General features: G+C 54.8%; 57 protein-coding genes and 1 pseudogene (1 of these 58 running past the window's edge). 37 read left to right on the forward strand and 21 right to left on the reverse strand.

Annotated elements, in window-relative coordinates; translation table 11 throughout:
• Positions 1-120: 120 nt before the first annotated feature.
• Complete coding sequence (locus tag H7995_RS24210) at positions 121-1,449, reverse strand: anti-phage deoxyguanosine triphosphatase (RefSeq protein WP_185819039.1); 1,329 nt, start codon at positions 1,447-1,449, stop codon at positions 121-123.
• A 705-nt stretch (positions 1,450-2,154) separates the two neighbouring features.
• Here H7995_RS24210 and H7995_RS24215 point away from each other — a divergent pair.
• Entirely contained in the window at positions 2,155-2,730 is a 576-nt protein-coding gene (locus H7995_RS24215; protein WP_244647815.1) for a DNA adenine methylase, read from the forward strand.
• Complete coding sequence (locus H7995_RS24220; RefSeq protein ID WP_185819041.1) at positions 2,730-3,563, forward strand: 8-oxoguanine DNA glycosylase; 834 nt, start codon at positions 2,730-2,732, stop codon at positions 3,561-3,563. The genes H7995_RS24215 and H7995_RS24220 overlap by 1 nt, the downstream gene beginning before the upstream one ends.
• Here H7995_RS24220 and H7995_RS28920 read toward each other — a convergent pair.
• The 8 genes from H7995_RS28920 to dnaA all read right to left on the reverse strand — a co-directional run bounded on the left by H7995_RS28920 (position 3,498) and on the right by dnaA (position 12,905).
• Positions 3,498-4,241 (reverse strand): nitroreductase family protein, encoded by a 744-nt coding sequence (locus H7995_RS28920; protein ID WP_425312253.1) that lies wholly within the window; start codon positions 4,239-4,241, stop codon positions 3,498-3,500. The genes H7995_RS24220 and H7995_RS28920 overlap by 66 nt on opposite strands.
• On the reverse strand, positions 4,156-4,761 hold the full coding sequence (locus H7995_RS24230; protein WP_185819043.1) for a 7-cyano-7-deazaguanine synthase: 606 nt from the start codon (positions 4,759-4,761) through the stop codon (positions 4,156-4,158). Before H7995_RS24230 ends, H7995_RS28920 begins: the two co-directional genes overlap by 86 nt.
• Positions 4,758-5,969 (reverse strand): PfkB family carbohydrate kinase, encoded by a 1,212-nt coding sequence (locus H7995_RS24235; RefSeq protein WP_185819044.1) that lies wholly within the window; start codon positions 5,967-5,969, stop codon positions 4,758-4,760. The genes H7995_RS24230 and H7995_RS24235 overlap by 4 nt, the downstream gene beginning before the upstream one ends.
• Positions 5,970-5,989: 20 nt before the next feature.
• Positions 5,990-6,310: a hypothetical protein gene (locus tag H7995_RS24240; protein ID WP_185819045.1), complete on the reverse strand. Its 321-nt coding sequence runs from the start codon at positions 6,308-6,310 to the stop codon at positions 5,990-5,992.
• A gap of 388 nt (positions 6,311-6,698) precedes the next feature.
• Positions 6,699-9,116, reverse strand: coding sequence for a DNA topoisomerase (ATP-hydrolyzing) subunit B (gene gyrB, locus H7995_RS24245; RefSeq protein WP_095165077.1), 2,418 nt, complete (start codon positions 9,114-9,116; stop codon positions 6,699-6,701).
• A gap of 4 nt (positions 9,117-9,120) precedes the next feature.
• Positions 9,121-10,224 (reverse strand): DNA replication/repair protein RecF, encoded by a 1,104-nt coding sequence (recF, locus tag H7995_RS24250; RefSeq protein ID WP_019694407.1) that lies wholly within the window; start codon positions 10,222-10,224, stop codon positions 9,121-9,123.
• A gap of 20 nt (positions 10,225-10,244) precedes the next feature.
• Complete coding sequence (gene dnaN, locus H7995_RS24255; RefSeq protein WP_095165074.1) at positions 10,245-11,348, reverse strand: DNA polymerase III subunit beta; 1,104 nt, start codon at positions 11,346-11,348, stop codon at positions 10,245-10,247.
• A gap of 39 nt (positions 11,349-11,387) precedes the next feature.
• The gene (gene dnaA / locus H7995_RS24260) at positions 11,388-12,905 is read right to left on the reverse strand and encodes a chromosomal replication initiator protein DnaA (protein WP_166588892.1); all 1,518 of its coding nucleotides are present in this window, start codon (positions 12,903-12,905) and stop codon (positions 11,388-11,390) included.
• A gap of 565 nt (positions 12,906-13,470) precedes the next feature.
• Between dnaA and rpmH the strand changes: the two genes are divergently transcribed.
• From rpmH to H7995_RS24400, 28 genes are all read left to right on the forward strand, one after another.
• Positions 13,471-13,605 carry a 50S ribosomal protein L34 gene (gene rpmH, locus H7995_RS24265; RefSeq protein ID WP_003213577.1) on the forward strand — a complete coding sequence of 45 codons (135 nt, stop codon included), beginning with the start codon at positions 13,471-13,473 and terminating at the stop codon, positions 13,603-13,605.
• 16 nt (positions 13,606-13,621) lie between these two features.
• Positions 13,622-14,023: a ribonuclease P protein component gene (gene rnpA, locus H7995_RS24270; protein WP_198422819.1), complete on the forward strand. Its 402-nt coding sequence runs from the start codon at positions 13,622-13,624 to the stop codon at positions 14,021-14,023.
• On the forward strand, positions 14,016-14,261 hold the full coding sequence (gene yidD / locus H7995_RS24275; protein ID WP_010465488.1) for a membrane protein insertion efficiency factor YidD: 246 nt from the start codon (positions 14,016-14,018) through the stop codon (positions 14,259-14,261). The genes rnpA and yidD overlap by 8 nt, the downstream gene beginning before the upstream one ends.
• 2 nt (positions 14,262-14,263) lie before the next feature.
• Entirely contained in the window at positions 14,264-15,937 is a 1,674-nt protein-coding gene (gene yidC, locus H7995_RS24280) for a membrane protein insertase YidC (RefSeq protein ID WP_166588891.1), read from the forward strand.
• Positions 15,938-16,016: 79 nt separating this feature from the next.
• Complete coding sequence (mnmE, locus tag H7995_RS24285; protein WP_166588890.1) at positions 16,017-17,387, forward strand: tRNA uridine-5-carboxymethylaminomethyl(34) synthesis GTPase MnmE; 1,371 nt, start codon at positions 16,017-16,019, stop codon at positions 17,385-17,387.
• Positions 17,388-18,026: 639 nt separating this feature from the next.
• Positions 18,027-19,925, forward strand: coding sequence for a tRNA uridine-5-carboxymethylaminomethyl(34) synthesis enzyme MnmG (gene mnmG / locus H7995_RS24290; protein ID WP_166588889.1), 1,899 nt, complete (start codon positions 18,027-18,029; stop codon positions 19,923-19,925).
• Positions 19,922-20,566 carry a 16S rRNA (guanine(527)-N(7))-methyltransferase RsmG gene (gene rsmG / locus H7995_RS24295; protein ID WP_166588888.1) on the forward strand — a complete coding sequence of 215 codons (645 nt, stop codon included), beginning with the start codon at positions 19,922-19,924 and terminating at the stop codon, positions 20,564-20,566. The genes mnmG and rsmG overlap by 4 nt, the downstream gene beginning before the upstream one ends.
• Before the next feature lie 18 nt (positions 20,567-20,584).
• Positions 20,585-21,382 (forward strand): ParA family protein, encoded by a 798-nt coding sequence (locus H7995_RS24300; RefSeq protein WP_095165068.1) that lies wholly within the window; start codon positions 20,585-20,587, stop codon positions 21,380-21,382.
• 9 nt (positions 21,383-21,391) lie between these two features.
• Positions 21,392-22,264, forward strand: a complete 873-nt coding sequence (locus H7995_RS24305) for a ParB/RepB/Spo0J family partition protein (protein WP_166588887.1) — start codon at positions 21,392-21,394, stop codon at positions 22,262-22,264.
• A 148-nt stretch (positions 22,265-22,412) separates the two neighbouring features.
• Positions 22,413-22,820 carry a F0F1 ATP synthase subunit I gene (locus tag H7995_RS24310; RefSeq protein WP_095165066.1) on the forward strand — a complete coding sequence of 136 codons (408 nt, stop codon included), beginning with the start codon at positions 22,413-22,415 and terminating at the stop codon, positions 22,818-22,820.
• A 16-nt stretch (positions 22,821-22,836) separates the two neighbouring features.
• On the forward strand, positions 22,837-23,706 hold the full coding sequence (gene atpB / locus H7995_RS24315) for a F0F1 ATP synthase subunit A (protein ID WP_095165065.1): 870 nt from the start codon (positions 22,837-22,839) through the stop codon (positions 23,704-23,706).
• Between the two features lie 133 nt (positions 23,707-23,839).
• Positions 23,840-24,097, forward strand: coding sequence for a F0F1 ATP synthase subunit C (gene atpE, locus H7995_RS24320; protein ID WP_002555987.1), 258 nt, complete (start codon positions 23,840-23,842; stop codon positions 24,095-24,097).
• Between the two features lie 56 nt (positions 24,098-24,153).
• The gene (locus H7995_RS24325; protein ID WP_095146191.1) at positions 24,154-24,624 is read left to right on the forward strand and encodes a F0F1 ATP synthase subunit B; all 471 of its coding nucleotides are present in this window, start codon (positions 24,154-24,156) and stop codon (positions 24,622-24,624) included.
• A gap of 12 nt (positions 24,625-24,636) precedes the next feature.
• Positions 24,637-25,173 carry a F0F1 ATP synthase subunit delta gene (locus H7995_RS24330; RefSeq protein ID WP_095165064.1) on the forward strand — a complete coding sequence of 179 codons (537 nt, stop codon included), beginning with the start codon at positions 24,637-24,639 and terminating at the stop codon, positions 25,171-25,173.
• 21 nt (positions 25,174-25,194) lie between these two features.
• The gene (gene atpA / locus H7995_RS24335; protein ID WP_095165063.1) at positions 25,195-26,739 is read left to right on the forward strand and encodes a F0F1 ATP synthase subunit alpha; all 1,545 of its coding nucleotides are present in this window, start codon (positions 25,195-25,197) and stop codon (positions 26,737-26,739) included.
• A gap of 50 nt (positions 26,740-26,789) precedes the next feature.
• The gene (gene atpG, locus H7995_RS24340) at positions 26,790-27,650 is read left to right on the forward strand and encodes a F0F1 ATP synthase subunit gamma (RefSeq protein ID WP_042556891.1); all 861 of its coding nucleotides are present in this window, start codon (positions 26,790-26,792) and stop codon (positions 27,648-27,650) included.
• A 27-nt stretch (positions 27,651-27,677) separates the two neighbouring features.
• Positions 27,678-29,057 carry a F0F1 ATP synthase subunit beta gene (atpD, locus tag H7995_RS24345; protein ID WP_166588886.1) on the forward strand — a complete coding sequence of 460 codons (1,380 nt, stop codon included), beginning with the start codon at positions 27,678-27,680 and terminating at the stop codon, positions 29,055-29,057.
• A 45-nt stretch (positions 29,058-29,102) separates the two neighbouring features.
• A complete protein-coding gene (locus H7995_RS24350; RefSeq protein ID WP_166588885.1) occupies positions 29,103-29,528 on the forward strand; it encodes a F0F1 ATP synthase subunit epsilon in 426 nt (141 codons plus the stop codon).
• A gap of 116 nt (positions 29,529-29,644) precedes the next feature.
• A complete protein-coding gene (glmU, locus tag H7995_RS24355) occupies positions 29,645-31,012 on the forward strand; it encodes a bifunctional UDP-N-acetylglucosamine diphosphorylase/glucosamine-1-phosphate N-acetyltransferase GlmU (RefSeq protein WP_185819046.1) in 1,368 nt (455 codons plus the stop codon).
• Positions 31,013-31,171: 159 nt separating this feature from the next.
• Positions 31,172-31,948, forward strand: coding sequence for a DeoR/GlpR family DNA-binding transcription regulator (locus H7995_RS24360; protein ID WP_185819047.1), 777 nt, complete (start codon positions 31,172-31,174; stop codon positions 31,946-31,948).
• Between the two features lies 1 nt (position 31,949).
• On the forward strand, positions 31,950-33,782 hold the full coding sequence (glmS, locus tag H7995_RS24365) for a glutamine--fructose-6-phosphate transaminase (isomerizing) (RefSeq protein ID WP_185819048.1): 1,833 nt from the start codon (positions 31,950-31,952) through the stop codon (positions 33,780-33,782).
• Between the two features lie 282 nt (positions 33,783-34,064).
• Positions 34,065-34,919, forward strand: a complete 855-nt coding sequence (locus H7995_RS24370; RefSeq protein WP_042556885.1) for a TnsA endonuclease N-terminal domain-containing protein — start codon at positions 34,065-34,067, stop codon at positions 34,917-34,919.
• On the forward strand, positions 34,916-37,084 hold the full coding sequence (locus H7995_RS24375) for a Mu transposase C-terminal domain-containing protein (RefSeq protein ID WP_042556884.1): 2,169 nt from the start codon (positions 34,916-34,918) through the stop codon (positions 37,082-37,084). Before H7995_RS24370 ends, H7995_RS24375 begins: the two co-directional genes overlap by 4 nt.
• Complete coding sequence (locus H7995_RS24380; RefSeq protein ID WP_042556883.1) at positions 37,081-38,541, forward strand: ATP-binding protein; 1,461 nt, start codon at positions 37,081-37,083, stop codon at positions 38,539-38,541. Before H7995_RS24375 ends, H7995_RS24380 begins: the two co-directional genes overlap by 4 nt.
• Positions 38,542-38,557: 16 nt before the next feature.
• Positions 38,558-40,225, forward strand: coding sequence for a TnsD family Tn7-like transposition protein (locus tag H7995_RS24385; protein WP_042556882.1), 1,668 nt, complete (start codon positions 38,558-38,560; stop codon positions 40,223-40,225).
• Positions 40,226-40,607: 382 nt separating this feature from the next.
• Positions 40,608-42,239, forward strand: coding sequence for a TnsD family Tn7-like transposition protein (locus H7995_RS24390; RefSeq protein ID WP_232966725.1), 1,632 nt, complete (start codon positions 40,608-40,610; stop codon positions 42,237-42,239).
• 186 nt (positions 42,240-42,425) lie between these two features.
• The gene (locus H7995_RS24395) at positions 42,426-42,758 is read left to right on the forward strand and encodes a DUF2790 domain-containing protein (RefSeq protein ID WP_042561925.1); all 333 of its coding nucleotides are present in this window, start codon (positions 42,426-42,428) and stop codon (positions 42,756-42,758) included.
• Between the two features lie 220 nt (positions 42,759-42,978).
• A complete protein-coding gene (locus H7995_RS24400) occupies positions 42,979-44,304 on the forward strand; it encodes an OprD family porin (protein WP_042556881.1) in 1,326 nt (441 codons plus the stop codon).
• Between the two features lie 440 nt (positions 44,305-44,744).
• Here H7995_RS24400 and H7995_RS24405 read toward each other — a convergent pair whose 3' ends face one another.
• From H7995_RS24405 to H7995_RS24430, 6 genes are all read right to left on the reverse strand, one after another.
• On the reverse strand, positions 44,745-45,212 hold the full coding sequence (locus H7995_RS24405; RefSeq protein ID WP_042561924.1) for a DUF411 domain-containing protein: 468 nt from the start codon (positions 45,210-45,212) through the stop codon (positions 44,745-44,747).
• Positions 45,202-46,017, reverse strand: a complete 816-nt coding sequence (locus H7995_RS24410) for a c-type cytochrome (RefSeq protein WP_080963326.1) — start codon at positions 46,015-46,017, stop codon at positions 45,202-45,204. The genes H7995_RS24405 and H7995_RS24410 overlap by 11 nt, the downstream gene beginning before the upstream one ends.
• A gap of 9 nt (positions 46,018-46,026) precedes the next feature.
• Positions 46,027-47,001 carry a copper resistance protein B gene (locus H7995_RS24415; RefSeq protein WP_042556880.1) on the reverse strand — a complete coding sequence of 325 codons (975 nt, stop codon included), beginning with the start codon at positions 46,999-47,001 and terminating at the stop codon, positions 46,027-46,029.
• Positions 46,973-47,221 carry a hypothetical protein gene (locus H7995_RS24420; protein ID WP_176393382.1) on the reverse strand — a complete coding sequence of 83 codons (249 nt, stop codon included), beginning with the start codon at positions 47,219-47,221 and terminating at the stop codon, positions 46,973-46,975. The genes H7995_RS24415 and H7995_RS24420 overlap by 29 nt, the downstream gene beginning before the upstream one ends.
• A 12-nt stretch (positions 47,222-47,233) precedes the next feature.
• A complete protein-coding gene (locus tag H7995_RS24425) occupies positions 47,234-49,195 on the reverse strand; it encodes a copper resistance system multicopper oxidase (protein WP_042556879.1) in 1,962 nt (653 codons plus the stop codon).
• A 176-nt stretch (positions 49,196-49,371) separates the two neighbouring features.
• Positions 49,372-49,578, reverse strand: coding sequence for a co-regulatory protein PtrA N-terminal domain-containing protein (locus H7995_RS24430; protein WP_042556878.1), 207 nt, complete (start codon positions 49,576-49,578; stop codon positions 49,372-49,374).
• A 350-nt stretch (positions 49,579-49,928) separates the two neighbouring features.
• Here H7995_RS24430 and flgB point away from each other — a divergent pair, with 350 nt between their 5' ends.
• Entirely contained in the window at positions 49,929-50,342 is a 414-nt protein-coding gene (flgB, locus tag H7995_RS24435; RefSeq protein ID WP_042556877.1) for a flagellar basal body rod protein FlgB, read from the forward strand.
• 115 nt (positions 50,343-50,457) lie between these two features.
• Here flgB and H7995_RS24440 read toward each other — a convergent pair whose 3' ends face one another.
• Positions 50,458-50,658, reverse strand: coding sequence for a heavy-metal-associated domain-containing protein (locus H7995_RS24440; protein WP_080895979.1), 201 nt, complete (start codon positions 50,656-50,658; stop codon positions 50,458-50,460).
• A 6-nt stretch (positions 50,659-50,664) separates the two neighbouring features.
• Entirely contained in the window at positions 50,665-50,877 is a 213-nt protein-coding gene (locus H7995_RS24445) for a hypothetical protein (protein ID WP_140396035.1), read from the reverse strand.
• A gap of 139 nt (positions 50,878-51,016) precedes the next feature.
• Between H7995_RS24445 and H7995_RS24450 the strand changes: the two genes are divergently transcribed.
• The 4 genes and pseudogenes from H7995_RS24450 (at position 51,017) to H7995_RS24465 (ending at position 52,842) form a co-directional block, all read left to right on the forward strand.
• Positions 51,017-51,292: a metal/formaldehyde-sensitive transcriptional repressor gene (locus H7995_RS24450; protein ID WP_042556876.1), complete on the forward strand. Its 276-nt coding sequence runs from the start codon at positions 51,017-51,019 to the stop codon at positions 51,290-51,292.
• A gap of 20 nt (positions 51,293-51,312) precedes the next feature.
• The gene (gene dmeF, locus H7995_RS24455) at positions 51,313-52,248 is read left to right on the forward strand and encodes a CDF family Co(II)/Ni(II) efflux transporter DmeF (RefSeq protein ID WP_086794050.1); all 936 of its coding nucleotides are present in this window, start codon (positions 51,313-51,315) and stop codon (positions 52,246-52,248) included.
• A 39-nt stretch (positions 52,249-52,287) separates the two neighbouring features.
• Positions 52,288-52,668, forward strand: a complete 381-nt coding sequence (locus H7995_RS24460) for a hypothetical protein (RefSeq protein ID WP_042556874.1) — start codon at positions 52,288-52,290, stop codon at positions 52,666-52,668.
• A pseudogene (locus H7995_RS24465) lies at positions 52,661-52,842 on the forward strand (DUF1289 domain-containing protein). Before H7995_RS24460 ends, H7995_RS24465 begins: the two are co-directional and overlap by 8 nt.
• A gap of 149 nt (positions 52,843-52,991) precedes the next feature.
• Here the strand turns inward: H7995_RS24465 and H7995_RS24470 are convergent.
• The 4 genes from H7995_RS24470 to H7995_RS24485 all read right to left on the reverse strand — a co-directional run bounded on the left by H7995_RS24470 (position 52,992) and on the right by H7995_RS24485 (position 56,740).
• On the reverse strand, positions 52,992-55,349 hold the full coding sequence (locus H7995_RS24470; RefSeq protein ID WP_080895977.1) for a heavy metal translocating P-type ATPase: 2,358 nt from the start codon (positions 55,347-55,349) through the stop codon (positions 52,992-52,994).
• 2 nt (positions 55,350-55,351) lie between these two features.
• The gene (locus H7995_RS24475; protein WP_080895976.1) at positions 55,352-55,603 is read right to left on the reverse strand and encodes a DUF2933 domain-containing protein; all 252 of its coding nucleotides are present in this window, start codon (positions 55,601-55,603) and stop codon (positions 55,352-55,354) included.
• A 79-nt stretch (positions 55,604-55,682) separates the two neighbouring features.
• Positions 55,683-56,219 carry a cupredoxin domain-containing protein gene (locus H7995_RS24480; RefSeq protein WP_042556872.1) on the reverse strand — a complete coding sequence of 179 codons (537 nt, stop codon included), beginning with the start codon at positions 56,217-56,219 and terminating at the stop codon, positions 55,683-55,685.
• Positions 56,220-56,386: 167 nt separating this feature from the next.
• Entirely contained in the window at positions 56,387-56,740 is a 354-nt protein-coding gene (locus tag H7995_RS24485) for a co-regulatory protein PtrA N-terminal domain-containing protein (RefSeq protein WP_042556871.1), read from the reverse strand.
• 204 nt (positions 56,741-56,944) lie between these two features.
• On the opposite strand from H7995_RS24485, the gene H7995_RS24490 reads away from it, so the two are divergent.
• Positions 56,945-57,634 (forward strand): heavy metal response regulator transcription factor, encoded by a 690-nt coding sequence (locus tag H7995_RS24490; RefSeq protein ID WP_042556870.1) that lies wholly within the window; start codon positions 56,945-56,947, stop codon positions 57,632-57,634.
• On the forward strand, positions 57,631-57,671 hold the 5' portion of the coding sequence (locus tag H7995_RS24495; RefSeq protein WP_086794046.1) for a heavy metal sensor histidine kinase. It continues 1,348 nt past the right edge of the window; only the first 41 of its 1,389 coding nucleotides appear in the window; its start codon is at positions 57,631-57,633; its stop codon lies off the right edge, out of view. The genes H7995_RS24490 and H7995_RS24495 overlap by 4 nt, the downstream gene beginning before the upstream one ends.

Consider the following 57,671-nt stretch of genomic DNA (forward strand, 5'->3'; position numbering starts at 1 on the left):
ATCCAAAGACCTAACTGACATTTCAATGTCGATGCTCAACACACTTTAAAAAAAACCCCGAAAGATCCAAAAATCTAGCGGGGGTTTTGTTATAAGACAAAATTTAGCTGCGCACCGAATTTACAACCTGTCAAAAATCGACCCTTTATGAGGGCAATAGATCTTTTCGTACAAACGGGTTGCATATTCATCTGTCATACCAGAGATATAGTCACAAATAACTCGATTTTTTTGGCTGGCACCTTCTCCGCTGACATATCGCTTCCGAGTAGATGATGGCAAAAGCCGCTCGGGATCAGAGCTAAGAGCATCGAAAAGCTCAATCACCAGCTTCTGACCTTTAAATTCCAACTGCTGAACATTTGGGGTCTTAATTACCTTTGTTTTTACAAGATCAAAGATATGATCCAACAACGCTCTATGATTGTGATCCATATAGGCATTCCACTTGATAAGCGCCGTGGTCGCTGATGACATGCTGGATCGCTTTACCTCTGTTTTGAGAATAAATTGGTGGACTAGACCACCGATAGCTTTCTTTCGCTCGTAACTTTCTTCTGAGAACAGCTGTTTCGCCAATGTATTGCTATTCAGCTCACAATTACTGAAAACACTCTCTTTATCTTGATTCTGATCATCCCATGATTTTCTGGTGATCATTCCTAAAGAGATAGCATCCTCAAAGTCATGTAGGCTGTATGAAATATCATCAGCCAACTCCATGATCGAGGTATCCAGCCCCTTGTATATTGGCTTTTTATGCCCAGACTTGTGTTCTTTAAATGTTGTGAATTCAGCTTTTTCCGCTTCAGTTAGAGGCGCTAAAACCCAGTCCACCACATCACGCTCATCATCTAGGTAACACTTTGGAGGGTGCTGCTCTTGAGCCTTACACAGCCAGCGCTGAGGTGGGACTTGGCCATACGCAGTCGCTCCCACCAGTTCACTATACGGTGCGGGATATTTCAGGATGCCTAAAAGAAGGCGGCGAGTCGGATTTAAACCATGATCGGCAGTGTATTTATCCAATTTCGATAGGATGCGCAATGTCTGACCATTCCCCTCAAAACCACCGAAGTCTCTCATACACAAATTCAAGGCAACTTCGCCACCATGCCCAAAAGGAGGGTGCCCAATATCATGGGCCAAACAAATAGAACTCATGAGCGCTGAACGCGGCAGAGCCTCGATGATTTCCTCGTCATCCCGATGGTGGTCTTGAAGCCATCGCACAATCCCGACACCAATCTGCGCTACCTCCATCGAATGGGTAAGACGCGTGCGATAAAAATCGCTCTCTCCCAAGCCCAACACCTGTGTTTTTGATTGCAAACGACGGAATGCCGATGAGTGAATCAGGCGGGCGTAATCACGCTCCCACTCCGAACGAACCTCACCACTACGGCGAGGATCTTCAGACAGGCGCATTTCCCAAATATTTCCAGCCATAAAACCTTCCCTGTCAGTTAATTTGAACGCTTATATTATCGGCTGTCATTATTGCTAATTTTAGGATTTTTCCGGCCTCGACTTTACCAATAGCACCCAGCTTAATTAAATCGCCGTGGGTTAGCAGCCTTCTCTGTTCTCGTTGATTGGAAATTGCCCCACTCCACTCTGCCGATTAATATTCGACCCAAGGAAAGTTACTGACTCCGTATCAGATACGGCCTACGCTCTCCTACTCAAAAGCAGAGCATGATCCGTTGAAATACCAGAGTCACACCCCCTCAGCAAGACAGCTGTTATTAAGGCAGATTTTCGTCAGCGCCAACACTCCACGTCATCCTTGCCCGGTCATAGAGTTCCACCATCTGACTCCTCCTCAAGTCCGAACTCGTTGAGTGGAGCGATCAAACCGTCCGCCCCGCGCCCGGCGGCACATCGACTGTAGTAGTCAGGCAACCTACCAACGGCGCGTTGCCTTTAATTGCCTCAGCCTCTTGCGGGGTTCATCCACATTTCACTACTAATCCTCAACCGAACTCCACGCATGGTGGCCGTTCGGCGCTCCGCCTTGACATCATCGTCATTTCTGACGATGCTTGGCGCATGAGATATCCAGGCGGAAAAGGCAAGTGCTACCAGCGCTTGATCAACCTGATGCCACCGCATCAGACATACATCGAATCCCACCTTGGTGGCGGGGCCGTCATGCGCAACAAAAAGCCTGCGCAGAGGAACGTTGGCTTGGACCTTGACACCGAAGTCATTGAGCTTTGGCAAAAGGAGCATCCAGACATCTGCGAACTCCACCAAGTCGACGCAGTTGCGTTCCTCGAAGGGTACTCGTTCGAAGGCCAGGAGCTGGTCTATGTCGATCCACCCTACGTTCCGGAAACCCGCCGTAGAGCGAAGGTTTATCGCTGCGATTACTCGGAAGAAGACCACACCCGATTGCTGCGGTGCTTGGTCGCATTACCTTGCAAAGTAATGCTTTCGGGCTATGACTGTGATCTCTACAACCGCGAGCTCATCGGGTGGCGCAAGGTGAGTTTTCCGGCTAAGACCCATGTAGAGCTGCGCGAGGAGACGGTGTGGATGAACTTCGAACCTCCCAGCCGTTTGCACGACAGTCGATACATGGGCGAAACATTCCGAGACCGCCAAACCATTCAGCGTCGCCAAACCAGGCTCCGCACTCGTATCGAGAGCCTAGACCCAATTGAGCGACACGAGTTACTGCAATGGATGCAGGAACACTACGGCATTGCCGAGGAGGTAGCCTGATGCAATTAGGCGCTATTTTCATGGACCAAGCGGTCTTCAATGTCGAGCTGCCCACAGCAGACGCAGAAGTTATTCCGGGCGTCCCGTGGGGAGCCATGGAGGCGTTCCCAACTCCTGCCTACTGGGCCTACCAAGTGTACGCACGCCGTCTCACTGGCGATCGGATCAACTACAAGCTCGGGGCAACGCTAAAAGAAGAAGTTGGCGCGTGCTTGTTGGGGGGGCATGGCATCCCCGCTAGCGTCGGGCTCGCAGCCTTTCACCACGTCAAAGAACGCGGTGCCTTTGGTGACCAACCACCTTCAGAAGAAAGCCTTCTCGAGTGGCTGAAAGAGCCTCTAACTATCGATGGTCGCCAAGTGCGGTACCGCTTCGCCACACAGAAGGCTCGCTACCTCTGCGCGGCTCTTCAGAAGCTGTCTGCTGAACGGCCTCCATTAGGCTCCGGCAAAGCGCTGCGCGACTGGCTGCTGGATATTCCAGGCATCGGTTACAAAACCGCATCTTGGGTTGCCCGTAACTGGCTGGATGCGGACGATGTGGCAATCTTGGACATCCACATTCTCCGTGCCGGTCTACTGGGTAGGTTCTTCGAGAGCAACTTGACCGTTGAGCGCCACTACTTGGAGCTCGAAGAGCAATTCATCCGCTTCAGTAAAGGACTTGGCGTCAGGGCATCGGAGCTCGATGCCTTGATGTGGTTGGAGATGATGTCATCGCCCGCAACGGTGCACAGCATCATGGGCATGGGGCACCACGCACCTGATTCAGGTTCTCGTAGCAGATCCAAGAAGAGCAAGGCCAACCCCGGCCAACTTTCCCTGATCGGCTAGGGAACTGACCCACGGCTCACCGGTAATACCCAGCGGACAGAAGTTAAGTCCCTGGGCTGTCGCAGTTAATGCCATGACCGCGAGTAGGGCCCCCGCGTCACGCCAAACAAGGCTGCAACCTTCCTGGTATTTACCCAACGTTTTTCCGGGCTCGGCCAGAAACAGAATGCGTGTTGCCTCATCACCGTCGAGAACCTGCAGACTGAGCTCATAAAGGCCTGCAAGCTTGCCGGTCGCATGTCTGAGCTCGAACAGTTGATGGGCCCTGGCCTCATACATCCACCATCGATCATCACCGGGCCGCTTCACGACAATGTGTATAGGGTGGATCGCTCCAGCCGAGGGGGCAGCTCGATGCTCCAGGTCAAATCCCAGGTTTGAAGTTCCGATTCCTCGAGTTCTGCAGGCGTGCCAGAGGAAAGTTCCAAGCTGCTGGTCATGGACAACGCCGAACTCGCGATGCGATGTTCGCGCATCCAAAACCTCTCCAAATGGTCGGACTAATGCCTCCGAGGAAGCTGGGAGCGGGCAGACATCACCCATTTCCCATTCGAGAGGCTCATACCGCTCAGGTGCCGGCCTTGGTAGAGGGTCACCCAAGTCGATCCAAGTCATACCCCACCTCTTGAAAAACCTCCATGTACTTGTTGCAGCCGCGGCAGTTGCCACACGCAACATGCGATTTGTGGCAACTGTGCGCCCAAGCCAGAAGACTCGCTGGGATGCCCGATTTTCGGACAAGCTCAGCCGTAGAAAGCTCAATTGCAGGAGCCTCCACCACCATGCCGCCCTCCTGCAGGGAAAGCAGATGGCTAATCGCCGACATGAACTCTGGGGAGCCATCCCTATGGAAGCCATCGGATTTCACGGTACCCAACCACAGGTGCGTCACACCGAACGAGATTGCCTTCATCGCCGCCAGCGTAACCAGCATCTGGTTCCGATACGGCCACCAATCCGAGGCTGGCGCCAAGCTGTCGGCTTGGCTACCTGCCATGTCTCCCGAGCCCAGCTCACGGCAGTCAATCTCAATCACATGATGAGGGATTTCCAACTGCTGGCAGATTGTCCTTGAAGCCTCGATTTCGGCCTGCGCCGCGAGCTGACCGTAGTTCAGAGTGAACGCGATGTTCGGGCGCTTCCACCAGGCAATCGTCAAGGAATCCATCCCGCCAGACAACAATAATCCCGTCTTCATAGCACCACCGCTTCCCAGACCGTCTGATAGATCGCACTCACGTAGTCATCGGTGATGCGGCAGTCGGAGCCTTCCATCATTTTCTTGTCCTGTTCGGACTCATTTTCTGCGTAGAAAATAACAGGTTTGTTCAATGCCCGAGCGTAGCCAATCTCATAGATAGTGCCGGAGTCGAGCCCATCACCAATCGCAAAAAGAACGTCGCAATCACGCACCCCTTCAAGGTCCTTTTCGACCACGTCATCAGCGGAACCAAGACCGACGTCATGGTATGGGGAAAATACATCCAGCCCCATTGCCAGCAGGTCTCTGCGGGCCTGCCCGACCATCCACAGCTCTGCGAGGGTGAAGAAGGGCCCTGCGAGGTACACCTTAGGGGCGTACCCATCGCGATACCGAGCTGACGGTTGCAGTGGGTTCGGCTTGAAGCCAGCAAGCAAATCCTGGTCGGGGAAGCCTTGATTTTCGCAATAAAAGGCCGTCGCAATGGAGGCAACCGAGGCTGCATCGTGAGCCGAAAGACCTTTTTCCATCCAGCCCAGTGCGAAGTGGGCGGCGAAGGTATCTCCCGAGCCGATCTTCCATACCCTTTCAGTGCGGTAGGCAGGTACCGTCGAGATTGCGCCGTTGTCATACACCAAGGCACCCAGCGGCCCCATCTTGATAACAACCACCTCCGCGCGCTCCTGCTCGGCTAGCACGATTGCGAGCTCTTGTGCGGTCAAACCACTGGAAGAGGGCACCAACATATTGGCTTCATGGCGGTTCAGGACCAGAGCCAGGTGCTTTGCTTCAGAGCCATTGACCCTGAAGGACTCCGTACCATCGGCATTCTGTGGGTCAAACACCGCGTACTCAGCATCAACTACTGCCGTTCCATCGATCATGCCGAATCGAAGCACCTTCTCGGCGCTAACCTGTAGCTTCGATTTGACGTGAGTCCCACGTCGAATATCTGGATTGGCGAGGCCATGGATGTACTCGAACGTCACCGGTGCCTGCGCAGCCGTCGCATTGAACTGGAAACCTTCCGCGGCTGCGCGGGCATCAACGACGATCTGGGTATCGCTATCTACACAGGCGTGTAATTGGGCCTGGCCACCGAAACGAGCAATCGCCGTTGCTGCCCTCCCTGCCGACCCATAAATATCGTCCCACGCCGGGCGCATGCAGCGCTCTCGGTAGACGCCTCCTACGATGGTGATCATAGAGCTCTCCTTGCTCGAAATTAAATGTGGTAAACCCGAAGGCGTACTTGCCCGCCACCAACGTGCAGCACACGTGCCTGGTACTGTTCGCCCTGACTCATGCAGCTTCGCAATTGGTTCAGATGTGGGTCGACAATTCCTCCTGCCTCAGCTCCGTTCCACAGCGCGGTAACAATCTGCTGATTGCCAGACTGCGAAAAGACAATGTCGAGGATATCGTTGACGCTCATCTGCCCAACCACCTGTGCTTTCGGTGAAGCAAGCTGGGTATCAAACTGAAGGGCCGCACAGGAAGTTGTGGGCGTGGATGAACCCAGATAGCTACCGCCAGAACCAGACATTCGCATTTCCTTTCGCTAGTCAAAATGAGCGCAAAGCAATATCACATCCAGAAGGCAAAAGACTATTGAATCGCCACTTGTTTTCCCGAATACATCCATTAGCAAACGGCCACCTGTTGGCGCCGACGCCGAATTGACCCAGTTGCCGAGATTTTACTGACCCAGTCTGACTCCTCGCGAATCATTGTCTGTGCTGGATTTGTGCAGGTTTGGAGATGGATCAGACTTGCCTCGGCACGTGGGTCAATTCGGCGTCGGCGTCAACAATAATGGATCGTCAAAATATTAATTTCTCTCAAAAAAAGCCCGCGATTAAACGCGGGCATTTTTGGTTACAAACCATTTATTTGTGAAAATGTGCAGCTTTTCTGTGATCCTACAAACCGGATCAGAAGTCCAGGTTCGACACTGCCAGCGCGTTGCTTTCGATGAAGTCACGGCGTGGTTCGACCGCATCACCCATCAGGGTGTTGAAGATCTGGTCCGCACCAATGGCGTCTTCGATGGTCACTTTGAGCATCCGGCGCTGTGCTGGGTCCATGGTGGTTTCCCACAGCTGATCCGGGTTCATCTCACCCAGACCTTTATAGCGCTGGATGGTGTGGCGCTTGGTGCTCTCGTTCATCAACCACTCAAGGGCTTCCTTGAACTCGGTGATGGCTTTCTTGCGTTCGCCACGCTGGATGTACGCACCGTCGTCCAACAGAGTGCTCAGTTGCGCCCCCAGGGAGACCACGGTCTTGTAGTCATTGCTGCCGAAGAAGTCGCGGTTGAAGGTGACGTAGTTCGACAGGCCGTGGGAGATCAGTTCGACCTCCGGCAGCCAGACGTTACGCTCACGGTCTTCACGCAGGCTGGCCTTGTAGACCAGGCCCGACTTCTCGACGGTACGCAGACGTACTTCGTACTGAGCCAGCCAATCCTGCATCGCTGCGTGATCGGACAACTGCTCCATGCTCACTGCCGGCAGGTAGATGAAGTGCTCGGTCAGTTCCTGTGGGTACAGGCGCGACAGGCGCTTGAGGGTCTTCATTACCAGACGGAAGTCGTTCACCAGGCGCTCGAGGGCCTCACCGGAGATACCCGGTGCGTCCTCGTTCAGGTGCAGGCTCGCATCTTCCAGGGCCGACTGCGTCATGTACTCTTCCATGGCGTCGTCGTCTTTGATGTATTGCTCTTGCTTGCCTTTCTTCACCTTGTACAACGGCGGCTGGGCGATGTAGATGTAGCCACGCTCGATCAGCTCCGGCAACTGACGGAAGAAGAAGGTCAGCAGCAGGGTACGGATGTGCGAACCGTCGACGTCAGCATCGGTCATGATGATGATGTTGTGATAACGCAACTTGTCGATGTTGTACTCGTCACGGCCAATGCCGCAGCCCAACGCGGTGATCAAGGTGCCTACTTCCTGAGAAGAGATCATCTTGTCGAAGCGCGCCTTCTCCACGTTCAGGATCTTGCCCTTGAGCGGCAGGATGGCCTGGGTACGGCGGTTACGACCCTGCTTGGCGGAACCGCCAGCAGAGTCACCTTCCACCAGGTACAGCTCGGAGAGGGCAGGGTCTTTTTCCTGGCAGTCCGCCAGTTTGCCCGGCAGGCCGGCGATATCCAGCGCACCTTTACGACGGGTCATCTCACGGGCTTTACGCGCCGCTTCACGGGCACGGGCGGCGTCGATCATCTTGCCGACCACCAGCTTGGCTTCGTTCGGGTTTTCCAGCAGGAAGTCCGAGAAGTACTTGCCCATTTCCTGCTCGACTGCGGTCTTCACTTCGGAAGAAACCAGCTTGTCCTTGGTCTGGGAGCTGAACTTCGGGTCCGGCACTTTTACCGAGATAATCGCCGTCAGGCCTTCACGGGCGTCGTCACCGGTGGTGGCGACCTTGTGCTTCTTCGCCAGGCCTTCGGCTTCGATGTAGGTGTTCAGGTTACGCGTCAGCGCGGAACGGAAGCCCACCAGGTGGGTGCCGCCATCGCGTTGGGGAATGTTGTTGGTGAAGCACAACAGGTTCTCGTTGAAGCTGTCGTTCCACTGCAGGGCGATTTCAACGCCGATGCCGTCTTCACGCTGGATGTTGAAGTGGAACACCTGGTTGACCGCAGTCTTGTTGGTGTTCAGGTATTCAACGAACGCACGCAGGCCGCCTTCGTACTTGAACAGCTCTTCCTTGCCGCTGCGCTCGTCCTTGAGGACGATACCCACACCGGAGTTGAGGAACGACAGTTCGCGAATCCGCTTGGCCAGGATGTCCCAGCTGAAGTGGATGTTCTTGAAGGTTTCAGCCGAAGGCTTGAAGTGGATCTGGGTACCGGTCGTCTCGCTCTCGCCAACGATCTTCATCGGCTCCTGCGGAACACCGTGGACGTAGGTCTGTTCCCAGATCTTGCCGCTACGGCGAACGGTCAGGATCAGTTCTTCAGACAGTGCGTTCACTACCGACACACCTACACCGTGCAGACCGCCGGATACTTTGTAGGAGTTGTCGTCGAACTTACCGCCGGCGTGCAGCACGGTCATGATGACCTCGGCTGCCGAAACGCCTTCTTCTTTGTGCACGTCTACCGGAATGCCGCGACCGTTGTCGCGTACGGTGATCGATTCATCTGGGTGGATGATGATGCTGATGTCGTCGCAATGGCCAGCCAAAGCTTCGTCGATCGAGTTATCGACCACCTCGAACACCATGTGGTGCAGACCGCTGCCATCGTCTGTGTCACCAATGTACATACCGGGACGTTTGCGTACGGCATCCAGGCCTTTCAGCACTTTAATGCTCGTTGAGTCGTACGTATTTTCTTCGCTCATGCCTTCACTCCCGATGGTCGTGGGTCTGGGTGATACGGCCCTGTTCCACGTGGAACAAAGCGACTGGCGTTTCCGTCTGCCAGCCTTCCCTCAATAATTCGTGGTCTACACAGGTGATGAACACCTGGCAGCGTAAGTCTTCCAGCAAACGGCAAAGCGCGCGGCGGTGCTGCTCATCCAGTTCAGACGGCAAATCATCCACCAGATAAATACATTGGCCGCGCCGGGCCTGGCTGACCAAATGCCCTTGGGCGATCCGCAGGGCGCAAACCACCAACTTCTGCTGACCCCGGGACAAGATGTCCGCGGCATTGTGAGCGCCTAATCTAAGACGCAAATCAGCGCGTTGCGGTCCGGCCTGGGTATGCCCCATTTGCTGATCCCGGTGAACGGACGCGGCGAGTACAGCACTCAGTTCCCGCTCTTTGTCCCAACCCCGGTAATAGCTAAGCGTTAAGCCCTCGAGTTCGACGAGTTCGCTCAAGGTCTGTTCAAAGACTGGTTTCAAGGCTTTGATATAAGCGCGGCGGTATTCATCAATTTCAGCGCTGGCCTGGCACAATTCTCTGTCCCAAACCGCTTGCGAAACGGCGTCAAGTGTACCATGCCGCAGCCAAGAGTTTCTCTGGCGCAGGGCCTTCTGCAAGCGCTGCCAGGTGGACATGAAGCGCGGTTCCACGTGGAACACCCCCCAATCCAGGAACTGCCGGCGAATCTTCGGCGCACCTTCCAACAATCGAAAGCTGTCGGGGTTGATCAATTGCAGCGGCAGGATTTCTGCGAGTTGCGCAGCACTGCGGGCGTTCTGCCCGTCGATGCGAATCTGAAACTCGCCTTGCCGATCACGGGAAATCCCCAGCGCACTGTGGCCACCTTCGGCCAATTCGACCTGGCCGAATACCGTACAGGCGAGCTGTTCGTACTGGATCACCGGCAACAGGCGGGTACTGCGAAACGAACGGGCGAGCCCCAGTAGGTGGATAGCTTCCAACACACTGGTTTTGCCGCTGCCGTTGGCGCCGTACAGGATATTGATGCGGGGGGAGGGGGAGAAGGTCACCGGGTGCAGATTGCGCACCGCGGTGACCGAGACGCGACTGAGGGACATCTAGCGGCTGCTGAACATGTTTACAGGCGCATCGGCATGACAACGTAAGCCGAGTCGTCGTTGTCGGACTCTTGCACCAGCGCACTGCTGTTGGAGTCAGACAGGATCAAGCGCACCTGCTCGGTGGTCATCACGCCCAGCACGTCCAGCAAGTAGCTGACGTTGAAGCCGATTTCCAGGGAGCCGCCGTTGTACTCGACGCCAACTTCTTCTTCCGCCTCTTCCTGCTCCGGGTTGTTCGCCTGAATCTTCAACTGACCGTTGGCCAGTTGCAGGCGAATGCCGCGGTACTTCTCGTTGGACAGAATCGCGGTACGGCTGAACGCTTCACGCAGGGCCTGGCGATCGCCGAGCACCAGTTTGTCGCCGCCTTTTGGCAGGACGCGCTCGTAATCCGGGAACTTGCCGTCTACCAGTTTGGAGGTGAAGGTAAATTCGCCGGTGGTGGCACGAATGTGATGCTGGCCCAACACGATACTGACGTTGCCGTCCGGCTCGGTCAGCAGGCGTGCCAGTTCCAGGATACCTTTGCGCGGCACGATCACCTGGTGGCGATCCGGCTGGCCGATGTCAGCCTGCATCGAGCACATGGCCAGACGGTGACCGTCGGTTGCCACGGCACGGATGATCCCGGCGGACACTTCCAGCAGCATGCCGTTGAGGTAGTAGCGAACATCCTGCTGCGCCATGGCAAAGCTGGTGCGTTCGATCAGACGGCGCAGTTTGCTTTGCGCCAGGGTGCAGGTCAGCGAACCCGGACCTTCTTCTACAGTCGGGAAGTCATTGGCTGGCAGGGTCGACAGGGTAAAACGGCTACGACCGGCCTTGACCACCAGCTTCTGCTCATCGAGCTTGATGTCGATCAGCGCGTCGTTCGGCAGGCTTTTGCAGATGTCCATCAGCTTGCGCGCCGGGACAGTGATTTCGCCCGGCTCGGCCGGTTCTTCAAGTTGCACACGACCAACCAGTTCGACTTCAAGGTCAGTACCGGTCAGCGACAACTGCTGGCCTTCGACAACCAGCAGCACGTTGGAAAGCACCGGCAAGGTCTGTCGGCGCTCGACGACGCCTGCGACCAGTTGCAGGGGTTTCAACAGGGCTTCGCGTTGAATGGTGAAATGCATGGTCTAGTCCCTTGCCTTAATAAGCTGCGCTGGTGTTCATCAAGTGGTCAGTGTACGCAGCAGGTTCTTGTAGTCCTCGCGGATGTCCGCGTCGGATTCCTTAAGTTCGTTGATCTTGCGGCAGGCGTGCAACACCGTGGTGTGATCGCGACCGCCAAACACATCACCGATTTCCGGCAGGCTGTGGTTGGTCAGTTCCTTGGACAGGGCCATGGCCACCTGACGTGGACGGGCCACCGAACGCGAACGGCGTTTGGACAGCAAGTCGGAAATCTTGATCTTGTAGTACTCGGCGACCGTGCGCTGAATGTTATCCACAGAGACCAGCTTATCCTGAAGCGCCAACAGGTCTTTCAGGGATTCGCGAATCAACTCGATGGTGATGTCGCGGCCCATGAAGTGCGAGTGCGCGATCACACGCTTGAGCGCGCCTTCGAGTTCACGCACGTTGGAGCGAATACGCTGGGCAATGAAGAATGCGGCATCGTGCGGCAAGTCGACTTTGGCCTGGTCGGCTTTCTTCATCAGAATTGCGACCCGGGTTTCCAGTTCAGGTGGCTCGACGGCAACCGTCAGGCCCCAGCCGAAGCGCGACTTCAAGCGCTCTTCAAGGCCTTCGATCTCCTTGGGATAACGGTCACTGGTGAGGATGACCTGTTGGCCACCTTCAAGCAGGGCGTTGAACGTGTGGAAAAACTCTTCCTGGGAACGTTCCTTGCGGGCGAAGAACTGAATGTCATCGATGAGCAGGGCGTCTACCGAACGGTAGAAGCGCTTGAACTCGTTGATCGCGTTCAGTTGCAGTGCCTTGACCATGTCGGCCACGAAGCGCTCGGAATGCAGGTACACGACCTTGGCATTCGGATTCTTCTTTAATAGATGGTTACCCACAGCGTGCATCAAGTGGGTTTTACCCAAGCCAACGCCGCCATACAGGAACAGCGGGTTGTAGCCGTGCTTGGGGTTGTCCGCGACCTGCCAGGCCGCAGCGCGGGCCAGCTGGTTGGACTTACCCTCGACGAAGTTCTCGAAGGTAAAGGTCCGGTTCAGGTAGCTGGTGTGCTTGAGCGCACCTTCTACCTGCACGGTACGTTGTTCGGCACGCACAGGGGCTTGCTGCGAACTGGCGCCAGCCATCGGGTCGAAGCTGTCACGGGACGGCTCTTCATTGACCTCGACGATTTTCTGCGTCGAACGCTTGCTGGTTGGAGCCGGCGTTGGCGTATTGACCACTGCCGGCGCCGCAGCAGCCTGGGCTTGCGATGCCGCAGCAGCCAGAGGTGCGTTGGGTGCGGCCCGCGGTGCAGAACTGCGTTTGCTGCCTATTAATAAGGAAAGCGCAGGCGCCATGCCGTTGCCGTGCTCATCCAGCAGTTCGAGCACGCGGCTCAGGTACTTTTCATTGACCCAGTCGAGAACAAAGCGATTCGGTGCGTAGACACGCAGCTCGTCGCCTTCGGCTTCGACCTGTAGTGGACGGATCCAAGTGTTGAATTGTTGGGCAGGCAGCTCATCGCGCAAAAGCTCCACGCACTGCTGCCAAAGTTCCACTGACACGGATATCCCCTAAGTTGAAAGCCGGTGAGGCAAAAACAAGCGGCCATTGTAGCGACCGGACGCAGACTTATCCACACGTAGCTTGATCACAGGTGCAGAAGAATCAAGGTTTTATCGGTAAAAAAGGCGACCAATGGTCTGTGCATAAGCTCTGTGGATAACCATGCCTGAGCTCGTTGTACAAGTGGGGGCGAAACTCGGTGGATAACCTGCCTGTGGATAACCACCTGTTTCACCCACAGCTTATCCGACAGCGCAGCACAGCATGACCACCGTTTTCCACCGTAGTTGTCATTCTCTGTACAGCACGGGATAGAAGGGTTAAAGCCAGTTATCCACAGATGGAGGCGGGTCTAGCTTTTATAAGCTTTACAGAAAAGCTTTAAATACTTTCCTTCTTTATTTTTATATCTAGCTATCCACCTTTCAAGGACGAAGCACCCGAATACCCATTTAAAGGAAACCTTGGTTGGAAATTGACCTAGAGGCTTGCTTTCTCTAGAATCCCCGGTCTCTTAAAACGGGGGCCATTCCGGCCCGTTGTGGACGAACCAGGTAACACGACATGAAACGTACTTTCCAACCAAGCACTATCAAACGCGCTCGTACCCACGGTTTCCGTGCTCGCATGGCTACCAAGAACGGCCGCGCAGTCCTGTCGCGTCGTCGCGCCAAAGGTCGTGCGCGTCTGGCAGTTTGATAATCCGGTACTGGAGGTGAGTCAGGACTTCAGTCGGGAAAAGCGTTTGCTAACCCCCCGGCATTTCAAGGCAGTCTTTGACTCCCCTACCGGCAAGGTTCCGGGGAAAAATCTCCTGCTCCTTGCACGCACCAACGATCTCGATCACCCCCGTCTCGGGCTGGTTATCGGGAAAAAGAGTGTGAAACTCTCCGTTGAGCGAAATCGCCTCAAACGTCTGATGCGCGAATCGTTTCGCCTCCACCAGGATTCTCTGGTTGGGTGGGATATCGTGATCGTCGCGCGCAAAGGTTTGGGCGAAGTAGAAAACCCCGAATTGATTCAGCATTTCGGCAAACTCTGGAAACGTCTGGCACGCAACAAGCCAGAGCCAGCAGTCAAAGCCGAAACTGTAGGGGTAGACAGCACCGATGCGTAAACTGGCACTCGTTCCGATCCAGTTTTATCGCTATGCCATTAGTCCTCTGATGGCCAGTCACTGTCGTTTCTACCCCAGTTGTTCCTGCTACGCGTATGAAGCCATTGAAAATCATGGCCTTCTGCGCGGTGGCTGGCTGACCTTTCGTCGTTTAGGTCGCTGTCATCCGTGGAATCCCGGTGGTTATGACCCGGTTCCGCCTATCCCTACCTCCCGTTCTTCTTCGATGGCCGAGTAATCATGGATATTAAACGCACGATCCTGATCGTCGCCCTGGCAATCGTGTCCTACGTCATGGTCCTGAAATGGAACCAGGACTATGGCCAGGCTGCCCTGCCGACTCAGAATGTTGCTGCCAATCAGAATGCCCCGGCTATTCCGGACGGTACCAACGCTTCCGCCAGTGCCGATGTACCCAGCGCGAATACCGATACCAGCACCCCTACCGAAACTCCGGTAGTGGCGAGTAAAGATCTCATCCACGTCAAAACGGATGTGCTCGAACTGGCTATCGATCCTCAGGGTGGTGATGTCGCCCAGCTGATGCTGCCAAAATATCCACGTCGTCAGGACCATCCGGATGTTCCGTTCCAGCTGTTTGATAACGGCGGCGAACGTACTTATCTGGCGCAAAGCGGCCTGACTGGCACCAACGGTCCGGATGCACGCCCGACCGGTCGTCCGGTTTACTCGGCCGAGCAGAAGACTTATCAACTGGCTGATGGCCAGAACCAGCTCAACGTTGACCTCAAATTCAGCGATGCCGGTGTCAATTACATCAAGCGCTTCACCTTCACTCGCGGTTTGTACGATCTGAAAGTCACCTATCTGATCGACAACACCAGCGACAAGGCCTGGACAGGCAACCTGTTTGCCCAGCTCAAGCGTGATGCCAGTTCGGATCCTTCTTCCACCACAGCCACCGGCACCGCCACTTACCTGGGCGCCGCCCTGTGGACAAGTGCAGAGCCGTACAAAAAAGTGTCGATGAAAGATATCGACAAGGCTGCGCTGAAAGAAACCGTCAATGGTGGCTGGGTCGCCTGGCTGCAACACTACTTCGTGACGGCCTGGATTCCAGCCAAGAACGACAGCAACGTGGTGCAGACTCGCAAAGACAGCCAAGGCAACTACATCATTGGTTTCACTGGCCCGGCTTTGACCGTTGCGCCAGGTGCCAAGGCTGAAACCAGCGCTACTCTGTACGCTGGCCCGAAAAGCCAGGCGATACTCAAAGAGTTATCCCCAGGTCTGGAACTGACGGTCGACTACGGCATCCTGTGGTTCATCGCTCAACCGATCTTCTGGCTGCTGCAACATATCCACGCGATTGTGGGTAACTGGGGCTGGTCGATCATCTTCCTGACCATGCTGATCAAAGGGATCTTCTTCCCGCTGTCGGCTGCCAGCTACAAGTCCATGGCTCGCATGCGTGCAGTGGCGCCAAAACTGGCTGCGCTGAAAGAGCAACATGGCGATGACCGGCAGAAAATGTCGCAAGCCATGATGGAGCTGTACAAGAAAGAGAAGATCAATCCGCTGGGTGGTTGCTTGCCAATCCTCGTGCAGATGCCGGTTTTCCTCTCGCTGTACTGGGTACTCCTGGAAAGCGTGGAAATGCGCCAAGCGCCGTTCATGCTGTGGATTACTGACCTGTCGATCAAGGATCCGTTCTTCATTCTGCCGATCATCATGGGTGTCACCATGTTCATCCAGCAGCAGTTGAACCCTACACCTCCGGATCCGATGCAGGCCAAGGTGATGAAGCTGATGCCAATCATCTTCACCTTCTTCTTCCTGTGGTTCCCGGCGGGCCTGGTGCTGTACTGGGTTGTGAACAACTGCCTGTCGATCGCTCAACAGTGGTACATCACTCGCAAGATTGAAGCAGCGGCGAAAAAAGCCGACGCATAACTTGCTCAGTATGTAACCATTCAAAACGCCCCCTCGTGGGGCGTTTTGCTATCTGCCATTTTTATCGGGATATCGGTTTATGAGCGCTCCTCGTGAAACCATCGCCGCCGTCGCCACTGCCCAGGGCCGTGGGGGCGTCGGTATCGTTCGTATTTCCGGGCCGCTGGCACGCCATGCGGCACTTGCCATCAGTGGTCGCGAGCTGAAGCCGCGTTTTGCCCATTACGGTCCTTTTCTCAGCGCCGACGATGAAGTCCTGGATGAAGGTATTGCCCTGTATTTTCCGGGGCCCAACTCCTTCACCGGTGAAGACGTGCTGGAACTGCAGGGCCACGGCGGACCGATCGTTCTGGACATGTTGCTGCAGCGTTGCCTGCAACTGGGTTGCCGTCTGGCCCGGCCGGGGGAATTCAGCGAGCGCGCGTTTCTCAATGACAAGCTCGACCTGGCCCAGGCAGAAGCCATTGCCGACCTCATCGAGGCCAGTTCCGCGCAAGCCGCGCGTAATGCCCTGCGCTCCTTGCAGGGGGCGTTTTCCCAGCGTGTGCATAACCTCACCGAACAATTGATTGCCTTGCGCATTTACGTCGAAGCGGCCATCGACTTCCCGGAAGAGGAGATCGATTTCCTTGCCGATGGCCATGTGCTGTCCATGCTCGATGCCGTGCGCGAGGAGTTGGCCAAGGTCTTGCGTGAAGCCGGGCAGGGCGCCTTGCTGCGTGATGGCATGACCGTGGTCATCGCCGGTCGTCCGAATGCCGGCAAGTCGAGCCTGCTCAATGCACTGGCCGGGCGTGAAGCGGCTATTGTCACCGAGATCGCTGGCACCACCCGGGACATCCTGCGCGAACATATCCACATCGATGGCATGCCGCTGCACGTGGTCGATACCGCAGGTCTGCGCGATACCGAGGACCAGGTCGAGAAGATTGGCGTGGAGCGGGCATTGAAGGCGATCAGCGAGGCCGACCGGGTGTTGTTGGTGGTCGACGCCACGGCCCCTGAAGCCCTTGATCCCTTTGCCCTGTGGCCTGAGTTCCTGGAACAGCGTCCGGAGCCGGGCAAAGTCACCCTGATCCGCAACAAGGCCGACCTCACGGGGGAGCCCATTGGGCTGCAGGTCTGCGACGATGGGCACGTCACCATCAGTCTCAGCGCCAAGTCGGCAGGTGAAGGCCTGGAGCTACTGCGTGACCACCTCAAGGCCTGCATGGGCTACGAGCAGACCTCGGAAAGCAGTTTCAGCGCCCGGCGCCGTCACCTTGAAGCCTTGCGCCATGCCAGTGACTCCCTTGAACACGGGCGTGCGCAGCTGACATTGGCCGGCGCCGGCGAGTTGTTGGCCGAAGATTTACGCCAGGCACAGCAGTCGCTGGGTGAAATTACCGGTGAATTCAGCTCCGATGACCTGCTGGGCAGGATCTTTTCCAGCTTTTGCATCGGTAAATAACGCCCTCCTTCCTGGGCGTAGGAGCTGGCGCAGCCTGCAATCCTCGATATTTTTGATGGTTATACCCGTGCTTCCCTCTGGCACGGGTGCATGAATCGTTGAAAGAACGCAGTCTTCGGCAGTTCCTCAAGACGGTTAATCCCTTTTTCTTCTCTCGTTGCCCTGCGATTTCTTCGCCAGGGTGGTGTCCCCGTGGGCGCGATTTGCTTTTTTGCGGTTTTTCTGTGGATTAAGCCCTGTGAATAACTGCCACTAAGGTCAGTTGATAACAGGGCCTGAAAGCTGAGTAAAACCACCGCTGTGGATAACCACCTCATTCATCCACAGGCTTAGACCGGTTATCCAACGCCCTCAAGGGCACATGACCACAGACTTTCAAACCTCTGTACACATTGTAAATAAAGGCTTGTAGCGTTCTATCCACAGAAAGGTAGCTGTATAGAAATAAACATAAAAACAAAGATCTTATAAATTTCTTTCTTTTTAATTTCTATTGATCGTGACTTACCCACAGCTGGTTAAATTTTGTGCAAAGGGTTCTTTAGGAAGGGCGAAGTCCCTATACTTGTCGACCAGGTCCAAAAACCTGAGCTCAAACCATTTCTGAATTACCTAACTGAAGCAGGCACGAGGTGCGTGGTGGATTTCCCTTCCCGTTTTGAAGTGATCGTCATCGGCGGCGGTCATGCCGGTACCGAGGCAGCACTTGCATCAGCACGTATGGGGGCAAAAACCCTGTTGCTGACGCATAACGTGGAAACCCTCGGTGCCATGAGTTGCAACCCCGCGATTGGCGGGATCGGCAAAAGCCATCTGGTCAAGGAAATCGATGCCCTCGGTGGCGCGATGGCCATGGCCACCGATAAGGGTGGTATCCAGTTCCGCGTGTTGAACAGCCGCAAAGGCCCAGCCGTGCGCGCTACTCGCGCCCAGGCCGACCGCGTGTTGTACAAGGCTGCCGTTCGCGAGATTCTCGAGAACCAGCCGAACCTGTGGATATTTCAGCAGGCAGCGGACGACCTGATCGTCGAACAGGAACAGGTACGCGGTGTTGTTACCCAGATGGGCCTGCGTTTCTTCGCCGACTCGGTGGTGTTGACCACCGGTACCTTCCTCGGTGGACTTATCCACATCGGGTTGCAGAATTTTTCCGGCGGTCGCGCCGGTGATCCGCCGTCGATTGCCCTGGCTCACCGTCTGCGTGAACTGCCGCTGCGTGTGGGTCGCCTGAAAACCGGTACGCCACCGCGCATTGACGGCCGCTCTGTGGATTTCTCGGTGATGACCGAGCAACCAGGTGATACGCCGATCCCGGTGATGTCGTTCATGGGCAACAAGGAACAGCATCCCAAGCAGGTCAGTTGCTGGATTACCCACACCAACGCCCGTACCCACGAAATCATTGCCGCGAACCTCGACCGTTCGCCGATGTATTCGGCTGCCGGTGAGATCGAAGGCATTGGTCCACGTTACTGCCCGTCGATCGAAGACAAGATCCACCGCTTTGCCGACAAGCAAAGCCACCAGGTGTTTATCGAGCCGGAAGGTCTGACCACCCACGAGCTGTACCCGAACGGGATATCCACAAGCTTGCCGTTCGACGTGCAATTGCAGATCGTGCAATCGATCCGCGGCATGGAGAATGCGCACATCGTGCGGCCGGGTTATGCGATCGAGTACGACTACTTCGATCCGCGCGACCTGAAGTACAGCCTGGAAACCAAGGTGATCGGCGGTCTGTTCTTCGCCGGGCAGATCAACGGCACCACCGGTTACGAAGAAGCCGGCGCCCAGGGTTTGCTGGCCGGAGCCAACGCCGCATTGCGTGCACAGGGCAAAGACGCCTGGTGCCCGCGTCGCGACGAAGCCTACATCGGCGTATTGGTCGACGACCTGATTACCCTCGGGACCCAGGAACCGTACCGGATGTTCACTTCCCGCGCCGAGTACCGGTTGATCCTGCGTGAAGACAACGCCGACCTGCGCTTGACCGAAAAAGGCCGCGAGCTGGGCCTGGTCGATGACGCGCGTTGGGCGGCATTCTGCAAAAAACGTGAAAGCATCGAACTCGAAGAGCAGCGCCTGAAAAGTACCTGGGTTCGCCCCGGCACCGAGCAGGGCGATGCGATTGCCGAAAAGTTCGGCACACCGCTGACCCACGAATACAACTTGCTGAACCTGCTGACCCGTCCGGAAATCGACTACGCTGGCCTGATCTCGGTCACGGGCGCCGGTGCAGAAGATCCACAGGTCGCCGAGCAGGTCGAGATCAAGACCAAATACGCCGGTTACATCGATCGCCAACAGGATGAAATCGCTCGCCTGCGGGCCAGCGAAGACACCAAACTGCCTGTGGATATCGATTACACGACCATCTCCGGTCTCTCCAAGGAGATCCAGAGCAAGCTCGGTGCAACCCGTCCGGAAACGCTGGGCCAGGCTTCGCGGATCCCGGGCGTGACGCCGGCAGCCATTTCGCTGTTGATGATTCATTTGAAAAAACGCGGCGCGGGCCGTCAGTTGGAGCAAAGCGCTTGAGTTCGTTGGTCACCTTGCAACACGCCGAAGAGTTATCCACAGGTGCACGCCAGCTCGGTGTCAACCTGAGTGAAACCCAGCACGCCCAACTGCTGGGTTACCTGGCCCTGTTGATCAAATGGAACAAGGCCTACAACCTCACCGCGGTGCGTGATCCGGACGAAATGGTGTCGCGCCATTTGCTCGACAGCCTGAGCGTGATTTCCTTCATCGAAAACGGCCGTTGGCTGGATGTCGGCAGTGGCGGCGGCATGCCGGGTATTCCCCTGGCCATCCTGTTTCCAGAGTCGCAAGTCACTTGCCTGGACAGCAACGGCAAGAAAACCCGCTTCCTGACCCAGGTCAAACTCGAACTCAAACTGGATAACCTGCAAGTTATCCACAGTCGCGTCGAAGCCTTCCAGCCTGAGCTGCCATTCAACGGGATCATTTCCCGGGCGTTCAGCAGCATGGAGAATTTCAGCAACTGGACTCGCCACCTCGGCGACACCGATACACGTTGGCTGGCAATGAAGGGCGTTCATCCCGCGGATGAGCTGGTAGCATTGCCGGCAGACTTCCACCTCGATAGCGAACACGCCTTGGCCGTACCTGGTTGCCAAGGCCAACGCCATCTGCTGATACTGCGCCGCACGGCATGATTGGGAACACAAGCAAGAATGGCTAAGGTATTCGCGATAGCGAACCAGAAGGGTGGTGTGGGCAAGACCACCACCTGCATCAACCTCGCAGCATCCCTGGTCGCTACCAAGCGCCGGGTGCTGTTGATCGACCTTGATCCACAGGGCAACGCCACCATGGGTAGCGGTGTGGATAAACACGGCCTGGAAAACTCGGTCTACGACTTGTTGATCGGTGAATGCGACCTGACCCAGGCCATGCATTTCTCCGAACACGGTGGTTACCAGTTGTTGCCGGCCAACCGCGACCTGACTGCGGCGGAAGTGGTCCTGCTGGAAATGCAGATGAAGGAAAGCCGCCTGCGCAGCGCCTTGGCGCCGATTCGCGAGAGCTATGACTACATTCTGATCGACTGCCCGCCGTCGTTGTCGATGCTCACCCTGAATGCATTGGTCGCCGCTGATGGGGTCATTATCCCCATGCAGTGTGAATACTTTGCACTCGAAGGCTTGAGCGACCTTGTGGATAACATCAAGCGCATCGCCGAACTGCTGAACCCGAACCTCAAGGTCGAAGGCCTGCTGCGGACCATGTATGACCCGCGCCTGAGCCTGATGAACGATGTTTCGGCCCAGCTCAAGGAACACTTCGGCGAGCAGCTGTACGATACGGTCATCCCACGCAACATCCGCCTGGCCGAAGCACCAAGCTATGGCATGCCCGCGCTGGCCTACGACAAATCATCGCGAGGCGCCATTGCCTACCTGGCATTGGCAGGCGAGATGGTTCGCCGTCAACGCAAAAATTCACGTGCCGCCGCTGCTCAGGCAACTTAAGGAATCCCCATGGCCGTCAAGAAACGAGGTCTCGGACGTGGACTGGATGCACTGCTGAGTGGTCCGACTGTCAGCGCGCTGGAAGAACAGGCCGTGCAGGCTGACCTGCGCGAGCTGCAGCACTTGCCCCTGGACCTGCTCCAGCGCGGCAAGTACCAGCCACGCCGGGACATGGATCCCCAGGCGCTGGAAGAGCTGGCGCAGTCGATCAAGAGCCAGGGCGTGATGCAGCCGATCGTGGTTCGCCCAATCGGCGCCGGGCGCTTCGAGATCATTGCCGGTGAGCGCCGCTGGCGCGCCAGCCAGCAAGCCGGGCAGGAAACCATCCCGGCGATGGTGCGCGACGTGTCGGATGAAACCGCTATCGCCATGGCCCTGATCGAGAACATCCAGCGCGAGGACCTCAATCCAATCGAGGAAGCCGTGGCCCTGCAGCGCTTGCAGCAGGAATTCCAGCTGACTCAGCAGCAAGTGGCCGAAGCCGTGGGCAAGTCCCGGGTGACCGTCGCCAACTTGATGCGCCTGATTGCCTTGCCGGAAGTCATCAAGACCATGTTGTCCCACGGCGACCTGGAAATGGGTCATGCCCGTGCTTTGCTCGGGTTACCGGAAAATCAACAGGTTGAAGGGGCGCGACACGTTGTCGCACGTGGCCTCACCGTGCGCCAGACAGAGGCCCTGGTTCGCCAGTGGCTCAGTGGCAAGCCTGAGGTCAGCGAACCGGTCAAGGCCGACCCGGACATCGCCCGCCTCGAACAGCGTCTGGCAGAGCGCCTGGGCTCTGCGGTGCAGATCCGCCACGGGAAGAAGGGAAAGGGTCAGTTGGTGATCGGCTACAACTCACTGGATGAGCTTCAAGGTGTCCTTGCACACATCCGCTGAAACATTTCCTCATGTAGCGTGCAGTCGGAAATCACTACCTGACAGTTGAATAGGGGCTGAACCGCCCCTATACTCTGCGCGCATTTTGTCGGCACAAATTATGCCAAGTTATTGAATTCTGGCAGCCGACCTTTGAGGAGCAAGATCGATGGAAAGCCGCACGCCAAACCGCTTGCCGTTCCATCGCCTGGCGGTTTTTCCGGTGTTACTGGCTCAATTTGTCGTTTTGCTGCTGGCCGCTTTGGCGCTTTGGCAATGGCATGGAGTCGTAGCCGGGTACTCAGGACTTTGCGGAGGCCTGATAGCCTTGCTTCCCAATGTTTATTTCGCTCACAGGGCATTTCGGTTTTCCGGAGCCCGGGCAGCTCAAGCCATCGTCCGGTCTTTTTATGCCGGCGAGGCGGGCAAACTGATTTTGACGGCAGTGCTTTTTGCATTGACGTTCGCAGGTGTGAAGCCACTGGCGCCGTTAGCAGTCTTCGGCGTCTTTGTGTTGACCCAACTGGTCAGCTGGTTCGCTCCCCTGCTGATGAGAACAAGACTTTCGAGACCTTAGGGCGTTTGAGGCAACCATGGCAGAAACAACCGCTTCGGGCTATATCCAGCACCACTTGCAGAACCTGACCTTCGGTCAGCACCCTACCGGCGGCTGGGGCTTTGCCCACACCGCAGCAGAAGCCAAAGAAATGGGCTTCTGGGCTTTCCACGTCGATACTCTCGGCTGGTCGGTCGCATTGGGTCTGATTTTCGTACTTCTTTTCCGCATGGCGGCGAAGAAAGCGACCTCCGGTCAACCAGGTGCTTTGCAGAACTTCGTTGAAGTATTGGTCGAATTCGTCGATGGCAGCGTGAAAGACAGCTTCCATGGCCGTAGCCCGGTGATTGCACCGCTGGCACTGACCATCTTCGTCTGGGTCTTCCTGATGAACGCCGTCGACCTGATCCCGGTTGACTGGATTCCTCAGCTGGCCATGATGATCTCTGGCGATCCGCACATTCCGTTCCGTGCCGTATCGACCACTGACCCGAACGCTACCCTGGGCATGGCCCTGTCGGTGTTCGCGTTGATCATTTTCTACAGCATCAAGGTCAAGGGCATCGGCGGCTTTATCGGCGAACTGACCCTGCACCCGTTCGGCAGCAAGAACGTCTTCGTTCAAGCCCTGCTGATCCCGGTGAACTTCCTGCTTGAGTTCGTGACGCTGATTGCCAAGCCAATCTCGCTGGCCCTGCGTCTGTTCGGCAACATGTATGCCGGCGAACTGGTGTTCATTCTGATCGCTGTGATGTTCGGCAGTGGTCTGCTCTGGCTTAGCGGCCTGGGCGTAGTTCTGCAGTGGGCGTGGGCTGTGTTCCACATCCTGATCATCACCCTGCAGGCGTTTATCTTCATGATGCTGACCATCGTCTACCTGTCGATGGCGCACGAAGAGAACCATTAAGACCGGCTTAGGCTAGTCTGATGTCCCTCTCGTCTCGGCGGGAGGGGGCCCATCACGGGCACGATGAAACGATTTGTTTTACCGCTTTAATCTAAAAAACCTAAACCATACGACGTAAAAGTCGGGAGGAAAGATGGAAACTGTAGTTGGTCTAACCGCTATCGCTGTTGCACTGTTGATCGGCCTGGGCGCACTGGGTACCGCAATTGGTTTCGGCCTGTTGGGCGGCAAGTTCCTGGAAGGCGCAGCGCGTCAGCCAGAAATGGTTCCAATGCTGCAAGTTAAAATGTTCATCGTTGCCGGTCTGCTCGACGCCGTAACCATGATCGGTGTTGGTATCGCTCTGTTCTTCACTTTCGCGAACCCATTCGTTGGTCAACTCGCTGGCTAATCACTCGAACCTTCGAGTGATTGGTGTGATGTGCAACGAACGAGCGAGGTGTTGGCGTGAACATTAATGCAACCCTGATTGGCCAGTCCGTTGCGTTCTTAATTTTTGTACTTTTTTGCATGAAGTTCGTGTGGCCTCCGGTCATTGCGGCTTTGCACGAACGTCAGAAGAAGATCGCGGATGGACTGGACGCTGCCGCCCGAGCAGCTCGCGACCTGGAGTTGGCCCAAGATAAAGCGGGTCAACAACTGCGCGAAGCAAAAACTCAGGCAGCCGAAATCATTGAGCAAGCCAAGAAGCGCGGCAATCAGATCGTTGAAGAGGCTGTTGAAAAAGCCCGTATCGACGCTGAACGCGTAAAGGTTCAGGCTCAGGCCGAGATCGAGCAGGAAATCAACAGTGTCAAAGACGCGCTGCGTACCCAACTGGGTGCACTGGCCGTTGGCGGCGCCGAGAAGATCCTGGGTGCCACAATCGATCAAAACGCGCACGCGGAGCTGGTAAACAAACTGGCTGCTGAAATTTAAGCGAGGGCGATCATGGCAGAATTGACCACGTTGGCCCGACCTTACGCTAAGGCAGCCTTCGAGCACGCCCAGGCCCACCAGCAACTGGCCTCTTGGTCAGCCATGCTCGGCCTGGCTGCAGCAGTGTCGCAAGACGACACCATGCAGCGCGTGCTCAAGGCCCCGCGACTGACGAGCGCAGACAAGGCCGCCACGTTTATTGACGTGTGCGGCGACAAGTTTGATGCCAAGGCACAGAACTTCATCAACATCGTTGCCGAAAACGACCGTCTCCCGCTGTTGCCGGAGATCGCCGCTCTGTTCGACCTGTACAAGGCTGAACAAGAGAAGTCGGTAGATGTAGAAGTCACCAGTGCTTTTGCATTGAACCAAGAACAGCAAGACAAACTCGCCAAGGTTCTCAGTGCACGACTCAACCGGGAAGTGCGCCTGCAAGTTGCGGAGGATGCCGCCCTGATTGGTGGTGTCATCATTCGCGCCGGCGACCTGGTAATCGATGGCTCGATTCGCGGAAAACTCGCGAATCTTGCCGAAGCATTGAAATCTTGAGTTTGAAGGGGCAGCAGAGCAATGCAGCAACTCAATCCTTCCGAAATAAGTGAAATTATCAAGGGCCGCATCGAAAAGCTCGATGTGACCTCCCAAGCCCGTAACGAAGGCACTGTCGTCAGCGTATCTGACGGTATCGTGCGGATTCACGGTCTGGCCGACGTAATGTACGGCGAGATGATCGAGTTTCCGGGCGGCGTCTTCGGTATGGCTCTCAACCTGGAGCAGGACTCCGTAGGTGCCGTTGTATTGGGCGCATACCAGTCCCTGGCTGAAGGCATGAGCGCCAAGTGCACCGGCCGCATCCTCGAAGTTCCGGTTGGTAAGGAACTGCTGGGTCGCGTAGTCGACGCACTGGGTAACCCAGTTGACGGCAAAGGTCCGCTGAACAACACCGAGACCGATGCGGTCGAGAAAGTTGCTCCAGGCGTGATCTGGCGTAAGTCGGTAGACCAGCCTGTACAGACTGGCTACAAGGCTGTCGATGCCATGATCCCAGTCGGCCGTGGCCAGCGTGAGCTGATCATCGGTGACCGTCAGATCGGTAAAACTGCTCTGGCGATCGACGCGATCATCAACCAGAAAGACAGCGGCATCTTCTGCGTATACGTAGCGATCGGTCAGAAACAATCGACCATCGCCAACGTGGTTCGCAAGCTGGAAGAAAACGGCGCACTGGCTAACACCATCGTCGTGGCTGCGAGCGCCTCGGAATCTGCAGCACTGCAGTTCCTGGCACCGTACTCCGGTTGCACCATGGGTGAATTCTTCCGCGACCGCGGTGAAGACGCGCTGATCGTTTATGACGATCTGTCCAAGCAAGCAGTGGCTTACCGCCAGATTTCCCTGCTGCTGCGCCGTCCACCAGGCCGTGAAGCTTACCCAGGCGACGTGTTCTATCTCCACTCCCGTCTGCTGGAGCGCGCATCCCGCGTTTCGGAAGAATACGTAGAGAAGTTCACCAACGGCGCAGTGACCGGCAAAACCGGTTCCCTGACCGCACTGCCGATCATCGAAACCCAGGCTGGCGACGTTTCCGCGTTCGTTCCGACCAACGTGATTTCCATCACCGACGGTCAGATCTTCCTGGAATCGGCCATGTTCAACTCCGGGATCCGTCCTGCTGTGAACGCCGGTGTTTCGGTATCCCGTGTGGGTGGTGCCGCTCAGACCAAGATCATCAAGAAGCTGTCCGGTGGTATCCGTACCGCTCTGGCTCAGTACCGTGAACTGGCGGCATTCGCCCAGTTCGCTTCTGACCTGGACGAAGCGACCCGTAAGCAACTTGAGCATGGTCAGCGCGTTACCGAGCTGATGAAGCAGAAGCAATACGCACCAATGTCGATCGCTGACATGGCGCTGTCGCTGTATGCCGCTGAGCGTGGGTTCCTGACTGACGTTGAAATCGCCAAGATCGGCAGCTTCGAACAAGCGCTGATTGCTTTCTTCAACCGCGATCACGCCGATTTGATGGCGAAGATCAACGTGAAGGGTGACTTCAATGACGAAATCGACGCTGGCATGAAAGCCGGTATCGAGAAGTTCAAGGCCACCCAAACCTGGTAAGCCGCAGCGGGAGCCGCAAGGCTCCCGCTTGCTAACCTGATAGGTGTTACATGGCAGGCGCAAAAGAGATTCGCAGTAAGATTGCGAGCATCAAAAGCACGCAAAAGATTACCAGCGCCATGGAAAAAGTGGCGGTCAGCAAAATGCGCAAGGCACAAATGCGCATGGCTGCTAGCCGTCCTTACGCGGAGCGCATCCGCCAGGTTATTGGTCATCTGGCCAACGCCAACCCGGAATATCGCCACCCCTTCATGATCGACCGTGAAATCAAGCGCGTCGGTTACGTAGTAGTGAGCAGTGACCGTGGTCTGTGTGGTGGCTTGAACACCAACCTGTTCAAGGCCCTGGTCAAGGACATGGCGGTAAACCGCGAAAATGGCGTCGAGATCGATCTGTGTGTTGTTGGTAGCAAGGGTGCGGCTTTCTTCCGCAACTTCGGCGGTAACGTCGTAGCAGCTATCAGCCACCTGGGTGAAGAGCCATCGATCAATGATCTGATCGGCAGCGTCAAGGTGATGCTGGATGCCTACCTGGACGGCCGTATCGACCGCCTGAGCGTGGTTTCCAACAAGTTCATCAACACCATGACGCAACAGCCTACCGTGGAGCAGTTGATTCCGCTGGTGGCAACCCCGGATCAAGGACTCAAGCACCACTGGGACTATCTCTACGAACCGGATGCCAAGGAGCTGCTGGACGGCTTGATGGTCCGTTACGTGGAGTCGCAGGTCTACCAGGCGGTGGTCGAGAACAACGCAGCTGAACAAGCGGCGCGGATGATCGCAATGAAGAACGCTACCGACAACGCCGGTGACTTGATCAGCGATTTGCAGCTGATCTACAACAAGGCGCGTCAGGCTGCGATCACCCAAGAGATCTCGGAAATCGTCGGCGGCGCTGCCGCGGTTTAACGGTTCAAATATTCAGAGGATCCAGCTATGAGTAGCGGACGTATCGTTCAAATCATCGGCGCCGTTATCGACGTGGAATTTCCACGCGACAGCGTACCGAGCATCTACAACGCGCTGACAGTTCAAAGCGCGGCCGCAACCACTCTGGAAGTTCAGCAACAGCTGGGCGACGGCGTGGTTCGTACCATTGCGATGGGCTCCACCGAGGGCTTGAAGCGTGGTCTGGACGTCATCGACTCCGGCGCAGCCATTTCCGTACCAGTCGGTAAAGCGACCCTGGGCCGGATCATGGACGTTCTGGGCAACCCGATCGACGAAGCCGGTCCAATCGCCACCGAAGAGCGCTGGGGCATTCACCGTCCTGCGCCAACCTTCGCGGAACAAGCGGGCGGCAACGACCTGCTGGAAACCGGCATCAAGGTTATCGACCTGGTTTGCCCGTTCGCCAAGGGCGGTAAAGTTGGTCTGTTCGGTGGTGCCGGTGTAGGCAAAACCGTAAACATGATGGAACTGATCCGTAACATCGCCATCGAGCACAGCGGTTATTCCGTGTTCGCCGGTGTGGGTGAGCGTACTCGTGAGGGTAACGACTTCTACCACGAGATGAAGGACTCCAACGTTCTGGACAAAGTGGCACTGGTTTACGGTCAGATGAACGAGCCGCCGGGTAACCGTCTGCGCGTAGCACTGACTGGCCTGACCATGGCCGAGAAGTTCCGTGACGAAGGTAACGACGTTCTGCTGTTCGTCGACAACATCTATCGTTACACCCTGGCCGGTACTGAAGTATCCGCACTGCTGGGCCGTATGCCTTCGGCAGTAGGTTACCAGCCGACCCTGGCTGAAGAGATGGGTACTCTGCAAGAGCGCATCACTTCGACCAAAAACGGTTCGATCACCTCGATCCAAGCGGTATACGTACCTGCGGATGACTTGACTGACCCGTCGCCAGCGACCACCTTCGCCCACTTGGACGCCACCGTCGTTCTGTCCCGTGACATCGCTTCCCTGGGTATCTACCCAGCGGTAGACCCACTGGACTCGACTTCGCGTCAGCTGGACCCGAACGTGATCGGTCAGGACCACTACGACACCGCTCGCGGCGTACAGTATGTTCTGCAGCGTTACAAAGAACTGAAGGACATCATTGCGATCCTGGGTATGGACGAGCTGTCGGAAGCCGACAAGCAGTTGGTAAACCGTGCTCGTAAGATCCAGCGTTTCTTGTCGCAGCCGTTCTTCGTGGCTGAAGTCTTCACCGGTGCTTCGGGTAAATACGTTTCCCTGAAAGACACCATTGCTGGCTTCAAAGGCATCCTCAACGGTGACTACGACCACCTGCCAGAACAAGCGTTCTACATGGTTGGCGGCATCGAAGAAGCGATCGAGAAAGCCAAGAAACTGTAATCCAGGCGCCCGGCGACGGGCGCTAATTTAGGTTGAGGCAATCAGATGGCTATGACAGTCCATTGCGACATCGTCAGCGCGGAAGGAGAAATCTTTTCCGGCCTGGTCGAGATGGTGATTGCGCACGGTGCACTGGGTGATCTTGGTATCGCCCTGGGTCACGCGCCGCTGATCACTAATCTGAAACCGGGTCCGATCCGCCTGATCAAGCAAGGCGGGGAGCCTGAGGTGTTCTACATCTCCGGTGGTTTCCTCGAGGTTCAGCCGAACATGGTCAAGGTACTTGCCGATACCGTGCAACGTGCTGCCGACCTGGATGAAGCCTCCGCTCAGGAAGCCGTCAAGGCTGCCGAGAAGGCCCTGCATGAACGCGGCGCTGAGTTCGATTACGGCTCTGCTTCCGCACGACTGGCCGAGGCTGCAGCTCAGCTGCGCACCGTCCAGCAGATCCGCAAGAAGTTCGGCGGCTAATCGCCTCCCGCTTGTTGTGTGATTGATTAAAAAGGGTAGCCTCGGCTACCCTTTTTCTTTTTCTGCAATTCACCACATGGTCGCAGCCGCTGACCACCCCGGATTGGTAGCCAGTCATGTCACTAGAAATCGTTATCCTCGCCGCCGGTCAAGGCACCCGCATGCGTTCGGCCTTGCCAAAAGTGCTTCATCCGGTGGCGGGCAACTCGATGCTTGGCCATGTTATCCACAGCGCCCGGCAGCTTCAGCCACAGCGCATTCATGTGGTGATCGGCCATGGTGCCGACGCTGTGCGTGAGCGCCTGGCGGCGGACGATCTGAACTTCGTCCTGCAGGACCAGCAACTGGGTACTGGTCATGCTGTAGCCCAGGCCGTTCCGTTCATCACAGCCGACACCGTATTGATTCTCTACGGCGACGTGCCGCTGATCGAAGTCGAAACCCTGCAACGCCTGCTCACCCACGTCGCCCCGCAGCAGTTGGGTCTGTTGACGGTCGAGCTGGATGATCCGACCGGCTATGGCCGGATCGTGCGTGACGCAGCGGGCAAGGTCACCGCCATCGTCGAGCAAAAAGACGCCAACGAGGCCGAGCGGGCCATCACCGAAGGCAACACCGGGATTCTCGCGGTGCCTGTTGAGCGCCTGGGTGACTGGATGAGCCGGTTGTCCAACAACAACGCCCAGGGCGAGTACTACCTGACTGACGTAATTGCCATGGCCGTCAGCGATGGCCTGGTGGTGGCTACCGAACAACCCCATGACGCCATGGAAGTGCAGGGCGCCAACGACCGCAAGCAACTCGCCGAACTCGAGCGGCACTACCAGTTGCGTGCGGGTCGCCGACTGATGGCCCAGGGTGTGACATTGCGCGATCCGGCACGGTTTGATGTGCGCGGCGAAGTGACCGTCGGTCGTGATGTACTGATCGACATCAACGTGATTCTCGAGGGTCGCGTGGTCATCGAGGACGACGTCGAAATCGGCCCGAACTGCGTGATCAAGGACAGCACCCTGCGCAAAGGCGTAGTGGTCAAAGCCAATAGCCACATTGACGGCGCGATTCTGGGTGAAGGCAGCGATGCCGGCCCGTTCGCCCGCCTGCGTCCGGGCACGGTCCTGGAAGCGCGGGCCCATGTGGGTAACTTTGTCGAACTGAAAAACGCCCGCCTCGGTGAAGGCGCCAAGGCCGGTCACCTGACCTACCTGGGTGACGCTGAAATCGGTGCGCGCAGCAACATCGGCGCAGGCACCATCACCTGCAACTACGACGGCGCCAACAAATGGAAAACCGTGTTGGGCGAAGACGTGTTCATTGGCTCCAACAACTCCTTGGTTGCGCCTGTGGATATCTCAGCCGGTGCAACCACGGCAGCTGGGTCGACTATCACTACCAATGTGGATAAGTCCCAATTGGCAGTGGCCAGGGCCAGACAGAAAAATATCGATGGTTGGAAACGCCCGGAGAAGATCAAGAAGGCCTGATTTATCCACAGGTTGATGATCTATCACCTTCGCGGGCAAGCCTCCTCTCGGTAGGAGCAAGGCTTACCCGCGAAGATTTTTTCTTCTCCCCGCTTGACGAAGTTTCGCTGATAGGTTTTTATTGCTTTCGTTATCTTTCGAAACGAAACTTGTCAGCTCATGTCGAAACGCAACACGCCCCTACGCCGACACAACATCCTTGCCTTGCTCACCGAGCAGGGTGAAGTCAGTGTGGATGAGTTGGCCAAACGCTTCGAAACCTCGGAAGTGACGATTCGCAAGGATCTGGCCGCGCTGGAAAGTCATGGCCTATTGCTCCGGCGGTATGGCGGCGCAATCACCATGCCTCAGGAATTGGTCACCGACCCTGGCCAGCCGGTCTCCCGTTACAAACAGGCCATCGCTCGCGCCGCCGTACAGCGGATTCGCGAGCATGCGCGCATCATCATTGACAGCGGCAGCACCACGGCAGCGATGATTCCCCATCTGGGCTTGCAGCCCGGCCTGGTGGTCATGACCAACTCTTTGCATGTGGCCAATGCCTTGAGCGAACTGGAACATGAACCGGTGCTGTTGATGACCGGGGGAACCTGGGACCCCCATTCCGAGTCCTTCCAGGGGCAGGTGGCCGAGCAGGTCCTGCGCTCCTACGATTTCGACCAGTTGTTCATCGGTGCCGACGGCATCGACCTGGTGCGCGGTACCACTACCTTCAATGAGCTGCTCGGCCTCAGCCGGGTCATGGCCGATGTGGCCCGCGAAGTGATCGTGATGGTCGAATCCGACAAGATCGGACGCAAGATTCCCAACCTGGAGCTGCCATGGAGCAGTGTCCATACCCTTATTACCGATGACCGCCTGCCCATCGAAGCGCGCGATCAGATTCAGGCCCGCGGCATACACTTGATTTGCGCGGCAGTCAGCCAGGAGAAATAACATGTGCGGAATTGTTGGCGCAGTCGCGGAACGTAATATCACCGCCATTTTGCTCGAAGGCCTCAAGCGCCTCGAATACCGCGGCTATGACAGCGCCGGTGTGGCAGTCTTCACTAACGACAATACGCTGGAGCGCATGCGTCGTCCGGGCAAGGTCAGCGAACTGGAGCAGGCCCTGGAAACCACGCCGCTGGTCGGCCGCCTGGGTATCGCCCACACCCGCTGGGCAACGCACGGCGCCCCGTGCGAACGTAACGCCCACCCGCATTTCTCCGGCGACCTGGCGGTGGTGCACAACGGCATCATCGAGAACCACGAAGCCCTGCGCGAACAACTCAAGGCCCTGGGTTATGTGTTCACCTCGGACACCGATACCGAAGTCATCGCTCACCTGCTCAACCACAAGCTCAAGGACCAGCCTGACCTGACCGCCGCGCTCAAGGCCACGGTCAAGGAACTGCACGGTGCCTATGGCCTGGCCGTGATCAGCGCCCAGCAACCGGATCGCCTGGTGGCCGCCCGCAGTGGCAGCCCACTGGTGATCGGCCTGGGCCTGGGCGAGAACTTCCTTGCCTCCGACCAACTGGCACTGCGTCAGGTCACCGACCGCTTCATGTACCTGGAAGAAGGCGACATCGCCGAGATCCAGCGTGACCGCGTGCAGATCTGGGATGTCGACGGCCAGGCCGTGGAGCGCGACACGGTGCAGTACCGCGACAGCGCCGAATCGGCCGAGAAGGGCGAGTACCGCCATTACATGCTCAAGGAAATCCACGAGCAGCCGTCCGTGGTCCAGCGCACCCTGGAAGGGCGCCTGAGCCAGGATCAAGTGCTGGTCCAGGCCTTCGGCCCGCAAGCCGCCGAGCTGTTCGCCAAAGTGCGTAACGTGCAGATCGTCGCCTGCGGCACCAGTTATCACGCCGGCATGGTTGCCCGCTACTGGCTCGAAGAGCTGGCCGGCATCCCGTGCCAGGTCGAAGTCGCCAGCGAGTTCCGCTACCGCAAAGTAGTGGTGCAACCCGACTCCCTGTTCGTGACCATCTCCCAGTCCGGCGAAACCGCCGACACCCTGGCCGCCCTGCGTAATGCCAAGGAACTGGGCTTCCTCGCCAGCCTGGCGATCTGCAACGTCGGTATCAGCTCGCTGGTGCGCGAATCCGACCTGACCCTGCTGACCCAGGCCGGCCGCGAAATCGGCGTGGCCTCGACCAAAGCCTTCACGACCCAACTGGTCGGCCTGCTGCTGTTGACCCTGTGCCTGGGTCAGGTCCGCGGCACTCTCGCCCCAGGCGTGGAAGCCGAACTGGTCGAAGAACTGCGTCGCCTGCCAATTCGCCTCGGCGAAGCCCTGGCCATGGACGGTATCGTCGAGAAAGTCGCGGAGCTGTTCGCCGATAAGCAGCATTCCCTGTTCCTGGGCCGCGGCGCGCAGTTCCCGGTGGCCATGGAAGGGGCACTCAAACTCAAGGAAATCTCCTACATCCACGCCGAAGCCTACCCGGCGGGCGAGCTCAAGCACGGTCCATTGGCCCTGGTCGACAACGACATGCCGGTGGTCACCGTGGCGCCGAACAACGAGCTGTTGGAGAAACTCAAATCCAACCTGCAGGAAGTTCGCGCCCGTGGCGGCCAGTTGATCGTGTTTGCTGACGAGAAAGCCGGCATGAGCAACGGGGAAGGTACCCACGTGGTGAACATGCCGCACATCCACGACATCCTGTCGCCGATCCTCTACACCATTCCGTTGCAACTGCTGTCGTACTACGTCGCCGTGCTCAAGGGCACTGACGTCGACCAGCCCCGCAACCTGGCGAAGTCGGTGACTGTGGAATAAGTTATCCACAGCGGAACAGGTGTCTTGGCTTTGAACAATAAAGATTGACACAAAACAATAAAGTTTGACACTCATGAACATAGATTGACACAAGGCTCAAACCCCCGTATCTACGGGGGTTTTTCCTTTCCAGGCTTTCCCTTTGGTCTGGATTCATCGCTTCAACTCTCTGCGGGTGTAGTCTAGAAAATGCTTTGAATATGGCCGCTACGGCGGTCGTGTTCTTCTACGACTTTTCTCGGCGTGAGGTGAAGCGGTCCGCATCGACTGAGGAGGCGTGGGTTGCGAGGTCGTAAGTTTGCATCACAGCAGGACATTGAACGGCACATTGCAAATGGATTTGGCGAAGGCGCCGGGGCAAGCTACGTGCCTTGGCTGCGGGTACAAGATGTCCCGTCGATAGGTCGTTCGCACAAAATCCAAGGTGTGAAGATCGAGAGGATTCATCACCTACTGTCAGATCTCGAGCGTTCGTACTTCCTTGTGTGTGAATTTTCTGAAGACGTCGTGGATATCCGTGAGCAATATCCGTTACTACCCACAGAGCGCGCGCAAGCGATAGCGTCGGCAATAGATGTACGTTATCCCAGATACCCTAGAACGACACTGCCCTATGTAATGACAACAGATTTCCTGCTAACCGTTAAGGACTTGAGCGGAAACTTTAAGTCGGTAGCTAGAACGGTGAAGTATCGATCCGACCTAGTTGGCAAAGGAAGTAACCGCACGCTTGAAAAACTTGAGATTGAAAAGCGCTTTTGGCAAAGCCAAGGTGTTGATTGGAAAATCGTCACAGATGAATTTTTTACACGAGATTTGATAAAAAATCTTGGACTAATCAGAAAATACTCGAAGCTCCCTCGCGATTTAATGAAAGTCCCTTTGCATTCGAGTTTTATCGAGTGCCTAGCAAACAGCCGGGAATATTCGTGGACTTTGGCCACCTGTCTAAGAAAAATAGCGTCCCTTCTGTCCATCTCTTATCTAGACGCTCAGGCAATTTTCTTCCATCTGGTTTGGAACAAGGTACTGAAAATAGATTTGATTAACACTCCTCTCCACCTTACTAGTCTAGTTCCTGAATTCGAAGTTTTCCAGATCCCTGTCCAAGGATCGTTGAAGGAGAAAATGTCATGACTGTCCTCGTTAATGAGGTTTTTGAGCCTGTTACCGATCTGTCGGTCATCGCTACGATAGCTAGGCTCATTTACCAAGATGAAACGCATGACTTGGCTGTGGTGATAGATCTAGCAGACCCACCCCGGCAGCCCTACGCCATTGGTCTCGAAGAGTTGCGTCGTTCGTTAGCGTCTGGTCACACGAAACCAGCAGCCATTACCACACCCGAGTTTATGCTTGTGCTTGAGGACCAGCTGGATGAGAGAGCCAAGCAAGGCCGGGACGAAAAGTGGGCGGTCATAGCCCCGCTGCTAGATCCTGAATATCCAGGACAAATATTTGTACGGGGAGAGTTAGGCCGGCTTGTTACCAAACGGGCGTCAGAGCTCGGAATTCAGCGAAAAACGATCTATCGGCTTCTTTACCGATATTGGTTTTATGGTCAAGTTCGAAACTCATTACTTAATAATTACTCGGCGGTAGGAGTTGCCGATAGAAAATATGATCCGAGTAGGCCTCCAGGGCGAAAACCTACGTTTCAAGGCGTTCTCACTGCGCCTTCCAAGATGCTCAGTGCGGTTGATAAACGATGCATACGAGTTGGATATGCCCTTTATGTAAAAGATAAGAAATCTTCTATTTCGAGCGCATATGACGAAATGTTGAGAAGATTCTACTCGGTTCGAGACATCTCTAAAAACAGTGAAGAAGAGCTTCGTTTGCTACCTAGCTTAGAGCTGCCCAGCCTGAGGCAATTCAGATATTGGGGACAGATTTTTTTCGACGAAATTGAAACCGAGCGTGGCCGTAAAGGGTTGAGGAAGTGGTTAAAGGACTGCCGTCCGCTTTCAGGTACCGTTCGCGATTGGCTGCGTGGACCGTGTCATCAGTTTGAAATCGACGCAACTATTGCCGATATTTATTTGGTCAATAGCTACTCTAGACGGATGCTTATTGGCCGGCCCGTAGTTTATATCGTTGTGGATAGTTTCTCCGGAATGATTGTTGGCCTCTATGTAGGATTGGAAGGTCCCAGTTGGAACGGGGCGAGGCAAGCGCTGTTCAACGCGTTTACCCCCAAAGTCGAGTTCTGCGCTCAGAACGGCGTTGAAATCAATTCAGATGATTGGAATTGTCACCACCTGCCCCACCAGATTTACGCCGACAGGGGAGAGATGTTGTCACTGGCAGCAGAGGGGCTATCGTCAGGCTTGGGAATTGAGATGGGCACGGCTCCGCCTTATCGGCCTGATTGGAAGCCTATGGTAGAAAGTCGGTTTGGCATTTTGAATGATTTGACGGGTATCAGATGGCTACCTGGCGGGGTAGCTGCGCGAGACAAAGAGCGAGGCGAGCGAGATTACCGGCTCGATGCCACGCTAAACCTCAAAGAGTTCACCCAGATCCTCATCAATTGCGTGCTCCACTATAACCGGCACCATCGACAGCCTGACCGACTGACTCAGGCGATGATGAATGACGGTGTTGAACCTACGCCCAACGGGATATGGAATTGGGCCTGCGAAAACGACCTGATCGAATCCAACAAACGTCCCGACGAGCTGGTTTACCTCCATCTCTTGCCGCGCGAGCGCGCGACCGTTCAAAAGGGCGGCGTGATGTTTCGCGGCATGCACTACGTTTGTGATATGGCCATAGAGAAAGATTGGTTTGCCAAGGCTCGCAAAGGGGGCGTTTGGTCAATAGAGTGTTGGTTCGATCCGAACTCTGCGGCGCACATCTGGATCCAGGGAGAGGCCAAGCAGTTTATCCGCTGTGATCTTCGACGATCGGATGCCGGTTACGCGAATTACCGCTCGGACGAGATTTTTGATCTGCTCGAAGCCTATCGCCAAAAACCGCCTACTCACCGGCGAGCCGAGCTGGAAAGCCGTGTGCAGCTTAGCGATCAGGTCCACCAGATCATCAGCCATGCGCTCGCAGAACGAAAATTGGAACCTGCTCCGCCCACCAAGGCGGAGGCCACTGGAAACATCCGCGAGAACCGCGCAGAAGAACGTCTCCGTGAGCGTGAAAATGCGGCTGTTCCTGAAGGCGTCAGGGCGGAGCCAGCTTCACTTCAATCTGAATCGACACCGAAAGCGCATGACTCATATGCCGGCGAGCGCACTGCGCAAGTTATCGATTTGCTCAAAAGAATTCGGCCAGGACAGGCAAAATGAAAGGTGCGCAGACGTTTGCCAATTACGTCAAACAGGACATAAGTGAGTATGCGGGCAATCCGCTTATCGAAGCTTTGCCTCCTATATTGTCGGAGGCGGCGGCTATTGAGCTGATCTCGAATTTTCCTCAGCCGGTGGATCCGAAAGAGCTGACCCTCGAAGGATCCACTCGAATTCACTGTATCGACCGATTAAGAACCGTGGTACAGCCGTTTTTGTTACACCTGGAACTGGAGGCCCTGTTTTCACTGCTCATCCGTCGAGGGTATGTTGGGCGTAACCCGATGTCGCCCGCTACCGTCCGGCATTTGCATTCTTTATCGGGGGCTCAGCGTTACCACGATGCGTTCAAGTCCACTGCTGAAACGTTTACCGTCGTCGGCCTGAGCGGTATTGGCAAGTCGACGGCACTCCACGCCATTTTGAGCCTTTATCCACAGACAATCCGTCATGAGCGCTATGAGGGAAAGCAGTTTGTTCATACCCAAATCACTTGGCTGAAGCTTGACTGCCCTCGGGATGGATCGCTGGCTGGATTTTGCCAGCAGTTTTTTTATGCGGTTGGTGACGCTCTAGGAGACAAGGACTATCACAAGCGCTACAGGCATCGAAATATCAATGATGCGCTGCAACAGATGGAGCAGGTGGCCAGCACGTTTTTCATCGGCGCCTTGTTAATCGACGAGCTGCAAAACCTCCACCTGGCGAAAACCGGTGGTAAGGAGAGCATGCTGAATTTCTTTCTGCACTTGGTTAACAACATTGGTATCCCGGTCGTTTTCAGTGGCACGAACTCTACGATTAGCCTGTTCTCAGAAGCCATGCGGACTGCCCGCCGAGTCTGTGGTGCCGGTACGCTGGAATTCAAACGATTCGAAAAAGAGGATGAGGAGTGGCGGTTGTTAGTCGAAAATCTCTGGAGCTATCAGTGGTGCAAGCAGACTGCTGAGCTGACTGACGAGATTTTCGACACGCTGTATGAGCACACTCAAGGCGTCACAGATTTCCTGGTCAAGCTGCTGGTATTGAGTCAGCGTTATGCGGTCCAGAGTGGCTCGGAGTGTTTGACTGCCGAGGTCCTGGTGAAGGTAAGCAACTCAAAAATGCAGATTCTAAAGCCAGCCCTTTCAGCTCTGCGTAGCCGAGATCCGAAGCGGATGCGGCAGTTCGACGATTTGCTGCCGATTGAGGATCAACTGAGCGAAATGATGGTCTTCGACGGTTTGGCACGAGAGGATCGCCTCGCCTTGCTTCGAAGCGTTGTGTCCCGTGAGAAGCCGGCAGACCAATCTCCAACCATTCTTGCGAAGGATCACCCATCGCCTATTGCAACTGGTGTGGAAAACTCAGAGGCTAAAGCCCTAAGCGAACAGGACGCTCCCCTCGATGCTCTGCGAGCTGCGGGCTGGCTCAACGAGGACTTGTTTGAGTTCTCACCGATGTATCACAAAGCGTGAGTCGGGGGGTGGCGAAGTGCACCTTAAACTCCATTTCTTCCCCACCGCGTTCCCCGATGAGACGCTGCACAGCGTGATATCTCGCTATGCCCGTCTTTGCGGTGTTCGTAATTGCCAAGCAGCATTTGCCGGCCTGAAATCGGCGGCAGCATTTTCGCAAAATGTGGCATTCCCAAGTCATTTAGGGGAGTTTGTCGACGCGCTACCCAGCGGTACCGAGCTATCGATAGCCGAGGTCCTTATGCGTCACACGCTATTACCCTACTATGCGCCGTTTTTGACTATGAGCCAGGTAGAACACGCTCGGACGCTGATGACTGCCGATGGGAAGGGTTTGATGTTGAAGCTGGGCGTCAACGCGAGCCGTATTGGATTCGCCTCCCGAGTGCGGTTATGCCCAGAATGTATCGCCCAAGATCAGGCCCAACGGGGAGTTGCTTACTGGCACAGGGTTCACATGCTTCCAGGCGTGCTGGTATGTCCGCATCACGGGACGTCACTTAGTATCCTTGATCCTCGCTGGTCCAGCCGCAGCTCTCGACAACTCAATCTGCCGAGTGATGAGAATGTGCAAGCTCACACGTTACGTCTCGATACCCCGTCGCTGAGCATGCCGCCGCTTCACGAAATAGCGTTGCGCTCACTTCAGGTCATCGAGTCTGAAGTCAGTGCTTTGTCAGCGGAGGCGGTGCGCTACACGTTTTTACAAAGGGCAACGCAGCTTAACCTTGCCTCTGATAACCATCGCTTGCACATGCACATGCTGGCGCAGCACATGGCCGATTTTTTTGCCGCACTCCCGCAAGAATGGGAATTTTCCATACTCGGAGAAGTTCGTGCAGGTACACCCGCCTCGTGGGTCACGAAGCTGCTTCGTACGCCAATAACCTCCCACCACCCGCTCAAATACATTTTATTGGCCGGTGCTCTGGGCATTGACATGGTGAACTTGCTGCATGGTCAACGCCCGGTGAAACAGGCGGTGGCGTGTGGTCCGATAGCTCACATTCAACTTCACACGCGCCTTTCTCCGGTGATGCCCGGTGAAGGCATGGACTGTTCGTCAGCCGCTGTGTGGAAACATGCTCTTGAGGGCGCTGATGCCAAAAAGATCGCTGCCGTTCTAGGCGTTTCATTGGCGTATGTCTATCGTCACATCCGAAATGTAGCCGGCGGGCAAGGTGCTTGGAGTGAGGCAAGATTTCACATTGAGCTATGCGCAAGACGCACGGCTTTCGAGGCTGATTATCGTTTTTACAAAGCACATGCATGCAGGGGGTATGCGTGGCTGTATCGCCACGATAGGCGGTGGCTTTCGGAGTCAACTGTAAACCCAAGCCCCCATCGTACGCCCCGTCTAAATAGCGCCGAAATGTTCGCTGCCCTCGATGCGAGACTGGCCGGCGAAGTCCGTCAGTGTGCTGAAGCGCTTTATGCTCTTGCGGGTAAGCCTGTCCGCATCTCGCGTACCAGAATTGGCCGGGAGCTTCATGTTCTGTCTCGCTTCGAAAAGCAGCTCTGCAAGCTTCCTCTCTGTGCAGCAATGCTCGACAAAGTATGTGAATCAATCGAAGGCTTCCACGATAGGCGTCTGCGATGGGCTAGAAGCAAATTGCTCTCGGAGGGCAAGCCTATATCACGTTCTTCGCTTTACAGGGTCGCGAGCATTCGGCCCACGCTGTAATCCAGCCAGCCATTCCCTCGATCTAAAAAAGTTCTGAATTTAATTCAACGTAAACACATTATTTTTCTGTTAATGAATATTTGCACCTTCCAGAATAGCTACGGCATACGCTGGATGACCACGATCAGCAAGTAAAACGTACTAACCCGCGATCAACAGAAATAGTTTTGCAATTGCCATGGGCTGACCTGCGCAGGTTATCGATACGTGTTTTGTATTCAAGAGTACGATCGCGGCAGGGCTTAGATGAATTCACTACGGTTAAAAGTTGAGCGGCTGGGTATCATTTCCAAATCGATACCGGATACAGAATTTGACGGGTTGCATATATACTGCCCCCGGATGCATATTCTCTTCGAGCCCTACCTTTAATCGGTAAATGATGTCTGATCTATTGTTTTTCCCCGTGTCGATGCCGGATGAAATGCTGCACTCTCGTGTCACCCGATATCACTATCTGTCAGGCAACAGAACCGCGACAGAAACCTACCGCGATTTGTTCGCATCGAAACCCTTTTGCATTGGTGGCATCGTACCCAATCAGATCGAGAGGCTCGCCCACAGACTGCCGGGGCAATCGGAGAGCAATCTCGCAGAGCTGATCAGTAGCAATACCACTTTTCCTGCTTACCGGCCTTTTCTTGGGGTTAAGCAGGGTCCGGAGAACAACGTAGGTCCGCTGGGTTATGACGGGGTGGTACGGGTGCCCCGCAGAGAGGAGTCCACCCATGGCAAGGCTAAGCTTTGTCCTACCTGCGTTCAGGAGGATTTGATTGATCGGGGTTCTGCCTACTGGCATCGATCTCACCAAATACCCGGTGTTGCCGTCTGTTGGCGTCATGGCGACACATTGATCCATGCCTGCCCCGAGTGCTCTCGCCCGTTCTACCGAAAATTGAAGCTACTTCCCAATCTGACTGAGCCATGCGCATGCGGTTGGAGCCCCTTAAACAGCGCAGCGACTCACAAGGGCTCAAAACTGGAACAGAAAGTCGCCCTGTTCGCACACGATATCTTGCAACGCAATATTCCTCCGATAGGCAGTACGGTATTAAGTTCTTGCTACGTCCGCCAATGCAAGAAACGCGGATATATTTTCGGAAAAAATGCAGGTATCGCAAAACTATTCGACAGCATCCAAAGCGCTTACGGTGATGAGCTTTTGTCGCAGATTGATCCAGCCTATAACACCGGGAAACATGAGCAATGGATCCGGCTCAAATCAGACAAAGGTCAGCTAAATATGCCGCTCGCGAGGCATTTGATCATTGCTCTTCATTTGTTTTCCAGTGCAGATGACTTTGAAGAGGCTCTGAAGAATGAGTCTATTCTGCTGAGTGCCTCTGTTTCTCCGCGAGCGTCCAAAGTTGAAGAATCGCATCCTAGCCAAAAAACTAGGTATCGCCAAAAAATTGAGTTGCTTTTAGCGCTACGTAACGACGCCGATGTCGAGTACCTCTGGAAGAAGGCGTACAAACCTACGCAATGGATTCTAGAACATGATAACGCATGGTTAATGGCAAAACTCCGTGCACCTAAAAAAATTGCAGTTACGGTCGAAAAGTCTGTCGACTCAAGAGACGGCGCGTATGCGGCCCTTATCGAAGCGGGCGTAGATGAGCTATATAAAGTTACGAAAGATCCGAAGAGAGTGAATATTCGGAATTTGCAATCGCTACTCCCAGGTTCGTTACCTCATGAGCTGGATCTACGCAAGCAGAGGTTTCCCCTTACTTATCAACAGATAAAGATTCATCAAGAGTCAGTATGGCATTTCCGTCTAAGAACTTTGATATGGACTGTCTCTGAACTCATCCGGATGAAGCTCCCGGTGAATTACTCGACGGTAAGATTGACTTCAGCGGTAGCAAGCAAGGTTTTCCTGGTATTTTCCAGTTTCTTCGAGTGGGATCTGACAAGCCTGGAAAAAACCGGAGTCGACGCGGAGGCCTTGCTCAGATCTACCGGCGTATCGAGGAATTGGGAGGGGCCACCGGTTCCAATAAGCTATTGAGGTCATCTGTGTTCCGTCAGCGTCTGCCAACCTTTGGTGATAACAAAAATGCCATCTGGCTTGAAAGCGTAAACGCGGAGTAGGGTTCACCTTTCACATTAGTAACCTTCGCGGCAGCTTTCTGAAAGCTTTCACTTGTTACTCTTTAACTCAGAAAATTGAGCTTAGGAGAAAATCATGAAAGCAATGACAGCAGTGAAAGCGTTTTGCGCCGCTTCGGTTTTGACCTTATCTTCATTAGCCATGGCTGAAGGAGGCGGTGACCGCGTGTATGGTCGGATGATGCAAGAAAACCAACAGGCGATGGAGCAATATGCCTTAAGAAATGGTAAGGCCGTCCCTGAAGTTGTTCATTATGAATATGGTATGAACCTCGATATTCAGAAGGTGATCAGTGTCACACAGGCCAACAAAAACTGTAGTGTTGCGCCTTCGCGCATGACCTATGAAGATTCGGCGGGCAAGCTTAATACCGTGGAATACAAGATTATGGGTACCGACTGCCCACATGGGAGTTAGCCCCTTAAGGTCATGTCTACATCAAATCATTCATTTACGCTTTTTAAGCATGCTTGCTGGTCGCTGACATAGAAGTAATTTTCAGGTCACGCTGAAGTTATCTTTTGTATGAAATTATGTCTGTCGGCACGTAGAGGGAATCCCTATGTGCCGGTGGCTTTTTATAATGATAAAAATATTTCATAAAGAAACTCTGCCAAGCAAAAGCCTGGAGTGTTAAATGAACAATAAAAGCTTTTATGGTCTTTCTCTCATTGCCCTTGGCATGAGCATGGGGCAAGTTGCAGTGGCCGTTGAGCAAAAACCTGAGGGGTTCATTGAAGGGAGCTCCCTTAGTCTTCTCAATCGTAATCTCTACTTCAATCGTGACAATCGAAAGGGCCAGTCAAGTCCCACAGGCAATGGTTACGCTGAAGAATGGGCTCATGGGATTATCGGGCGATTTGAGTCTGGCTTCACCCAAGGCACCGTCGGGTTCGGCATAGATGCATTTGCAATGGTAGGACTCAAGCTTGATTCGGGTGATGGGCGCTCGGGGGCTCGAAGCTCAGTGGATGTCATGCCCTACAACAGCAAAGGCCAACCTGAAGACTCTTACTCAAAAGTAGGCGGAGCCGCGAAGGCTCGCTTTATGGATACGGTGGTCAAAGTAGGAGATGTCTTTCCATCCACGCCTGTCGTGGCATATGGCGATTCTCGACTGCTGCCAGAGAGCTTTAAGGGGGCAACGTTCACCAACACCACCATTAAAGACCTGACCATTCAGGGGGGGCGGCTGCATGCGATGAGCCAACCCAACTCCAGCAGCATGCGTGACGGCTTTTCGACTTTCTATGCCGGTGCTGTTGATGCTCCATGGATTGCTTACCTTGGGGGCGATTACACCGTTAATGAGCATGTTGGTGTGAGTCTTTACGCCAGCCAATTTAAGGATGTTTGGAATCAGTATTACGCAGGCACTTCCCTGAGCTACCCGCTCTCAGAGAGCGTCGCGTTGATCGGTGGATTTAATTACTACCGCGCGGTCGACGAGGGTAAAAAACTCCTGGACAGCTTTGATAACAATATCTGGAGTGGCAAAGCCGGGGTTAAATTCGGCGTCCACACGGTGACCGTTGGCTATCAGCGCAGCAACGGCAATGACGACTTTGATTACCTGCGCCAATCGGACTCGATTTTTCTGGATAACTCCATCCAGTACAGCGACTTCAACTCACCGAAAGAGCAATCCTTGCAGCTTCGCTACGACCTGGATATGCAAGCGTTCGGCATCCCAGGCCTTAGCTTCATGACCCGCTACGCGAAGGGGTGGGACGCTGATTATTCCAACGCGAACAGCGTGTATATGCGTCGCGGAGCAGATGGAGCGCCATTGCAAGACCAAAAGCGTTGGGAGCGAGACATTGAGGCTAAGTACATCATCCAGTCAGGCTCTCTGAAGGACATGTCGCTGCGTGTTCGCCAAGCAACCACGCGTGCTACCGATTTCGAATCTGATTTGGATGAGGTCCGACTGATTGTCGAGTACCCACTGCAACTGCTTTAACGAGCGCTAACCTGCGGCACCAATTGTTCGACTACCAGGTACACCCCGTCTCCTTGTTTCTCCTTTGGTTTGGGAGGCGGCTTAGGCGCCCTAGTGGCGCCTTTTTTTGTGTGGATTGACATAAGTGCGGGACGTCCTGTTGTCAGTACCTGTGTTCGCCCCGCTTGGCAAACCTGCTGTCTAGGAGCTTTTGATCCGTTGACAGGCAATCTCCATTCATAACTGAGACTGAAGGTGCAGAGTCATCGTCGATATTCACTTCGACTGCGTGCGCATCGTTTAGCTGAGGGCGTTATAGAGTGGGGCTGGGGGGAACAGCAGGAGAGACGGCCAACAGTAGCTCATTGTCTTTGCGTGTTACTTGAGCGCGGAATGGACAGTATGTGTCCCGCTGCATGGCTATGTCGCTAACCACGCAGGGACAGGATTGAGGGGCCAGATTAGTTTCCGGGGTATTCAGCAATGACCTGGTCTGCGCCTGCTTTGGACAAACCGATTACCTGGTAAGCATCATGTTTTCCGTTGACTTCCATGCCCGGGGATCCAGCCGGCATGCCAGGAACGGCGATCCCGAGAAGGTCGTCACGTTTGCTCATCGCAATGATTTGCTCGGCGGGCACGTGACCTTCAACAAACTTTCCATTGATCATTGCTGTGTGGCAGGACGAGAGTCGTGGAGCAACACCGAGATCCTGCTTGACCGCGCTCATGTTGGTTTCTACATGATCAACGACGGTGAAGCCGTTAGCTTCAAGGTGCTGGATCCACTTCTTGCAGCATCCACAGTTAGCGTCACGATGGACGTCGATCGTCAGCGACTCTGCTGCATGACCAGCTGAACTGATAAACAGAGCCGCAAATGCAGCGAGGCGAAGTGCCCGACCGGGACGAAGAAAGTTATTTCGCATGGGTATGTTCCTTCCCATCAGCGTGGGTATGAGTTTTTGGCTGAGTGGCCGGAGTTGCAGGGGCGTCATGTGAAGCCTCCACAACCTGAGGATGGGCGTGTTCGGTACTTTCATCCTGAGAAGGCGCTTCGGCCGCCTCATGGGCATGAGCGCTGTTTCTCTCGCCATGATGGTCGCCTGCTTCGGCTATTTCTTCGCCTGTACCCGCATCATGATGCCCCGCGACAGCGCCTTTTTGGCCCTCATGCTGGCCTTCATGGTTATGCATTTTGCTCTCGCCGCCACCGTGTTGATGACCACCGCTGCTGGTTGCGAGAGCTTTGTATTGCTCTGCATCCATTGAAGGCAGCTGCTGGAGAAATGCGACCATTCCCCATATGTAGGGATCGGCCATGCTTTTACCCCAAGCGGGCATGCCTGTGGATTTGATTCCATGCTTGATGATCCAGAAAGCTGCGGCAGGGTTTCCATCAACGCCCAGTTTTGAAAGATTCGGAGGTGCGGGGTAAAGGCTATTACTTAACTCGGTTCCTTCAATACCCGGAGCGAGATGGCAACCGATGCACATAGAGTTGTAGTTGCCAGCACCTGCGCGGATTAGAGCTTCTTCGCTCAGGTCGGGGACTTTAATGTCGCGTGAGCGCACTTCGATCGAGCGATCCCGAGCGGTGGAAAGTAGCGCGTAAACGGGATCGGAGTGTGGTTCATCCGCCCCAACATTGATCACACCAAAATAAACCACGCCGGCACCTGTTATTGCGGCAACCACCCCGGCAGCAGTCAATGTTTTCAACGTTCTTTTCATGTCAGGCTCTTAAAACCACATCCGAATACCGGCGACAAATCGCGCCTCGTTCGCATGCTCTCCTTCATCGCTGGCCAGGTCTGCCGTATTGCCGTAGGAGCGGCTCCAGCTAACCCCAATGTAAGGGGCAAATTGGCGAACAATCTCATAACGCAATCGGAGCCCTACTTCGGTGTTTGCCAATCCAGACCCAATGCCGCGTTGAGGATCATTTTTTCCGTAAAAATTGGCTTCGGCCGTTGGCTGCAAGATCAGGCGATTGGTCAGCAGAATGTCGTAGTCGCCTTCCAATCTAGCAGCGGTTTGACCGTTCTCACCGATATAGGCAGTCGCTTCGGCTTCAAAGTTATAGAGGGCCATGCCCTGAATACCGAGCGCTCCCCAAGTTTGTGGTGATCCGGGCTTGAAGTCTTGTCGTACGCCGGTGACGACATCCCACCATGGACCGATGGAGTGCCCCCAAAGGGCTGAGAGTTCAGCGTTTTCCGTTACGCCATTGGTACGTTCGCCTTCCGAACGCAACCACAGTCGGTCAACGTCACCGCCGATCCATCCTTTTGCATCCCAGGCCAACGCACTACCGTTGTCAGCATCCTGGTACTCAAACTTATCCAGCAGCATGAAGGAGTTGACCTTCTTGTCGTGAACGCCATGACCAGCCACATCAGGGAACGCGGCTGCACGGTCAGCGTCGGTCAGTACAGGGATTGGAGTTCGGCTGGTGGTGGTAGCCCCTCCATCCATACTTTCCATACCGTCCATTGCTCCATTGTCCATGCTCATCTTGCTGTGATCCATTGCCCCCATCTTGCTATGGTCCATAGCTCCCATCGAGCCGCGATCCATCTTGGAGTGATCCATCTCTTCTGCCGCCTGGGCCATGAAAGAGAAAGCAGGACTGGTAGAGACTGCCAGTGCCATCAACGTTGGACGTAAAAACTTACTGGTCATGATCTCAATCTGCCTTTTTGGTTTTTTGGTCATGACCCATCGACTCATGGCTCATCTTGCTGTGATCCATTGATCCGTGATCGGGCTTTGATTCTTTTGTCGCAGTTGCAGGCTTGCTCGTTGGCTCCGCAGGAGTAGCAGGTGAATGAACACTACTATCCTCGACTGCCAGCGCCACGGACGAGAGTCCACCCATCAAGCCGACGGCAAAGAGGCAACCGACCAGCGATTTACGATTTAGGTATGTGCTCACAGATCGTCTCCTTTACTCATCAACCCGTACTTCACGGAACATGCCCATTTCCATATGGAAAAGCAGGTGGCAGTGATAGGCCCAGCGACCTAAGGCATCGGCGGTGACTCGATAGCTGCGCTTGGTACCTGGTGGCATGTCGATTGTGTGCTTGCGCACCATGAACTTGCCGTTTTCATCTTCAAGGTCGCTCCACATTCCGTGAAGGTGAATGGGGTGCGTCATCATGGTGTCGTTTACCAAGGTGATGCGAAGACGCTCCCCATACTTGAGACGAAGGGGCTCAGCGTCAGAAAATTTGATGCCGTTGAAGGACCAGGAAAACTTTTCCATGTGACCGGTCAGATGTAGCTCAATGGTGCGATTGGGCTCGCGGCCATCAGGGTCCTCGAAAGTGCTTTTCAGGTCTGAATAGGTGAGGACTCGACGACCATTGTTCCGCAAACCGATGCCTGGATCGTTTAGCTTTGGCGTCGGGGTCATGGCTTGCATATCAACCAAGGGGTTGTTGGTTTCGGAGGCTGGGTGAGTCTGCATTTCTCCACCCATACCGCCCATGCCAGCCATCTTGCTGTGGTCCATACCGGCCATGTTGGACATATCGCCTTTGTCCATGCCCGCCATCTTGCTATGGTCCATGCCAGCCATGTTGGCCATGTCGCCTTTGTCCATACCAGCCATCTTGCTGTGATCCATACCAGCCATGCTAGTCATATCACCGCCGTCCATGCCGGTCATCCCGGTCATGTCACTTTGGTCCATGCCCGCCATCTTGCTGTGATCCATGCCAGCCATGCCGGACATGTCGCCGCTGCCCATACCAGCCATGCTGCCATGGTCCATACCAGCCATACCGCCCATTCCCATGTCATCCATGGACAAAAGAGGCCTAGGGTCGATCGCAGGCACTTGTGCCTTTAATCCTTCGCGAACTGCGAGGGTTCCGCGTGCATACCCGGTTCTGTCCATAGACTGGGCGAAGATGGTGTAAGCCTCTTCACTGGCGGGCTCAACTATCACGTCATACGTTTCAGCTACGGCGATGCGGAATTCGTCGACGCTGACCGGTTTGACGTGTTGGCCGTCGGCGGCCACAACGGTCATTTTCAAGCCAGGAATTCGAACGTCGAAATAGCTCATCGCCGAGCCGTTAATAAAACGAAGGCGCAGCTTCTCACCTGGTTTGAAAATACCGGTCCAGTTACCGTTGGGCGCCTGGCCATTCATGAGGTAGGTGTAAGTATCTCCACTGACGTCTGCGAGGTCAGTGGGGTTCATTTTCATTTCTGCCCACATCTTTCGGTCGGCTACGGTAGATGACCAGCCTTGCTTGCTGACATCGTCGATGAAATCGCCAACGGTACGTTTGTGGTGGTTGTAGTAGTCAGATTGCTTCTTAAGCTTCGCCATGACGCGACTAGGATCTTCATCGGTCCAGTCAGTCAACATCACCACGTAGTCGCGGTTGTATTGAAAAGGTTCAGGTTCTTTCGAGTCGATAACGATTGGCCCGTAAACGCCTGCCTGCTCCTGTAAGCCCGAGTGGCTGTGATACCAATACGTACCGTTCTGATGGATCTTGAATTTGTACTCGTACATACCGTCGGGTGCGATGCCATGGAAGCTTAATCCGGGTACGCCGTCCATATTGGCCGGCAGGATGATCCCGTGCCAATGGATGGAAGTGTCCTGGTCCAAACGATTTTTCACACGCAGTGTGACTGTCTCTCCTTCGCGCCAACGCAGCAAGGGTCCTGGCAATGATCCATTGATGGTCATGGCCGTGCGCGGCGAGCCGGTGATGTTTACAGGGGTTTCACCAATAAACAGATCAAATTCGTTGCCGGTGAGGACGCTCGGCAAGCCTGGACTGGTCACTGCCCATACAGGAGTGCGCCACAGACCAAGGCCGCCAAGGATGCCACCGGCGGCCAGGCCTTTAACGAATGTCCGTCTAGAGGTTTTGGAATGCATGCCGTTTATTTCCAATCAGTCAAAAGGGAGCCGTTCAAAACAACCCGTGAGTTGGCAAGATGAGCTTCGCTTACCGTTAAAAAGACGAATTTTTACAGCAAGCGAGCTCAGAAATTGCCACATCTAAACCACCTTAGTGATTACATTTCTGTCAGGTTGGCCGCGTGCCTAATCGTTCAGCAGTTTTTATGATCCATCGCTTTCGCTTTGCTCTCAGCGACAGGCGGTTGAGAGCTCTGCGTTTGAGCTACCTGGTACGATTCCATCGAATTATTTTTGGCCAATTCCATACGTGCGAAAGTCCGATCACCACCGCCCTCAGCCATAGCCAAAGATGAAATGCTCAGAGCAGCGATGACGAACAAGGATTTGATAGTGTTCATTTGGGGTTTCCTCAGATCAGTACTGGCCGCCCCTGAATCCAATCGTGCATTGATTCGTAGCGGGTGAGCATTAGGCTCAATAGGACTATAAGGGTCTCCCGCTGTCGGGAAGCTTAGGCCAATATTACAGTTGCGTCAGGTTGTGATATTTCTCTTGAAGAACATCGTATTTAGTCCTTAAGGTCTCGGTCTTCCAGCGCGCATCGATATTACTCACCAATAATATCAACGGGCGAACCTTTGTAGGTTTTCGTTACTCAAGGTGACTATGTCTTTGAACCTCTATTGGTCGGAGATGTGAATCCGGAGGTATCGCGTAGTAAATAAGTGAGCTTGTTGAGGATTATTGCTTGAGTATTAGTTTCGAAAAAGCGGTCGGCGTAGCGGAAAGAGCTTTGAATCTTCGTAGCCAAAGAGCCGAAATCCTGAGTAACAACATCGCAAATGCTGATACGCCGAACTACAAGGCCCGAGATTTAGATTTTTCTACTGTGCTCGCCCGCGAAATAGAAAAAACACCTGCCACTCTATTTTCTTTGGAAACAACAAATGTAAAACACATTGCCGGAATAGAATCCGTAAGCGATATTTATGGAATTAGTTTGCTTTACAGTACACCGGCTCAACCTGCCATTGACCAAAATACTGTCGATCAGCAGGTTGAGGTCGCAAAGTACACAGAAAATGGAATACGTTTCGACGCCGCTTTTACTCGGTTGAATGGAGCATTCAAAGGTTTGCTCAAAGCTCTGCGAGGTGATTAGTAGCGCAGGGGCTTGCGAGCGGTAATTGTGGTCGACGCTGCTATGGTATCCCTGAATGTTCACCAAGTGGATCCCCCCTGCAACGGGCGTCTGACCAGGGGCAGCTGTCAGCGCTTCAAGCGCTGATCTGGCAAGGAAAACCTACCGCCTCGACAGCTTTACGAATCTGCTCTGGGCTTTCGCTGCTTTCAACTCTCACCTTACCGGCTGACCGATCCACGGAAACCGTAGCTTCGTTATCCATTGACTGAATCGCCTTGGTGATTTTGCTGACGCAACTGCCGCAACCAATGCCGGAAACATTTAAAACGAACATGGTTTTTTACCTCTCAAGCTGAGCGGTTTCTTTTCGCCGCACCAACAGCATCGACGTTGACACGATGGCAAGGTCAACAGTTATCTGTTTCGGGTTGTGACCGTCATTGTGATGGGTAGTTGGGCAGACTTGACCACTCGTTTGCATTTGACCTGACCAACCATTTGCAGCGTATTCGACTTTGGCCATCGCCGGCAGAGAACGGTTAGAGGCGGACATTACAGCTCCTCTCGCTCCTCGCTCGCACTTGAGGCCTCTTTTCTGCCAGGGACTGTAGATGCTCTCTCCGCTCTATGATCTTGCATAGGCATAGGGGGTATGCCTATCATGCGCAATACATAGGTAGGGGGGGTATCCCATGGGCCATATTGCAGCAAACAAAGAAAATCTTCTCAAACGCGTAAAACGCATAGCCGGACAAATCCAAGCCGTTGAACGAGCATTGGAATCGGATCTCGATTGCGCAAAAACATTACACCTTGTTGCTGCCACTCGCGGAGCAATCAACGGCTTAATGGAGGAAATCATCGAGGACCACGCGCGGGAGCATGTCGCGAACCCTGCGCTCAGCGAAGAAGAGCGTAACAGGGGCGTCGAAGAGCTTCTTGAAGCCATTCGCCGTTACGCTAAGTGAACGCATCTAGGTACACACTCATGAGCAACACCAACATCAATTACACACACGACCACGTGTTCCTTGGCTCAGCGCACGACGAAAATGCCAAGCGTACGCTTTGGGTTGTGGCACTGACGGTGCTGATGATGGTCGGCGAGATCACCGCCGGCTATATTACGGGTTCGATGGCGTTACTGGCCGATGGCTTCCACATGGCAACCCATGCCGGCGCATTAGGCATCGCGGCGGCCGCTTACGGATATGCAAAACGCCATGCTTCCAGCGAGCGCTACAGTTTCGGTACCGGAAAGGTTGGAGACTTGGGCGGATTCGCCTCGGCACTGGTTCTCGGTATGGTCTCCCTGGGAATTGGCATTGAGTCTGTCATGCGCCTCTTGCAGCCAACGGAAGTTCAGTTCGGCACCGCTACGCTCATCGCGATTACCGGTTTGATTGTCAACATTGTCAGTGCGTTGTTGCTGGGCCACGGGCACAGTCATGAGCACGACCATGATGATCATGCCCATGCCCATGCCCATGCCCATGCCCGTCACGGGAACGACAACAACCTGAAATCTGCGTACGTCCACGTTATCGCGGACGCGCTCACTTCAGTTCTGGCCATTGCGGCACTGCTCGCCGGGCGTTATCTCGGTTGGGTTTGGCTGGATCCGGTCATGGGTATCATCGGCGCCATTGTTATCGCGCGTTGGGCCTGGACCTTGATGGGGGGCACCGCAGGTGTGCTGCTGGATCAGACAGATGCGCACGTTGCCGAGGAAATCCGCGAACTGGTTGAGAAGCCGGGGGATGCCATCATCACTGACTTGCATGTCTGGCGGATTGGGCCGCAAGCCCATGCGGCCATCGTCAGCGTCGTTGGTAAGGCCACTGCGAACGCCGACAGCATTCGTGAACGTCTCAAGCCGGTTCACGAAGTCAGCCATCTGACGGTCGAGTTTCGACCGGCCTGATTCAGAGCCTGCCCTCCATTGTCTCCAAAGGAACCCGCAATGCCACCAGGGAAACGCGAACTGGCGCGGATAGAACGCCGGTTGATTACCAGGCTCACCGAAGCGTGTGAAACAGCAAAAGGTGAAATCAAAGGCTTTATCTGGCTCACCCATACCGCTGACCTCAACGCGCTGGCTGAAACCCTGAAGGTCATCTGGGTATTCGAAACCTTGGCGGATAGAAAGCTCGCCTTGTTTGACGCGAAGGCGCGCATCTTTGAGCTGACGGCTATCGCGTTGAAGGAGGCCGACATCGTCCTGACCCCTTCAGACCACAGCGTCCACTTCGACTCTGAGGAGGAGTGTCAGCGAACTCACGGAGGTTACTGGAACACCCGCCTGACTCAATACGTGTGTCCAAAGGTGGCTGACAATGGCTAAAGAAATCGAGAATCCCTGCATCTCAGTTTGTCAACTCAGTGGTGATCTGTGTATGAGCTGTGGGCGAAGCAAGGAAGACATCAGAAAATGGAAACGCATGAAGCGGCCTGAAAAAATGGCCGCTGTGCAAAGGGCGAGTGTGCGCTTGAAGGACTGAAGAAAACACATGGGTAGTCCCTTGCCCAGATTTACCGCTTTGGGTCGTTATGAGCCCCTCAGCTTTGATGTCTGGTTGGTCAAATTCTCAATCACAGATCAGTCAAATGCGAATGACTGGTCAGGTTCTATGCAAACGCATGGCAAGTGCGCTGCAATTTTGAAGTTCAGTCAATTCGGGTATTCCTCAGTCTCAATGCATTGAAAACTACAGATGCAGAACTGACGCTCATGGCTATGGCAGCGATCATTGGCGACAAGAGGTGTCCCGTCAGTGGATAGAGCAAGCCTGCGGCAAGGGGGATACCCATCGAGTTGTAAAGAAAGGCGAAACCCAAGTTTTGCCGCATGTTTTTTACTGTTGCGACCGAAAGAGCCCTTGCTCGCAAAATCCCCATCAGGTCGCCTTTTACTAGCGTGAGTTGCGCGCTATTCATCGCAACGTCAGTCCCTGTCCCCATGGCAATGCCCACATCTGCTCGCGCCAGGGCTGGTGCATCGTTGATACCGTCACCGGCCATGGCGACCTTCCGGCCGTTTTGCTGAAGGTCTGCGACCAGACGCTCCTTGTCCTGAGGTTTCACTTCACCGTGGACTTCTTCAATCCCCATCTCCCTGGCGACAGCCCGAGCGGTGGTGAGCCCGTCGCCAGTAGCCATGATGATTTTGATGTCATCAGCCTTGAGCTTGGTGACTGCTTCTTTGGAGGTCGGCTTAATCGGATCTGATACTGCCAACAACCCTGCCAATACCCCGTCGACTGCGAGGTAGATGATGCTGATGCCGTCAAGTCGCAACAACTCTGCACGCTTTTGTAGGGGCTTGGTGCTGACACCTGCGGCTTCCATCAACGCGGTGTTCCCCAGTTGGATCTTCTTGCCATCAACGATGCCACTGACCCCGATACCTGAACCAGACTCAAAGGATCCTGGCTTGGTGAGCTTAATGTTCTCGGTTCGGGCGTGATCGACGATTGCATGAGCCAAGGGATGTTCGCTGCCCTGATCAAGGCTGGCAGCAAGCTGAAGAACATCGTGGGGATTGAAACTGGGTGTGGCCTCCACACTGTGAAACACTGGCCGTCCCTCTGTCAGGGTGCCTGTCTTATCGACAATCAGTGTGTCGATCTTGCATAGGTTTTCGATGGCACTGGCATCCCTGAACAGCACGCCCATGCTGGCTGCTTTACCTGTCGAAACCATGATCGACATGGGCGTAGCAAGACCCAACGCACAGGGGCAAGCGATGATCAGCACGGCGACAGCGTTGATCAGACCAAACACCCAGCTGGGCTCAGGGCCAAAAAGCCCCCAACCAACAAATGTCAGTATCGCAATCGCGATAACACCCATCACAAAGTAGCCGGCAATCGAGTCGGCCATTCGTTGCATTGGTGCTTTGGATCGCTGAGCCCGAGCGACCATCTGTACGATCTGTGACAGCATGGTCTCGGCGCCGACCTTCTGCGCCTCCATTACTAAGCTCCCATGTGTATTGAGCGTGGCACCGATCAGACTATCTCCAGCTCTCTTCATTACCGGCACTGGTTCGCCAGTAAGCATGGACTCATCCACCGCACTTTCACCTTCCAGTACTGAGCCATCAACTGGAACCTTTTCACCGGGTCTGACCCGTAGATGGTCTCCAAGGTGGACATGGGTGAGAGGAATGTCTTCTTCCTGTCCATCGGTATTGATCCGGCGTGCTGTCTTGGGCGACAGGCCGAGAAGGGACTTGATGGCGGCGGAGGTTTGCGATCGTGCTTTGAGCTCAAGAATCTGCCCAAGCAAGGTGAGTGAGATGATGACCGCTGCGGCTTCGAAGTAGACGCCGATGCGTCCATCTTGCATGAAGGTGGCCGGAAAGCTTTGAGGTAAGAGCGTTGCCATGACGCTGTAAAGGTATGCTGCGGCGGTACCCAACCCAATCAGTGTCCACATATTTGGGCTGCGATTTCTAATAGATGCTATGCCTCTGACAAAAAAAGGCCAACCTGCCCACAAGGTCACCGGTGTCGCCAGAGCCAGCTCGATCCAGTTTTGGATCGGGCCATGGAAAAGTTGTAACGTGTGTCCCGCCATGGCGAGCAAGGTCACTATCACGGTTAATGGCAGCGACCACCAAAAGCGGCGGGCGAAATCCCGGAGTTCAGGATTTTCTTCTTCATCGAGCGCGGGTATGACCGGCTCTAATGTCATGCCACATTTAGGGCAGTTGCCGGGTCCGGGCTGGCGTATTTCCGGGTGCATCGGACAGGTAAACTCAGTGCCTGTTTGTACCGCAGGCTCTGGAGTGGTGACGCGGGACTCGGCGCTCGAAACATTACTGCTGAAGCGTTCAGGATCAGCTCGAAACTTCTCCTGGCATTTCAGGCTACAGAATTGATACTTCTGTCCCTGATAAGACTCACCAAATTTACTTGATGAAGTGACTGCCATTCCGCACACCGGGTCACGTAGATCATCGTCATTTAGCGGAGCAGCATGGGCGTGACTGTGGTCGTGGTGGCTCGATATGTTAGGCATGTCTATTTCCCTTCTTTGTCCTTGTGGGTTGCTGCCTGATCGCCATGGCTATGTCCGCCATGGCTATGTCCAAAAAAATGCATTAATGGACAGATCAACAGAATCAGATAAGGCCAAAATGGATAAACGTGGCTGAAATGCTCCCGCAACACGTAGAAGGCACCAATCGCAATGAGCATGATTAGGACAACGCCTGTTTTGCGCCTCCAATATGGTGCGGTGGTGTTTCCATCCAGGCGCTGATGGTTACTCATGATCTAAGCCTCACTGTGTACTCTGCAACAGAGCGTAGCCAACTCCTGTGTCGAAGCGGTGGGAGAAGCCGGCTTAGGCTTATTTCAGGTCAAACTGACCGACCATTCCCGATTGGTAATGTCCGGGCACATTGCAGGCAAACTGAAGGCCTGTGCTGTTGTTGAAGGTCCAGATCAGCTCTTGGGTTGCGCCAGGCTCAATCAGGACGCTGTTCGGGTCGTTGTGCTCCATTCCGACCATCTTCATTCCACCCATGCTGTGGCTCATACCGCTCATCGTTTTTCCGGTACCGGTGGGGTTAAGCGTCCCGTTCTGGAACATGCTTGCCATTTCTTTTTGGTGTGCTGCATGAGCAGAGGCTTTGCCGATGTTGAACTCGTGCAGCAGCGAACCATCATTGCGAAGGACAAATCGAATGGTTTCACCAGGCTTAACGTCGATGCTTTCAGGTTTGAAGAAAATATCGCCCATCTCGACCTCCACCGTACGAGTAACCTGAGAGGCGACTCCAGGCTGGCCGATGTCCTCTTTCCCATGCCCTGCGCTGGCCATAGCCGTAGCACCGAAGAGGAGAGTGATTGCTGCGATGACAGGGGTAACGAGCTTAGCTTTCATAGTGACCTCGAGAGTAAGAGGAGTGGGAGCACTGGCTATGCTAAAGACATGGAGCTGCCAGTTAACTGACCTGAACACTACATTTCTGTCAGTTTTCAAAAAAGCACGGCGTCCAAATGACGCCGTATTTAACGTTACTGTTCAAAAAGCCCATTGGAAGCCGGTTTTCACTGATGATTCTCTGAAAGCATCAATTTGTGCTCGCGCTGCATTTGGTTCAAAACGTCATCGACGATTTTGTCGTGCTTTTCCATCCAGGCGAGGTGCTGCTGAGGAGACATTGAGGCGTCTGGATGATCTTTATGGAGTTGGCTCATGAGCTCTCCCAGCATCTTCATATGCTCAGTCATGTGGACATGACGCTGACCTTCAGGAGCGTTTTCAGCTTGTATCAGGACAGCTTCTGCCTTGTTGCGCAGACCCTCCATACGCTCTATAACCCGGTCTCCGCCACTTTCAGCCCATACAGAAGCTGAGACGAGTATTGAGCTCACAAAAAACAGAATTTTCAGGCGATTCATGGGGCAACTCCTTATGGAATTGTTTTCCGGCTCCTAAACGTTTCATGCTGAAGAGTCGGTCGAGCACTAGGAAGTACTCATGCTTGAACCCTAGACAGCGCTCGCTGACATCTACCTGAAGCCAATATTACTTTTCTGTCAGTTGCTGGTTGGCTGCCGGTTTTCGTTGCAGACTCCGCTTCATCACTATCAGAGAACGACCTCATGAGACTTCTTGTCGCTGAAGACGAACCAAAAATAGGTATCTATTTGCAGCAAGGACTCACCGAGGCGGGGTTCAATGTTGATCGTTTTACTAATGGAAAAGAGGCGCTTCAGCACGCTTTGAGCGAAGCGTATGACCTGTTGATTCTCGACGTCATGATGCCTGGATTGGATGGCTGGGAAGTTCTGCAGAAGGTTCGCGCTTCCGGGAAAGACGTCCCCGTACTCTTTCTCACAGCGAGAGACCGCGTTGAAGATCGAGTTAAAGGACTTGAACTCGGCGCAGATGACTACCTGATCAAACCCTTCGCATTTTCTGAATTGCTTGCTCGAGTCAGAACGTTGCTGCGTCGCGGTAACAGCGCGCCTTCGCAAACCTACATGAAATTGGCTGATCTGGAGGTGGACCTACTCAAGCGTCGGGCCATTCGTGCAGGTAAGCGCATCGACCTTACGGCCAAAGAGTTTGCGTTGCTTGAGCTGTTGCTGCGACGTCGTGGGGAGGTGCTGCCAAAGTCACTTATCGCTTCCCAGGTTTGGGATATGAACTTCGATAGCGACACCAACGTTATCGAGGTTGCGGTTAGACGGTTGAGGGCCAAGATAGATGACGACTTTGAGGTCAAGTTGATTCATACCTCGAGGGGAATGGGTTACATGCTAGACGCGCCTGATTCGGAGTCGGAATGAATCGGATGTCCCTGACAACTCGCATGAGTCTGATGTT

The organism is Pseudomonas kielensis (assembly GCF_014236655.1).
GTDB classification, from domain to species: domain Bacteria; phylum Pseudomonadota; class Gammaproteobacteria; order Pseudomonadales; family Pseudomonadaceae; genus Aquipseudomonas; species Aquipseudomonas kielensis.

Coding starts and splice junctions, on each gene's coding strand:
- H7995_RS24210 (WP_185819039.1), bottom strand. CDS start 1,449: ATGGCTGGAAATATTTGGGAAATGCGCCTGTCTGAAGATCCTCGCCGT.
- H7995_RS24215 (WP_244647815.1), top strand. CDS start 2,155: ATGCGCAACAAAAAGCCTGCGCAGAGGAACGTTGGCTTGGACCTTGAC.
- H7995_RS24220 (WP_185819041.1), top strand. CDS start 2,730: ATGCAATTAGGCGCTATTTTCATGGACCAAGCGGTCTTCAATGTCGAG.
- H7995_RS28920 (WP_425312253.1), bottom strand. CDS start 4,241: ATGTTGCGTGTGGCAACTGCCGCGGCTGCAACAAGTACATGGAGGTTT.
- H7995_RS24230 (WP_185819043.1), bottom strand. CDS start 4,761: ATGAAGACGGGATTATTGTTGTCTGGCGGGATGGATTCCTTGACGATT.
- H7995_RS24235 (WP_185819044.1), bottom strand. CDS start 5,969: ATGATCACCATCGTAGGAGGCGTCTACCGAGAGCGCTGCATGCGCCCG.
- H7995_RS24240 (WP_185819045.1), bottom strand. CDS start 6,310: ATGTCTGGTTCTGGCGGTAGCTATCTGGGTTCATCCACGCCCACAACT.
- gyrB (WP_095165077.1), bottom strand. CDS start 9,116: ATGAGCGAAGAAAATACGTACGACTCAACGAGCATTAAAGTGCTGAAA.
- recF (WP_019694407.1), bottom strand. CDS start 10,224: ATGTCCCTCAGTCGCGTCTCGGTCACCGCGGTGCGCAATCTGCACCCG.
- dnaN (WP_095165074.1), bottom strand. CDS start 11,348: ATGCATTTCACCATTCAACGCGAAGCCCTGTTGAAACCCCTGCAACTG.
- rpmH (WP_003213577.1), top strand. CDS start 13,471: ATGAAACGTACTTTCCAACCAAGCACTATCAAACGCGCTCGTACCCAC.
- yidD (WP_010465488.1), top strand. CDS start 14,016: ATGCGTAAACTGGCACTCGTTCCGATCCAGTTTTATCGCTATGCCATT.
- yidC (WP_166588891.1), top strand. CDS start 14,264: ATGGATATTAAACGCACGATCCTGATCGTCGCCCTGGCAATCGTGTCC.
- mnmE (WP_166588890.1), top strand. CDS start 16,017: ATGAGCGCTCCTCGTGAAACCATCGCCGCCGTCGCCACTGCCCAGGGC.
- H7995_RS24300 (WP_095165068.1), top strand. CDS start 20,585: ATGGCTAAGGTATTCGCGATAGCGAACCAGAAGGGTGGTGTGGGCAAG.
- H7995_RS24305 (WP_166588887.1), top strand. CDS start 21,392: ATGGCCGTCAAGAAACGAGGTCTCGGACGTGGACTGGATGCACTGCTG.
- H7995_RS24310 (WP_095165066.1), top strand. CDS start 22,413: ATGGAAAGCCGCACGCCAAACCGCTTGCCGTTCCATCGCCTGGCGGTT.
- atpB (WP_095165065.1), top strand. CDS start 22,837: ATGGCAGAAACAACCGCTTCGGGCTATATCCAGCACCACTTGCAGAAC.
- atpE (WP_002555987.1), top strand. CDS start 23,840: ATGGAAACTGTAGTTGGTCTAACCGCTATCGCTGTTGCACTGTTGATC.
- H7995_RS24330 (WP_095165064.1), top strand. CDS start 24,637: ATGGCAGAATTGACCACGTTGGCCCGACCTTACGCTAAGGCAGCCTTC.
- atpA (WP_095165063.1), top strand. CDS start 25,195: ATGCAGCAACTCAATCCTTCCGAAATAAGTGAAATTATCAAGGGCCGC.
- atpG (WP_042556891.1), top strand. CDS start 26,790: ATGGCAGGCGCAAAAGAGATTCGCAGTAAGATTGCGAGCATCAAAAGC.
- atpD (WP_166588886.1), top strand. CDS start 27,678: ATGAGTAGCGGACGTATCGTTCAAATCATCGGCGCCGTTATCGACGTG.
- H7995_RS24350 (WP_166588885.1), top strand. CDS start 29,103: ATGGCTATGACAGTCCATTGCGACATCGTCAGCGCGGAAGGAGAAATC.
- glmU (WP_185819046.1), top strand. CDS start 29,645: ATGTCACTAGAAATCGTTATCCTCGCCGCCGGTCAAGGCACCCGCATG.
- H7995_RS24360 (WP_185819047.1), top strand. CDS start 31,172: ATGTCGAAACGCAACACGCCCCTACGCCGACACAACATCCTTGCCTTG.
- glmS (WP_185819048.1), top strand. CDS start 31,950: ATGTGCGGAATTGTTGGCGCAGTCGCGGAACGTAATATCACCGCCATT.
- H7995_RS24375 (WP_042556884.1), top strand. CDS start 34,916: ATGACTGTCCTCGTTAATGAGGTTTTTGAGCCTGTTACCGATCTGTCG.
- H7995_RS24380 (WP_042556883.1), top strand. CDS start 37,081: ATGAAAGGTGCGCAGACGTTTGCCAATTACGTCAAACAGGACATAAGT.
- H7995_RS24390 (WP_232966725.1), top strand. CDS start 40,608: ATGTCTGATCTATTGTTTTTCCCCGTGTCGATGCCGGATGAAATGCTG.
- H7995_RS24395 (WP_042561925.1), top strand. CDS start 42,426: ATGACAGCAGTGAAAGCGTTTTGCGCCGCTTCGGTTTTGACCTTATCT.
- H7995_RS24400 (WP_042556881.1), top strand. CDS start 42,979: ATGAACAATAAAAGCTTTTATGGTCTTTCTCTCATTGCCCTTGGCATG.
- H7995_RS24405 (WP_042561924.1), bottom strand. CDS start 45,212: ATGCGAAATAACTTTCTTCGTCCCGGTCGGGCACTTCGCCTCGCTGCA.
- H7995_RS24410 (WP_080963326.1), bottom strand. CDS start 46,017: ATGAAAAGAACGTTGAAAACATTGACTGCTGCCGGGGTGGTTGCCGCA.
- H7995_RS24415 (WP_042556880.1), bottom strand. CDS start 47,001: ATGACCAAAAAACCAAAAAGGCAGATTGAGATCATGACCAGTAAGTTT.
- H7995_RS24425 (WP_042556879.1), bottom strand. CDS start 49,195: ATGCATTCCAAAACCTCTAGACGGACATTCGTTAAAGGCCTGGCCGCC.
- H7995_RS24430 (WP_042556878.1), bottom strand. CDS start 49,578: ATGAACACTATCAAATCCTTGTTCGTCATCGCTGCTCTGAGCATTTCA.
- H7995_RS24440 (WP_080895979.1), bottom strand. CDS start 50,658: ATGTTCGTTTTAAATGTTTCCGGCATTGGTTGCGGCAGTTGCGTCAGC.
- H7995_RS24445 (WP_140396035.1), bottom strand. CDS start 50,877: ATGTCCGCCTCTAACCGTTCTCTGCCGGCGATGGCCAAAGTCGAATAC.
- H7995_RS24450 (WP_042556876.1), top strand. CDS start 51,017: ATGGGCCATATTGCAGCAAACAAAGAAAATCTTCTCAAACGCGTAAAA.
- dmeF (WP_086794050.1), top strand. CDS start 51,313: ATGAGCAACACCAACATCAATTACACACACGACCACGTGTTCCTTGGC.
- H7995_RS24460 (WP_042556874.1), top strand. CDS start 52,288: ATGCCACCAGGGAAACGCGAACTGGCGCGGATAGAACGCCGGTTGATT.
- H7995_RS24470 (WP_080895977.1), bottom strand. CDS start 55,349: ATGCCTAACATATCGAGCCACCACGACCACAGTCACGCCCATGCTGCT.
- H7995_RS24475 (WP_080895976.1), bottom strand. CDS start 55,603: ATGAGTAACCATCAGCGCCTGGATGGAAACACCACCGCACCATATTGG.
- H7995_RS24480 (WP_042556872.1), bottom strand. CDS start 56,219: ATGAAAGCTAAGCTCGTTACCCCTGTCATCGCAGCAATCACTCTCCTC.
- H7995_RS24485 (WP_042556871.1), bottom strand. CDS start 56,740: ATGAATCGCCTGAAAATTCTGTTTTTTGTGAGCTCAATACTCGTCTCA.
- H7995_RS24490 (WP_042556870.1), top strand. CDS start 56,945: ATGAGACTTCTTGTCGCTGAAGACGAACCAAAAATAGGTATCTATTTG.